The organism is Rhodosalinus halophilus, assembly GCF_003298775.1.
Taxonomy (GTDB): Bacteria; Pseudomonadota; Alphaproteobacteria; order Rhodobacterales; family Rhodobacteraceae; genus Rhodosalinus; species Rhodosalinus halophilus.
In genome coordinates this window covers 56922-99747 of sequence record NZ_QNTQ01000018.1, presented here as the reverse complement: position 1 = coordinate 99747, position 42826 = coordinate 56922, and the positions used below count along the sequence as shown (strand labels likewise).

At 70.8% G+C, this 42826-nt stretch carries 42 protein-coding genes (1 of these 42 running past the window's edge); 21 read left to right on the top strand and 21 right to left on the bottom strand.

What is annotated here, in order from left to right; translation table 11 throughout:
- From DRV85_RS19435 to pyrC, 4 genes are all read right to left on the bottom strand, one after another.
- Positions 1-412 (bottom strand): NAD-dependent epimerase/dehydratase family protein (locus DRV85_RS19435; protein ID WP_233495565.1); only part of this gene is annotated, 412 nt, incomplete at its 3' end.
- Between the two features lie 44 nt (positions 413-456).
- A complete protein-coding gene (locus DRV85_RS16405; RefSeq protein ID WP_113290560.1) occupies positions 457-1944 on the bottom strand; it encodes a replicative DNA helicase in 1488 nt (495 codons plus the stop codon).
- Between the two features lie 184 nt (positions 1945-2128).
- On the bottom strand, positions 2129-2803 hold the full coding sequence (locus DRV85_RS16400) for an orotate phosphoribosyltransferase (protein ID WP_113290559.1): 675 nt from the start codon (positions 2801-2803) through the stop codon (positions 2129-2131).
- 78 nt (positions 2804-2881) lie between these two features.
- Positions 2882-3922, bottom strand: coding sequence for a dihydroorotase (gene pyrC, locus DRV85_RS16395; RefSeq protein ID WP_113290558.1), 1041 nt, complete (start codon positions 3920-3922; stop codon positions 2882-2884).
- Positions 3923-4027: 105 nt separating this feature from the next.
- Between pyrC and DRV85_RS16390 the strand changes: the two genes are divergently transcribed.
- The gene (locus DRV85_RS16390) at positions 4028-4303 is read left to right on the top strand and encodes a hypothetical protein (protein ID WP_113290557.1); all 276 of its coding nucleotides are present in this window, start codon (positions 4028-4030) and stop codon (positions 4301-4303) included.
- Here the strand turns inward: DRV85_RS16390 and DRV85_RS16385 are convergent.
- The 6 genes from DRV85_RS16385 to DRV85_RS16360 all read right to left on the bottom strand — a co-directional run bounded on the left by DRV85_RS16385 (position 4300) and on the right by DRV85_RS16360 (position 11060).
- On the bottom strand, positions 4300-5235 hold the full coding sequence (locus DRV85_RS16385; protein WP_113290556.1) for a phosphoadenosine phosphosulfate reductase: 936 nt from the start codon (positions 5233-5235) through the stop codon (positions 4300-4302). The genes DRV85_RS16390 and DRV85_RS16385 overlap by 4 nt on opposite strands.
- A gap of 96 nt (positions 5236-5331) precedes the next feature.
- On the bottom strand, positions 5332-6387 hold the full coding sequence (locus DRV85_RS16380) for a glycosyltransferase family 2 protein (RefSeq protein ID WP_113290555.1): 1056 nt from the start codon (positions 6385-6387) through the stop codon (positions 5332-5334).
- On the bottom strand, positions 6387-7082 hold the full coding sequence (locus DRV85_RS16375; protein WP_113290554.1) for an FkbM family methyltransferase: 696 nt from the start codon (positions 7080-7082) through the stop codon (positions 6387-6389). The genes DRV85_RS16380 and DRV85_RS16375 overlap by 1 nt, the downstream gene beginning before the upstream one ends.
- Before the next feature lie 2 nt (positions 7083-7084).
- Entirely contained in the window at positions 7085-9382 is a 2298-nt protein-coding gene (locus tag DRV85_RS16370) for a glycosyltransferase family 2 protein (protein WP_113290553.1), read from the bottom strand.
- Complete coding sequence (locus tag DRV85_RS16365; RefSeq protein ID WP_113290552.1) at positions 9382-10005, bottom strand: sulfotransferase family protein; 624 nt, start codon at positions 10003-10005, stop codon at positions 9382-9384. Before DRV85_RS16365 ends, DRV85_RS16370 begins: the two co-directional genes overlap by 1 nt.
- Positions 10002-11060 carry a glycosyltransferase family 2 protein gene (locus tag DRV85_RS16360; RefSeq protein ID WP_233495561.1) on the bottom strand — a complete coding sequence of 353 codons (1059 nt, stop codon included), beginning with the start codon at positions 11058-11060 and terminating at the stop codon, positions 10002-10004. The genes DRV85_RS16365 and DRV85_RS16360 overlap by 4 nt, the downstream gene beginning before the upstream one ends.
- Positions 11061-11221: 161 nt before the next feature.
- Between DRV85_RS16360 and DRV85_RS16355 the strand changes: the two genes are divergently transcribed.
- The 8 genes from DRV85_RS16355 to DRV85_RS16320 all read left to right on the top strand — a co-directional run bounded on the left by DRV85_RS16355 (position 11222) and on the right by DRV85_RS16320 (position 19639).
- On the top strand, positions 11222-12130 hold the full coding sequence (locus tag DRV85_RS16355) for an AAA family ATPase (protein WP_113290550.1): 909 nt from the start codon (positions 11222-11224) through the stop codon (positions 12128-12130).
- Positions 12131-12236: 106 nt separating this feature from the next.
- A complete protein-coding gene (locus DRV85_RS16350) occupies positions 12237-13499 on the top strand; it encodes a vWA domain-containing protein (RefSeq protein WP_113290549.1) in 1263 nt (420 codons plus the stop codon).
- A gap of 117 nt (positions 13500-13616) precedes the next feature.
- On the top strand, positions 13617-15437 hold the full coding sequence (locus tag DRV85_RS19715; protein WP_275401729.1) for an OmpA family protein: 1821 nt from the start codon (positions 13617-13619) through the stop codon (positions 15435-15437).
- An 85-nt stretch (positions 15438-15522) separates the two neighbouring features.
- Positions 15523-16074, top strand: coding sequence for a YeeE/YedE thiosulfate transporter family protein (locus tag DRV85_RS16340; protein ID WP_113290547.1), 552 nt, complete (start codon positions 15523-15525; stop codon positions 16072-16074).
- A 3-nt stretch (positions 16075-16077) separates the two neighbouring features.
- Complete coding sequence (locus DRV85_RS16335) at positions 16078-16677, top strand: DUF6691 family protein (RefSeq protein WP_113290546.1); 600 nt, start codon at positions 16078-16080, stop codon at positions 16675-16677.
- A gap of 168 nt (positions 16678-16845) precedes the next feature.
- Entirely contained in the window at positions 16846-17817 is a 972-nt protein-coding gene (locus DRV85_RS16330) for an XdhC family protein (RefSeq protein ID WP_113290545.1), read from the top strand.
- On the top strand, positions 17814-18818 hold the full coding sequence (locus DRV85_RS16325; protein WP_113290544.1) for a molybdopterin-binding protein: 1005 nt from the start codon (positions 17814-17816) through the stop codon (positions 18816-18818). The genes DRV85_RS16330 and DRV85_RS16325 overlap by 4 nt, the downstream gene beginning before the upstream one ends.
- 65 nt (positions 18819-18883) lie before the next feature.
- On the top strand, positions 18884-19639 hold the full coding sequence (locus DRV85_RS16320) for a dienelactone hydrolase family protein (RefSeq protein ID WP_113290543.1): 756 nt from the start codon (positions 18884-18886) through the stop codon (positions 19637-19639).
- A gap of 91 nt (positions 19640-19730) precedes the next feature.
- Here DRV85_RS16320 and DRV85_RS16315 read toward each other — a convergent pair whose 3' ends face one another.
- The 3 genes from DRV85_RS16315 to DRV85_RS16305 all read right to left on the bottom strand — a co-directional run bounded on the left by DRV85_RS16315 (position 19731) and on the right by DRV85_RS16305 (position 21857).
- Complete coding sequence (locus DRV85_RS16315; protein ID WP_113290542.1) at positions 19731-20345, bottom strand: class I SAM-dependent methyltransferase; 615 nt, start codon at positions 20343-20345, stop codon at positions 19731-19733.
- Positions 20342-20962 carry a translation initiation factor IF-3 gene (gene infC / locus DRV85_RS16310; protein ID WP_476705478.1) on the bottom strand — a complete coding sequence of 207 codons (621 nt, stop codon included), beginning with the start codon at positions 20960-20962 and terminating at the stop codon, positions 20342-20344. Before infC ends, DRV85_RS16315 begins: the two co-directional genes overlap by 4 nt.
- 82 nt (positions 20963-21044) lie before the next feature.
- A complete protein-coding gene (locus DRV85_RS16305) occupies positions 21045-21857 on the bottom strand; it encodes a ferredoxin--NADP reductase (protein ID WP_113290541.1) in 813 nt (270 codons plus the stop codon).
- 205 nt (positions 21858-22062) lie between these two features.
- On the opposite strand from DRV85_RS16305, the gene DRV85_RS16300 reads away from it, so the two are divergent.
- Complete coding sequence (locus DRV85_RS16300) at positions 22063-22563, top strand: Lrp/AsnC family transcriptional regulator (protein WP_113290540.1); 501 nt, start codon at positions 22063-22065, stop codon at positions 22561-22563.
- Here DRV85_RS16300 and DRV85_RS16295 read toward each other — a convergent pair.
- Positions 22560-23777 carry a cytochrome P450 gene (locus tag DRV85_RS16295; RefSeq protein WP_113290539.1) on the bottom strand — a complete coding sequence of 406 codons (1218 nt, stop codon included), beginning with the start codon at positions 23775-23777 and terminating at the stop codon, positions 22560-22562. The two genes, DRV85_RS16300 and DRV85_RS16295, sit on opposite strands and share 4 nt — an antisense overlap.
- Positions 23778-23924: 147 nt before the next feature.
- Between DRV85_RS16295 and DRV85_RS16290 the strand changes: the two genes are divergently transcribed.
- Positions 23925-24956, top strand: a complete 1032-nt coding sequence (locus DRV85_RS16290; RefSeq protein ID WP_113290538.1) for a Fe(3+) ABC transporter substrate-binding protein — start codon at positions 23925-23927, stop codon at positions 24954-24956.
- A 238-nt stretch (positions 24957-25194) separates the two neighbouring features.
- Here DRV85_RS16290 and DRV85_RS16285 read toward each other — a convergent pair whose 3' ends face one another.
- Positions 25195-26895 (bottom strand): ABC transporter permease, encoded by a 1701-nt coding sequence (locus DRV85_RS16285; RefSeq protein ID WP_113290537.1) that lies wholly within the window; start codon positions 26893-26895, stop codon positions 25195-25197.
- A complete protein-coding gene (gene tpiA / locus DRV85_RS16280; RefSeq protein ID WP_113290536.1) occupies positions 26892-27647 on the bottom strand; it encodes a triose-phosphate isomerase in 756 nt (251 codons plus the stop codon). Before tpiA ends, DRV85_RS16285 begins: the two co-directional genes overlap by 4 nt.
- 99 nt (positions 27648-27746) lie before the next feature.
- Between tpiA and DRV85_RS16275 the strand changes: the two genes are divergently transcribed.
- The 6 genes from DRV85_RS16275 to DRV85_RS16250 all read left to right on the top strand — a co-directional run bounded on the left by DRV85_RS16275 (position 27747) and on the right by DRV85_RS16250 (position 32510).
- Complete coding sequence (locus DRV85_RS16275) at positions 27747-28502, top strand: isopenicillin N synthase family dioxygenase (protein WP_113290535.1); 756 nt, start codon at positions 27747-27749, stop codon at positions 28500-28502.
- A gap of 55 nt (positions 28503-28557) precedes the next feature.
- Positions 28558-28980 (top strand): hypothetical protein, encoded by a 423-nt coding sequence (locus DRV85_RS16270; RefSeq protein WP_199526026.1) that lies wholly within the window; start codon positions 28558-28560, stop codon positions 28978-28980.
- Positions 28981-29046: 66 nt separating this feature from the next.
- Entirely contained in the window at positions 29047-29832 is a 786-nt protein-coding gene (locus DRV85_RS16265; RefSeq protein ID WP_113290565.1) for a crotonase/enoyl-CoA hydratase family protein, read from the top strand.
- A gap of 103 nt (positions 29833-29935) precedes the next feature.
- Positions 29936-30430: a lytic transglycosylase domain-containing protein gene (locus DRV85_RS16260; protein WP_113290534.1), complete on the top strand. Its 495-nt coding sequence runs from the start codon at positions 29936-29938 to the stop codon at positions 30428-30430.
- Positions 30431-30547: 117 nt separating this feature from the next.
- The gene (locus DRV85_RS16255; RefSeq protein ID WP_113290533.1) at positions 30548-31834 is read left to right on the top strand and encodes a lipoprotein-releasing ABC transporter permease subunit; all 1287 of its coding nucleotides are present in this window, start codon (positions 30548-30550) and stop codon (positions 31832-31834) included.
- The gene (locus tag DRV85_RS16250) at positions 31827-32510 is read left to right on the top strand and encodes an ABC transporter ATP-binding protein (protein ID WP_113290532.1); all 684 of its coding nucleotides are present in this window, start codon (positions 31827-31829) and stop codon (positions 32508-32510) included. The genes DRV85_RS16255 and DRV85_RS16250 overlap by 8 nt, the downstream gene beginning before the upstream one ends.
- Before the next feature lie 11 nt (positions 32511-32521).
- On the opposite strand, the gene ptsP is transcribed toward DRV85_RS16250, so the two are convergent.
- Positions 32522-34759: a phosphoenolpyruvate--protein phosphotransferase gene (ptsP, locus tag DRV85_RS16245; RefSeq protein ID WP_113290531.1), complete on the bottom strand. Its 2238-nt coding sequence runs from the start codon at positions 34757-34759 to the stop codon at positions 32522-32524.
- 98 nt (positions 34760-34857) lie between these two features.
- Entirely contained in the window at positions 34858-36096 is a 1239-nt protein-coding gene (locus tag DRV85_RS16240; RefSeq protein ID WP_113290530.1) for an aspartate kinase, read from the bottom strand.
- A 105-nt stretch (positions 36097-36201) separates the two neighbouring features.
- Between DRV85_RS16240 and DRV85_RS16235 the strand changes: the two genes are divergently transcribed.
- The 3 genes from DRV85_RS16235 (at position 36202) to DRV85_RS16225 (ending at position 38637) form a co-directional block, all read left to right on the top strand.
- A complete protein-coding gene (locus tag DRV85_RS16235; protein ID WP_113290529.1) occupies positions 36202-37449 on the top strand; it encodes a 3-deoxy-D-manno-octulosonic acid transferase in 1248 nt (415 codons plus the stop codon).
- A gap of 83 nt (positions 37450-37532) precedes the next feature.
- Positions 37533-37985, top strand: coding sequence for a DUF1178 family protein (locus tag DRV85_RS16230; RefSeq protein WP_113290564.1), 453 nt, complete (start codon positions 37533-37535; stop codon positions 37983-37985).
- A gap of 1 nt (position 37986) precedes the next feature.
- The gene (locus tag DRV85_RS16225; RefSeq protein ID WP_113290528.1) at positions 37987-38637 is read left to right on the top strand and encodes an SDR family NAD(P)-dependent oxidoreductase; all 651 of its coding nucleotides are present in this window, start codon (positions 37987-37989) and stop codon (positions 38635-38637) included.
- 84 nt (positions 38638-38721) lie between these two features.
- On the opposite strand, the gene DRV85_RS16220 is transcribed toward DRV85_RS16225, so the two are convergent.
- Positions 38722-39861 (bottom strand): glycosyltransferase family 4 protein, encoded by a 1140-nt coding sequence (locus DRV85_RS16220; protein ID WP_113290527.1) that lies wholly within the window; start codon positions 39859-39861, stop codon positions 38722-38724.
- A 142-nt stretch (positions 39862-40003) separates the two neighbouring features.
- On the opposite strand from DRV85_RS16220, the gene DRV85_RS16215 reads away from it, so the two are divergent.
- Entirely contained in the window at positions 40004-40693 is a 690-nt protein-coding gene (locus DRV85_RS16215) for a GntR family transcriptional regulator (protein WP_113290526.1), read from the top strand.
- Between the two features lie 25 nt (positions 40694-40718).
- Here the strand turns inward: DRV85_RS16215 and DRV85_RS16210 are convergent, their stop codons facing one another.
- Together DRV85_RS16210 and DRV85_RS16205 are read right to left on the bottom strand one after the other, a co-directional pair.
- Positions 40719-41816, bottom strand: coding sequence for a glycosyltransferase family 10 domain-containing protein (locus DRV85_RS16210; RefSeq protein WP_233495560.1), 1098 nt, complete (start codon positions 41814-41816; stop codon positions 40719-40721).
- Between the two features lie 251 nt (positions 41817-42067).
- On the bottom strand, positions 42068-42826 hold the 3' portion of the coding sequence (locus tag DRV85_RS16205; RefSeq protein WP_113290525.1) for a lipocalin-like domain-containing protein. The gene runs 288 nt beyond the window's last position; 759 of the gene's 1047 nt are visible here — the last part of the coding sequence; the start codon falls outside the window, past its right edge — the gene reads right to left on this strand; the stop codon is at positions 42068-42070.

The window sequence follows — 42826 nt, the reverse complement described above, 5'->3', positions numbered from 1 at the left end:
GGGCGTAGAGATGGGCCAGGTCCTCCGCCATGCCCTTGGTCACGCCGTAGACGTTGCGCGGCACCGCGCGGACCTCTTCGGTGATCCAGGCCGCCGGCGCGCCGGGCGCGGGCCGCAGCGCCGCACCGAAGGCGCTGGTGGTGGAGGTGAGCACGAAGGCCTGCACGCGCTCGGCCAAGGACGCGGCGAGCAGCGCCTGCACCGCCTCGACATTGGCGCGCAGGAAGGCGCGTTCGGAATGGGTGGCGACATGCGGCTTGTGCAGCGTTGCGCAGTGTATCACCGCGCGGCACCCGGCGACCGCCGCGCGCGCGGCCTCCGGCTCGGCCAGATCGGCCGCGACATCCGTGAAAGGGCCGGGCGCGATGTCGGCCCCCCGCGCAGCGATGCCACGGGCCCGTGCGAGGCGCAGGATCGCCTCGCCCAGATGCCCGCTCGATCCCGTGATCAGAAGGGTCAGAAGCCGTCGTCCTGCTGCCAGGGCTTCGCGAGATTGCCGAAGCGAGTGAACTTGCCCTCGAAGCTGAGCTCGACCGTGCCGATGGGGCCGTGACGCTGCTTGCCGATGATGACCTCGGCGCGACCGTGCAGCTTCTCCATCTCCTCCTGCCATTTCGCCACGCCGTCGAGGTCGTGGTCGCCCGGCTTCTCGCGCTCCTTGTAGTATTCCTCGCGGAAGACGAACATCACCACGTCCGCGTCCTGCTCGATCGAGCCGGATTCGCGCAGGTCGGCGAGTTGCGGGCGCTTGTCCTCGCGCGCTTCCACCTGGCGCGAGAGCTGGCTGAGCGCGATCACCGGGATGTCGAGCTCCTTGGCGATGGCCTTCAGCCCTTGCGTGATCTCGGAGACCTCGTTCACCCGGCTGTCCTTGGCCGAGGCGGGCCGGACGAGCTGCAGGTAGTCGACCATCAGCACGTCGAGCCCGTGCGTCCGCTTCAGCCGCCGGGCGCGCGCGGCGAGCTGGCTGATCGGCAGCGCCGGCGTGTCGTCGATGTAGAGCGGGCAGGCCTCGAGTTCGCGCGCGGCCGCCGCGAAACGCTGGAACTCGTCCTCGGTCAGATCGCCGCGCCGGACCCGCTCGGACGGGATTTCCGAGGCGTCGGAGAGCACCCGCGTCGCGAGCTGCTCGGCGCTCATCTCGAGGCTGAAGAAACCCACCGCGCCACCCTCGACCGCGCCCTCGGTGCCGTCGGACTTCGTGCCGCGGCGATAGGCGCGCGCGATGTTGAAGGCGATGTTGGTGGCCAGCGACGTCTTGCCCATCGAGGGGCGACCCGCAAGGATCAGCAGGTCGGACTTGTGCAGGCCGCCCAGCTTCTTGTCGAGATCCACGAGACCCGTCGAGATCCCGGCGAGCTGTCCCTTGCGCTTGTGCGCGGCCACGGCCACCTGCACCGCCTCGAGCGAAGCGTGCAGGAAGGACTGAAAGCCGCTGTCGGCCTGGCCCTGTTCGGCGAGGCGGTAGAGCGCCTGCTCGGCCTCGACGATCTGCTCGCGCGGCTCGCGGTCCACCTCCATCTTGGCCGCCCTGGCCGAAATGTCGCGGCCCAGCGCGATCAGCTCGCGCCGGATGGCGAGGTCGTAGATGAGCTGCGCGTAGTCCCTGGCGGCGAAGCCGGCGATGGCGGCGCCGGCGAGGCGGGCGAGATAGGCCGGCCCGCCCAGCGCCGCCAGCCCCTCGTCGCCCTCCATGAAGGTCTTGAGCGTCACGGGCGAGGCGAGCGCGTTCTTCGAGATGCGCGCCGAGGCGATCTCGAAGATACGGGCGTGCACCGGGTCGTAGAAGTGCTGCGGGCCGACGATCGCCGCGACGCGGTCGAAGATGTCGTTGTTGGTCAGGATCGCGCCGAGCAGCTGCTGCTCGGCCTCGACCGAATGCGGCATCGTCTCGGGCGACTCGATCTCGGCGCCCGCCGGGTTGAAGCCCGCGATCTGGTTCATGACTGCCCTCTTGTTCTTTGGTCCGGACCGCATAGCCGCGGCCGGGCGATCAGGGCAAACGGTATAAGCTGTGGATAGGCTGTGAGTCCTCCGTCGCCACGCAATATGGTGGCCAAAGGGAGGGTTTCGTCAAGATGTTGCGGTCCTGAATGCGGACTGTGCCGCGCCAGCCACGCCCGGCGGCTTATCGGCGTCGCGCCTCCTGCCAGGCTCTTGGCGCGTCGAGGAAGGCCTCGACCTCGTCGAGAGTCGCCTGTGAAAAGGCTTGGGTTTCACGGGCTTCGGCCAGAACGTCGCGCCATGTGGTGAGCGACAGAAGCCGCACGCCGGCATCGGCGAGCTTCGCCTCGCCCTCGGGGAAGATGCCGTAGGCGAATATGACGGCGGTGAAGGCGCACTCCCCGCCCGCCTCGCGAATCGCCTCGACGAAGGAGAGTTTGGAGCCCCCGTCGGTGGCCAGATCCTCGATCAGCAGCACGCGGTCGCCCTCGTGCATCACGCCCTCGATGCGCGCGTTGCGGCCGTAGCCCTTGGGCTTCTTCCGGATGTAGGCCATGGGCAGCGCCAGGCGCTCGGCCACCATCGCGGCGAAGGGGATTCCGGCGGTCTCGCCGCCCGCGACCACGTCGAAGCGCTCGAAGCCCGCCTCGCGCAGCACGGTCGCGGCGAGATGGTCCATCAGCGCCGCGCGCACCCGCGGAAAGCCGATGAGGCGGCGGCAGTCGATGTAGGTGGGCGAGGGCAGGCCGGAGGCCAGCGTGAAGGGCTCCTCGGCGTTGAAATGCACAGCCTTCACCTCGAGCAGCATCCGGGCGGCGAGGCGGGCGATCTCCTGCGGGGGCGGGGCGGTGGTGATCATGCGGTCTCCTGCGGGTGGGCTCGGTCCGCCCTCGCGGGCGTCCTCGCAGCGATGACGCCCGTCAGGGCGGAAGAGCGCTCAGCCGGTGACGTGCCAGTGCAGCGGGAAGCCCGGGTCGAACACGGTCACCGGACCGTCGCCCGTCTCGATCCGTTCGGGAAGCTCCACGGGCGCCCCCTTTGTCAGCGTGATGCGCTCCTCGTTGGGCGGCAGGCCGTAGAAGGCGGGGCCGTGCAGCGCGGCGAAGCCCTCGAGCCGGTCGAGCGCGCCCTCGGCCTCGAAAACCTCCGCCAGCACCGAGAGCGCGTTGGGCGCCGTGAAGATGCCCGCGCAGCCGCAGGCGGTCTCCTTCGCGGCGTCCACATGCGGCGCGCTGTCGGTGCCCAGGAAGAAGCGCGGATCGCCCGACACGGCCGCGGCGCGCAGCGCCTGGCGGTGCGTCTCGCGCTTGGCCACGGGCAGGCAGTAGTAGTGCGGGCGGATGCCGCCGGCGAGGATGTGGTTGCGGTTGATGACCAGGTGATGGACCGTGATCGTGGCGCCGAGATCCTGCTCCGCGCTCCTGACGTAGGCGACCGCATCGGCGGTCGTCACATGCTCCATCACCACGCGCAGGCCGGGTGTGGCGCGGCGGATCGGGTCCAGCACCCGCTCGATGAACACCGCCTCCCGGTCGAAGATGTCGATGTCCGCATCCGTTACCTCGCCGTGCACGCAGAGCGGCACGCCCGCCTCGGCCATCCGCTCGAGCACGCCGCGCACGCGGCCGAAGTCGCGCACGCCCGAGGCGGAGTTCGTCGTGGCGCCCGCGGGGTAGAGCTTGACCGCCGTCACCAGCCCCTCGGCATGGGCGCGCACCACGTCCTCGGGATCCGTCTCCTCGGTCAGATAGAGCGTCATAAGGGGGGTGAAGTTCATCCCCTCCGGCAGCGCGGCCATGATCCGGTCGCGGTAGGCGGCGGCCTGTGCGCCGGTGACGACCGGGGGGACGAGATTCGGCATCACGATGGCGCGGGCGAAGTGTTGCGCCGTATGCGGCAGCACGCCCTCCAGCATCGCGCCGTCGCGCAGGTGCAGGTGCCAGTCGTCGGGGCGGCGAAGGGTCAGGGTCGTCGTCATGCGCCCGCGATTACCCCATCGGCGCGGCCCGCGCCAGTGCGGGAAAGATTGCCCGGCGGCGGCTCTTGCGGCACAAGGCTGTGAGCCGTCCGGAGGAAGGTGCCCATGCTCTTCACGCTGATCGTCGCAGGGGTGGCGGGTGCGGCCACGCCCTATGTGCAGGACCAGGTGACCGAGGCGCTTTATCGCGTGCTCGGCGAGGAGAGGATGCCCGACGCGGGCGGTCGCCGGGTGGCCGCCTTCGCCACCATGCTGCTCGCCGCCGCCATCCTGTTGGTATTGGTCTCCGACGACGTCTCGCCCGTGCTGCTGGTCATAGGCGGCACGATCGGCGCCTTCCAGAAGGAGATCCGCGCGGCGATCTCCGACCGCATGGGCTAGGCGTCCTCGCCCAGCATCGCCTCGAGCTTCTGCATCCGTTTGGCGAAGCGCGGCGCGTTCAGGCGATCGCTCACGTTCCGGCACAGCCGCCAGGCCAGTCGCGGGTGGTCGCGTTCCTCGACGCGGGCGAGCAGGCGGCGGAGGTATGGCAGGTGATCGCGCCGGGCACGCATCTGCTCGTAGAAGAGCTCGCGGTCCAGAACGCCTGCGCCGGCGGCGGCGAGCATCGGCTCGAGTTGCCCCATGCCGATCAGGTCGCCCTGGATCGCGCCCCCCATGTTGCGCAGCCGAAGGCGGATCACGTTGTCGCCCTGGAAAAGCGTCGCGTGCATCGCGTCGAGCGTCTCGTGCGGGTCGTAGACGACGAAGACCTCGATCGCGGCGTCGATCATCGCCGGCGCATAGCCGAAACGGTCGCTGAACGAGGTGCGGCGCATCTCGACGAATCGATCGTCCCATTCGGCGAATTCCGGATCGAGGGTCGCCTGCGGCTGGATCACCAGCACCGACGCCCCCGGCGCCGCCACCGAATAGGCGGCGGCCGCATAGCCGCAGGGCCCCGCGCCATAGAACAGGACGCGGTCGAAGTCCTCGAAAAAGCCATCGTCGATCAGCCGGTCGAAGTAGTCGTAGACCGCGACATCGCGATACCAGGTGTCGCTTTGCGCGATGATCGCCAGATGCGACCAGCCGTGGCCGCGCACCATCTGCCAGCCCAGCGGCTCCTCGCGCTCGGAGAGCGCGCGGATTCCCTCCACGGTCTCGAAGCTGACCAGCAGCGTGCCGCCGTGGTCGATGTAGCTCGCCATGTGCCGCGGACCCAGCACGGCGAAATGGCCGTTCTCGACCGTGAGCTCGGAAAGGCGATCCAGCCATTCGGCCCGCGACAACCCGGCGAGCGGGCGCGAGTCGAGGTCGGGAGCATCCTGCATGCGTGTCTCCGTGGCGCGCTGCATAGCGGTGTTAGGGCCCATGCCGCACCGGATACTAGAGCATTTGGGCGAAATTGGGTGAGAAAGCGCCTGTTCCTATGGCGTTGACGCGGCGCGGGAGCGCGCGCGCCGCGCGTGCGCGATGAGCCGAAGCGCGACATCCCGCGGCACCGGGCGCGAGGGCGGGGTGACCAGAAGCCGCCCCATGAGCGCGCGGCAGCTCTCGTCCTCCATGAGCTGGGCGAAGCGCGCGCGCCGCCATTCGACGGCCGCGGCGTGCAGGGCGGCGAGTTCGGGGTCGGCCGCGAGCTCGGCGCGGATCGCCCGCGCCGCAGGCGCCAGCGCCGCGATGCTGCGATCCTCGTCGGTGCAGTAGTTCCGCTCCACCCAGTAGTCGAGGCCCAGCCGGTCAGCCGCATGCACGGCACGGCCGCGATCGGCCTTGAGCACGAAGCTCTCCATCGCGCCCAGCGGGTAATGGTTGAGCTGCGCGAGGCCAAAGTTGGGCTGCCCGAAATCGGAGAAGACGCGCCGGGTCCGGAACGCGGCGCCGAGCGCGCGGCCGTGCCCGTCGTACCAGCGCGCGGCGTCCAGGCGCGCGGGGTCCGGCGCGCGCGGACGGTGCACGCCCGGCTTCGCGTAGGTGCCGTCGTTGCGGTAGAGCGTCTTGAACATCGCCGCACGCCAGGGCCACCAGATGACCTCGGGCGCGGCGCGGGTGAACTGTTCCGTCACCGGCCGGTCCTCGTAGGCGACCACGCCGCAGTTGCCGAAGAGCCGCCAGGTGAGCGTGATCGCCGTGGCCTCGGGCAGGGCCTCGATCAGCGCCGTCAGCCTGCGGTCGCCTGCATGGACGTTGACGAACTCGTCGATGTCGAGTGGCAGGATCCAGTCCGCGCGGCGCGTGATCTCGAGCTCCGCCGCGCGGTTGAGCGCCGTGAACTGCACGCCCTGCCTGTCGTAGGGTGGCGGGTTGCGATGGTGCTCGACCCGCCCCAGAGCGGCGAGGCGGTCGAGAATCGCCTCCGTGCCGTCCTGACAGTCGTTTGAAAAGACGAGGAAATCCGTCACCCCGGCGGCGGTGTGATGGGCGAGCCAGTCGAGCAGGAAGGCGCCCTCGTTGCGCACCGTCAGGATGGCGAGTATCCGCATCAACAGCCCTTGCGGAAGGTCACGACCTTGGCCTGCGAGGCGCGCGGGAAATAGGTCAGGCCTGCGCGCTGCATCGCGTCGAACACCGCCTGGACGCCCGCCTGCCCGATCCATTGCGGATGCAGCTCGATCACAGCGGCGCGCAGCCCCGTCCAGTCGCCCGCCGGCAGCAGCTCGGCCTCGGCCCCCTCGATGTCGCAGACCAGCACGTCGGGCCGCACCTCCTCGAGCACGGCGGGGAGCGCGCGGACCTCGACCTCTTCGGTGCCGGTCACGCCGCCGGCCGCGTCCGGGTCGAGCGAGGAGGCGAGAAAGTCCTCGCGGATGTGGAACCTGCGGGCCGGGCCGGCCTCCGGGGCGAGCAGGGCGTTGTGCACGGTGGTGTTGGTCACGTCGTTCGCGCGGTGGACCTCGGCGATGAAGGGGATGAGCGCCGGGTTCGCCTCGAAGCTGGTGACATGCGCGGCCTTCGTGCGCGTCGCGATCAGCGCGGACATGTAGCCGATGCCCGCGCCAAGCTCGAGCACGCGGTCGCCGGGTCTGACCACGCGCAGGACGGCGTCGCTTTCCCTTTTCTCGTAGGCGTCGGCCCGCAGGTTGCGGCGCGTCCGGCCGGCGATGAAACGCGCATCCTTCGGGATGCGCAGGCCCCTGGAGCGAATGTAGCCGCGGTCGTCCTCGCCTGCGCCGTCCATGCTCAGCTCTCCATGTCGAGCGCGAGCGACCAGGCGACGCGCTCCGCCCCGGTCAGGCGCGTGCGCAGGGCCTGGGCGAAAAGGTCGGCGAATTCCGGCGTGGCGCGCAGCTCTTCTGCCTTCGCCCGGTGCCAGGCGAGCCCCGCGGCGTGCAGACGCCGGAGCCTCTCGTCCGCCATCAGCCGGTCGTATTCGGCCCGGAGCCTCGGCAGGTTGCGCTGGATGGTGACGTCGGTGGCGTCGTCCCAGTCCATGCGGATCCAGTAGTTGAGACCGATTGCGCGGTCGACATGCAGCGCGCGGCCGCGCTGGCGCTTGATCAGGAAGCTCTCGGCCGAGCGCAGGGCGTAGTGATTGAGCTGAAGCAGGTCGTATCCCACCGACTTCTGCGAACTGCGCCAGCCGTTCCGGGCGACCTCGGCCGTGATGTCGGCGCCCGACCCGTTCACCCAGCGCACGCGGTCCTCGTAGCCGGGCGCGAGCTTGTTGGGCCGGTGGCAGCTCATCTTGGAATAGGCGCCGATGTTGCGGAACATCGTCTTGAAGCCCCAGACCGTGTGCGGCTTTGGGCAGAAGCGCGGCGCGCAGCGCGTGAACTGCTCGATCACGAAGCGATCCTCCACCCGCTCGACGCCGCCGTGACCGAAGAGCCGCCAGGTCATGGCGACATTGGTGGCCTCGGGCACGCGCGCGAGAAAGTCGTCGAGCGTGCCGTTGCCGCAGCGCACGTTCACGAATTCGTCCACGTCGATGTGCAGGATCCATTCGGCGTCCCGCACCACCGGCTCCGAGAGCGCACGGTTGAGCGCATGCTGCTGGGGCGACTTGCCGGACCAGTCGTCGTTGCGCCGATGCTCGAGGACGCCCAGCTCCTCCAGACGCGCGAGGATCGCGTCGGTGCCGTCGTCGCAGTCGTTGGTGTAGATCAGGAAGCTGTCGATGCCGATGGCGCGGTGATAGGCGACCCACTCGACGATATAGGGCGCCTCGTTCTTCATGCAGGCGATGATGACCCGGCCGGAACTGCCCTCGGGCAGGCGCCGCGGCGGCGCCGGCGCGAAGGGCGCGGCGAGCGCGCTCTCGTCGACATGGCCCAGGCGGTTGTGCGGGGCGAAGGGGCTGTTCTGCAGCCGCGCGAGGTTGGCGCGCGCGAGCGGCGGCAGATGGGTGGCCTGCGGCGGCGCGGCGGGCGCCGCCGCCTGGCGGGCCTCCTCGGTCGTCCGGTCGATGCGGGGGCGGAAGGCCAGCAGATACTGCGTCGCGCGGAACCCCTCCTGCGGGTCGGCCTCCTTCCAGGGCGGGGCCTCGGGCGGCGGCGCGAGCGCGGCCGGGTCGAGGCCGTGTTCCTCCGCGAGGCGCGCGAGATCCGGCGCGAAGCGGCGCGAGATGGACGTGAGACTGCCGGGATCGGTCGCCGGCCCCGCAATCTCGAGCTCTCCCAGCATCCGGCGCCAGAGCTGACGCGGCAGGATCGCCTCCTTGCGCTCGATGTAGCGCAGAAAGAGCGCGTTCATCGCCCGCGCGCGCGCCAGCCACGCCGCGGCCGGCGCGGCCGGGCGGGCCTCGGGCTCCGCCTTGCCGGGCAGGGCGGGCAGACCGAGCGTCGCGGCCAGTTCCCTGGTCGCTGTCGGCACGGCGAGGGTTGCGTCGTCGACCGCCCGCAGCCGCACGGCCCCGGCGCCGAAGACCGCGCCCCACTCCTGCGTGAAACGCGCGAGATCGAGCCAGTGGGGCGGCCCCTGCACCTCGGGGAAGATCGCCCGCGCAGGGTCTGGCGCGGGGGCTGTGGCGCGCGCGGCCTCCCACCAATCCTCCCCCAGCGCGAGCTCCTGGGTGAGCGGCACGGCCCGCCCGTCGAAGACTTGCGCGGCGTAGTGGCGCGCCAGCATCCGCGCGGGATCCTCCACATGCGCGACCACCTCGATCCGCTCGGACAAGGGCGCGAGCAGCGCGCGCAGGCGCCCAAGCTCCGAGCGCTCCGAGAGCCGCTGCCCGAGCTGCCAGGCGGAGAGCACCATGACCTCGGGCCGCGCGGCCTCGGCCTCCCTCGCAAGGCCCGCTGCCAGCTCGTGGCGCAGCCCCTCCTGCGCCGCCGGATCGGCGAAGCCCCGGCTGGCGCGCAGAAGGTCCGGGCGCTCCGGGTCGCTCACCGCCATGAAGAGCCGCGTGTGATTGTTCGCCCCAGGCGTGCGGGGAAAGAGCACGCCCTGTTTCGCCAGCCCGTCGCGCCGGGCCGACATGATCCGGCGCAGCCGCTCCACCGCCCAGGCGTCCAGCCCGACATGCAGCACGATGCGCATCAGCCCGCCGTCTCCCTGCGCGCATTGGCCCGGCCCCACCACGCGATCTCGAGGCCGAGGTGGGCGGAGAGGCGTTCGGCCGCGTCCTGCGCCGCCACATCGAGCTCGAGATAGGCGTCGGAGCCCGCGAAGATCCGCGCGAGAAAGGCGTAATGCGCGTCGATCCAGCGCGCGCGCTCGTCTTCCTCCCGGCCGTAGCCCCTGGGCAGCCCCGGGATCTCGTAGACCGGCAGCCGGTCGAGCATGTTCGACCACCCCGCCATCGAGGCGCAGATATCCGCCGTGGGCCGTCGCGTGGCGACGAAGCGCAGGTCAGGGTGGCGCTCCCGCAGCGCCTCGATCAGCCCGAAATCGGTCTGCGGCCAGAAGTTCACGCCGCGCCGCATCACACTCGTCTCCGAGATCGCGTCGAACCCCTCGAAGAAGGCCAACGGATCGCCCGAGCCGAAATAGCCGCGATACATGAGGTCGCCCACGAAGACGCCGTGCAGCGCGCGGTCGGGCGTCTGCCGCGGGCGGATGCGATGGTCGGCCACTGTCAGCCCCGAGGCGGCGAGCGCCTTGTTGAAGGTCGTCGTGCCCGACTTGGGCAGCCCGAGGTTGACAACGCGCACCCGGCTCATGCCTCTTCGAGCCCCAGCTCCGCGATCAGCGCCTCCTCGGCCGGGCACATGGGCGGCGCCGCGCGCAGACGATCGCGCAGCGCGCGATACGCCGGCCGCTCCAGCAGGTCGGCCGCGCGCGCACGGTGCCGCGCCACCGCCTCCTCATGCAGCGCGCGGACCCCGGGCAGCGCCTTGAGCGCCTCCATCTCGCGCTCCAGCGCGGGCAGGTGGCGCAGGAGGCTCGTCTCCTCGCAGGCGTCGTCGTTGCGCTCGCGCCAGTAGGTGTCGTCGAAGGCGCGATGGGCGCGGTTCACGTCGCCGCGGTCGTTCTTGACGAGGTAGCTCTCGAGCGCGCGCAGCGCGTAGTGGTTGAGCGTCGCGTGCACCCTTGCCCCCTTCGCGGGAAACTTGCGGATGCGCCGCGGATTGGCCGCCACGAGAAAGCGGTGCTGGACGGGCCGCCCGGAGCCGTCCGTCCAGCGCGGGCGCCGCTCGGCCGGCAGGCCCTTGCGCAGGAAGGGTCGGTGCGCGCCGAAGTACTGCAGCGGAAAATCACGCCGCACCAGTGTCTTGACCTCGATCGCCGTCTCGCCGCACCAGATGTCGGGGTTGTGCGTTCGGGTGAACTGCGCGACGACGGGGCGGTCCTCGAACCGCTCGACGCCCCCGTTGGCGAAGAAGCGGAAACTGACGGAAATCGCCTGCGGATCGCCGCAGGCCGCGATCAGCGCGGCGATCGTGCCGTCGCCTGCATGGATGTTCAGGAACTCGTCCACGTCCGCGATCCAGATCCAGTCGGCGCCGGTGACCACGGGATCCCGCGCGGCGGCCTTCAGGGCCTCCATCTGGTAGTTGCGGCCCTCCGCCGGGTTGGGCAGGTGGCGCACCAGGCCGTGCTCTGCCAGGCGGTCCAGCAGTGCATCGGTCCCGTCGGTGCAGTCGTTCGAATAGAACAGGAAGTCGGTCACCCCGATCAGCCGGTTCCACGCGATCCATTCGATCAGGAACGGCCCCTCGTTCTTCACGCAGGTCACCGCCGTCACGCGCGGCGCGCGGCCGATCCCGCCGGTCACAGCTTGCCCCGCCTGCACTGCCCGTCCGCCCTTCTTTCCACCCGCACCATCCTGGCAGGCAATCTTGCCCGAATCATGGCGATCCCCCGGCCCGCGGTCAACGCGGGCGGCTTGACCCGGTGCCGCACCCATGCCCTTCTCGCCGCAAAGGGAGGACGCGCATGACCGCACCGGGCTCGATCGACGAGGTTCAGGCGATGCTGGCCGGAGAGGGATACGTCTGCGGCCGGGCGCTGGCCACGGTGGTCTTTCTCGGGCTGCGGCTCGGGCGGCCGATCTTCCTCGAGGGCGAGGCCGGCGTCGGCAAGACGGAGATCGCCAAGGCGCTCTCTGCCGCGCTGGGCCGGCGGCTCATCCGCCTGCAATGCTACGAGGGGCTCGATTCCGCCTCGGCCGTCTACGAATGGAACTTTCCCGCGCAGATGGTCGCCATTCGCACCGCCGAGGCGGTCGAGGGCACCGACCGCGAGGCGCTGACCGACGAGCTCTTCTCCGAGCGCTTCCTGATCCGCCGCCCGTTGCTCGAGGCGATGTCGCCCCAGCCCGGCGGCGCGCCCGTGTTGCTGATCGACGAGCTCGACCGCACCGACGCCCCCTTCGAGGCCTTCCTGCTCGAGGCGCTTTCGGACTTCCAGGTGACCATCCCCGAGATCGGCACCATCCGCGCGCCAGAGCCGCCCATCGTGATCCTGACCTCGAACCGCACGCGCGAGGTGCACGACGCCCTCAAGCGCCGCTGCCTCTACCACTGGGTCGACTACCCGGACTTCGACCGCGAGATGGCGATCCTGAAGGCACGGGTGCCCGAGGCCTCCGAGGCGCTCTCGCGCGAGGTGGTGGCCTTCGTCCAGCGCCTGCGCACCGAGGATCTCTTCAAGAAGCCGGGCGTGGCCGAAACCATCGACTGGGCGAAATGCCTGCTCGCGCTCGACATGATCGAGCTTTCCCCGCAGGTGATCGCCGACACGCTGGGCGCGATCCTGAAATACCAGGACGACATCGCCCGCCTGCAGGGCTCCGAGGCCGCACGCCTGCTCGAGGAAGCCCGCGCCGGGATGGCGCCGGCATGAGCGCCACGCCGGTCCTTCCTCTTGCCAAAAATACCCCGGGGGAGTCCGCCGCAGGCGGACGGGGGCAGCGCCCCCGGGCCGGCGCGGCCACCCGCGCCTGACCCCGATGCCCGAGCACCGCCCCCTCGACCTGCCCGAAAACCCGCAGCTCGTGGCCAACCTCGTCCACTTCGCGCGCGCGCTGCGCAAGGCGGGGCTGCGCGTGGGCACGGGCCGCGTGGCCGATGCCGTGCGCGCGGTCGAGGCCGCGGGCTTCACCGAGCGGGCGGATTTCTACCACGTGCTCGAGGCCTGCTTCGTCTCGCGCGCCGAGGAGCGGCGCGTCTTCGCGCAGGTCTTCCGCCTCTTCTGGCGCGACCCGCGCTTCATGGAGCACATGATGGCGATGATGCTGCCCGCGGTGCGCGGCGTGGCCGAGGAGCGCGCGGCGCAGGCGGCCGAGAAGCGCGCGGCGGAGGCGCTGCTCGCGGGCGCCGAGATGCCGGGGCGCGACCGCCCGGACGAGGCTGCGGAGGAGACCGAGATCGAGGTGGACGCCTCGCTCACCGTCTCCGCAGAGGAACGCCTCCGCACGCTGGACTTCGAGCAGATGAGCACCGAGGAGGTTGCGGCGGCGAAGCGGATGCTGGCCCGGCTGTCGTTCCCGGTGCGGCCCTTTCCCTCGCGCCGGGCCGAGGCCAGGCCCGCGGGGCGGCGGATCGACCGCCGCCGCTCGCTGCGCGCCGCGATGCGCTCGGGCGGCGAGATGCAGGCCCTGCACCACGTCCGGCCGCGCCCGCGCTGGCCCGCGCTGGTCGCGCTCTGCGACATCTCCGGCTCGATGAGCCAGTACAGCCGGGTGTTGCTGCATTTCCTGCACGCTGTGTCGAACAGGCAGGGCGCGGGCTGGGCCGAGGTGCACGCCTTCACCTTCGGCACCCGGCTCACCAACGTCACGCGCCACCTGCGCACCCGCGACGTGGACGCGGCGCTCGCCGCCGCGGGGGCCGAGGCGCAGGACTGGGAAGGCGGCACGCGGATCGGCGACTGCCTGCATGCCTTCAACCGCGACTGGTCGCGCCGCGTGATGGCGCAGGGGGCCGTGGTGCTGCTCATCACCGACGGGCTCGACCGTGGCGACCCCGACCGCCTATCGCGCGAGATGGAGCGGCTGCACCTCACCGCCCGACGCCTCGTCTGGATCAACCCGCTGCTGCGCTTCGGCGACTTCGCGCCGCGCGCCACGGGAATCCGCGCGATGCTGCCGCATGTCGACAGCTTCCGCGCGGGTCACTCGATCGAGACGATCGAGGCGCTTGCCGAGGCGATTTCCCGACCGGACGACTCCGGCGAGAAAACCCGGCTGATGGAGGCGCTGCGCGCCCTCTGAAGGCCGTCTGGACTGCCCGGCGACTCGCCCGGTGCCGGGCCACGGGCGCTCGGGATTTGTGAAACATGTCGTGCGGGGGCGCGTTGTGCCGCGACACGAACATGGAAGGAATGCGCCATGTCACGCCCTGCACACCGTCCCGCAACCGCGATGGCCCTGGTGCTCGGTCTCTTCGCGCCGCTGCCCGTGACCGGCCAGTCCGACGCGCCGCTCTGCGGGCCGGACTCCGGCCTGCCCTGCACCGACGAGCTCTCCGGCGCGACGATCGAGACCGCCGAGGCGCTGCGCGAGCTCTACGAGGCCCGAGATCAGGACACCGCCTTCATCGACGGCCTGGTGGACGAACCCGAAGCCGGGGTCGGCGAGGCCGTGAGCCCCGACACGCCGATCGGGGACGCCGACACCACCGGCAGCGCGCGTGCGCCGGAAGACACCGGGCCGCCGGCCGACGCGGGGCCGCCGGCAGATGCCGGACCGCCCGCGCATGCCAATCGCCCGGCCGATGCCGGCCCGCCCGAAGACCGGGCGCAGGCAGCCCCGGAGCGGACACCAAGGGCGGGCGAACTGCCCGACTGCGGTCCGGGCGCCGCCTTTCCTTGCGTCGACCGGGTTTCCGGCGCGGTGATCGAGGAGCCGGAGAACCTGCGCGAGCTCTACGAGGCGCGCGACCAGGATACGGGCTTTCTCGACGACATGCTGGCGGAGTCCGACGCCGAGCGCGGTTCGGAAGAACGGGCGCGTGAGCAGGCCGAAGAGACCGAGCGCCGTGTCGAGGAGGCGGAGCGCCGTGCCGCAGAGGCCGAGCGCGAGCTCGAAGAACAGCGCCGCCGCGCCGAAGAGGCCGAGGCGCAGCGTCGGCAGGCCGAAGCCGCCGCGCGCCGCGCCCAGGAACGCGCGAATGCAGGTCCGCCGGCCGCGGCACAGGAAGACGCAGAGCCCGCCGAGGTAGAAACGCGTCAGATCACGGAAGCCGAGGCGCGGGCCTCTTCCGAGGAGTTCGAGACCGAAATCCAGACCGAAACCCGGGCCGGGCAGGAGGGCGACGACGACCGGCTGCGCGACCTTGGTCGCGCAGCCCTGATCGGGCTTGGCGCCTATGCGCTCGGGCAGGTTCTGGACGATGGCGGCGAGGTCGTGGCCGGCACCGGCGAGCGGGTCGTGGTCGAGCGCGACGGACGCTACGACATCCTCAAGGACGACGATACGCTTCTGCGCCGTCCGGGTGCGGACGTGCAGACCGAGCGTTTCGCCGACGGTTCCCTGCGCACGCGGGTCATCCTGCCCGAGGGCGGCGAGGTGATCACGGTGCGCGCGGCGGACGGCCGCATCCTGCGCCGCGTGCGGGTGATGCCGGACGGCCAGCGCGTCGTGCTCTTCGACGACACGCGGCAGGTGCAGCCGGTCGATATCTCGCAGCTCCCGCGGGCCGCGGCGCCTGTCGAGATCGAGGACGGCACCACGGACGAGGACGAACTGGCCGAGGCGCTGCGTCAGGCCCGCCTGCGCGACGTGAACCGCGACTTCTCGCTCGAGCAGATCCGGCAGATCGACGCGGTGCGCAAGCTGGTGCCGGTCGTCTCGCTCGACCGCATCACCTTTCCCTTCGGTTCGGCCGCGATCCCGGCCTCGGAAGCGGAGGAACTGAACGCCCTGGGCACGGCGATGCGCCGCGCGATCCGCGAGAACCCTGGCGCGGTGTTCCTGGTCGAGGGGCATACGGATGCGGTGGGCCCTGCGGCCTACAACCTGCTGCTGTCGGACCGGCGGGCGGAATCGGTCGCGCTCGCACTGACCGAGTACTTCGGCGTCCCGCCTGCGAACATGATCGTGCAGGGCTACGGCGAATCCGATCTGCGGGTCGAGACGCAGGACCGCTCGCAGGCCAACCGCCGGGCCGCGGTGCGCAACATCACGCCGCTGCTGACGGGGGGGAGCTGAGCGGCGATTTGATCTGAGTCATGCAAGACGCGGAATGCGTCTCCTATTCTGATCGCGGAATGTGATTGGAAGAGGAGGGGCGGCCATGCCACTCAACTGGAAAACGGGCGGCGTGCTGCTGGGCGCCGTCTTCTTTCTCGCGGTGCTTCTGGTGAAGCCCATCGGGGTCTCGACGCAGTTCGTGATCCTTGACGCGATCATCGGCGACATCGCCAACCCCGCGCTGATCCAGGCGACGGAAGAGGGCTATACCTCGTCGAACGCCTACCTGGCGAAATCCGGCGGCAAATATGCGGCCAATGCGGCCAACCCGCTCAACTACAGCTTCGTCTTCGTGCTGGCGATGGCGCTGGGCGCGTTCCTCTCGGCCCGGCTGCGCGGCGGCGTGGGCGCGGCCGAGCGCACCGCGCCGGCGCTCTGGCGGGCGAACTTCGGCGACGCGCCGCTGGGCCGCTACGCGGTGGCCTTCCTGGGCGGCTTTGTCGTGCTCTACGGCGCGCGGCTCGCGGGCGGATGCACCTCGGGGCACATGATGTCCGGCATGATGCAGACGGCGCTCTCGGGTTACATCTTCGCGGCCGGCGCCTTCGCCGCCGCCGTGCCCACCGCGATCCTCATGTACCGGAAGGAGGCCTGAGCCATGACGACGATCATCCTCGCCATCGTGATCGGCGCCGCCTTCGGCGCGGCGCTCGACCGGATCGGGGCCACGAATCCCAACTGGATCTGGCGGATGCTCAACCTGAGCAACCTGCACCTTATGAAGACCATCCTGCTGGCGATCGGCACGGGCTCCGTCCTGATGTTCGGCGGGCAGATGCTGGGCCTCGTCGATGTGGGCCACATGTCGGTCAAGGCGGCCTATGCGGGCGTCTTCATCGGCGGGCTCATGCTGGGCGCGGGCTGGGCGGCCTCGGGCTTCTGCCCGGGCACGGGCGTCGCGGCCGCCGCGACGGGCCGCAAGGATGCGCTCTTCTTCATCGCCGGCGGGCTGCTGGGCGCGGCGGCCTACATGCTGAGCTATCCGTGGTGGAAATCCGCGGGCCTGCTCGACGACATGGCGGGCGGCAAGGTGACGCTGGGCGCGGTGCCGGACTCCGGCTACGCGGGCCTCACCGGCCTGCCGGGCGACGTTCTGGGCATCGTGCTGGGGCTTGCCTTCATCGCGGTGGCCTTCGCGCTGCCCGAGCGGCTGCGGCGGGCGCCGCAGGGCCGTGCGGCGGAGATGCCGGCCGAGTGAGCGGCGTGCTCGCCGCGCCCTGAACGGGCGCTTCTCGCGAGGAGGGCCTGCAAGGGACCGACGAGCGGCTGGGAACGCGGGCCGCGACGGGAGTCGTCGCGGCCCTTTTCGCGCGTCCGCGCGCGGCATACCTTCGGGGCGTGGAGGCGCAGGGGGGAGAGCCGCGCGATGGACCGTTTCGACCGTATTCCCGAGACCGCGCTCGGCTGGCACCGCGCAGGGCGCGGCGCCGCGCTCGCCACCGTGGTCGAGACCTGGGGCAGCGCGCCGCGGCGCGTGGGCGCGCAGCTCGCCGTCTCGGGCGAGGGCGAGATCGAGGGGTCCGTCTCGGGCGGCTGCGTCGAGGGCGCTGTGGTGGCCGAGGCGCTGGAGGCGATCGAGGAGGGCGAGGCGCGGCTGCTGACCTTCGGGGTTTCCGACGAGGACGCCTTCGCCGTGGGGCTGGCCTGCGGCGGCACGATCCGCGTGCTGGTCGAGCCCGTGGGATCGGTGATTCCGGAGGCGATGCTCGACGAGCTGGTGACGCACCGGATGGAGCGGCGTCCCGTCGCCTATATTGCCGATCTGGAAGGCGGCGGCGGCCGGCGGCTGGCGACCGAGGGCTTCGCCGATCGCTTCCGCATGGACCGCTCAGGCGTGGAGGAGGACGGCCGCACCTTCGTGGCGATCCACAATCCGCCGCTGCGGCTGATCGTGGTGGGCGCGGTGCATATCGCGCAGGCGCTGCTGCCGATGGCGCGGCTGGCGGGCTACGATCCCGTCCTGATCGACCCGCGCGAGGCCTTCGGCTCCGAGGCGCGCTTTCCCGGGGAGCGCATCCTGCACGACTGGCCGGACGACGCCGTGGCGGCCGCGGGGCTCGACACCCGCACCGCGCTCGTCCTGCTCACCCACGACCCCAAGCTCGACGACCCGGCGCTGATGCGCGCGCTGCGCGCCCCGGTCTTCTACATCGGCGCGCTGGGCTCGACCCGCACGCATGCAAAGCGCGTGGCGCGCCTGACCGAAGCGGGGTTCTCGGAGAACGAGATCGCGCGGATCCATGCGCCCATAGGTCTCGACATCGGCGCCTCGGGGCCGGCGGAGATCGCCGTCGCGATCCTTGCCGAGATGACGCGCGTTCTGAGGAAAGGTGCATGAGGTTCGGGCCGGTTCCGCTCGAGCAGGCCGAGGGCGCGCTGCTCGCCCACTCCGTGCGTCTCGCGGAGGGGAAACTGAAGAAGGGCCGGCGGCTCGGCCGCGCCGATCTGGACCGTCTCGCCGAAGCGGGCCACGCCGAGGTGATCGTGGCCCGGCTCGATCCCGGCGACGTTGACGAGAACACGGCCGCCGCCCGGCTCGCCGAGGCCCTCGTGCCCGCGCCGCAGGCGGCTGGGCTCCGCCTGACCGAGCCCTTTACCGGACGGGTGAACCTGATCGCCGATGGCCCGGGCGTCGTCACGATGGAGGCCGAACGCCTGCACAGGCTCAACGCCGTGCATCCGATGATCACGCTGGCCACGGTGCCGCCCTTTCGGCAGATGGCCGAGGGCGGCATGGTGGGAACGGTGAAGATCATCTCCTACGCCGTGCCGGGCGAGGCACTGGCCACCGCCTGCGAGGCCGCGCGCGGCGCGATCCGGCTGGCGCGGCCGGCGCTCCGCACGGCGACGCTGATCGTCACGGAGATCCCCGGCGGCGCCGGCGAGAAGGGTGTGCCCGCGATCGAAGGCCGGCTCGAGGCGCTGGGCATGAGGATGGACGGCCCCGTGACGGTGCCGCACCGCACCGACCCGCTCGCTGCGGCGATCGGCGCGGCGGGCGGCGATCTCGTGCTGATCCTCACCGGTTCGGCCACCTCGGACCCCGCCGATGTCGCCCCCGAGGCGGTGCGGCGGGCCGGGGGCAGGGTGGACCGATTCGGCATGCCGGTGGACCCAGGCAACCTGCTCTTCCTGGGAGAACAGGCCGGCCGCCCGGTGATCGGCCTGCCGGGCTGCGCGCGCTCGCCTGCCCTCAACGGTGCGGACTGGGTGCTCAGCCGTATCGCCTGCGGGATCGAGGTCACGGGCGCGGACATCGCGGCGATGGGCGTGGGGGGACTTCTGAAGGAGATCCCGACGCGCCCGCAGCCGCGCGCGGGCCGCAAGGCGCGCGCGTGAGGCTGGCGCGCAGGTGACGGCGGGCTACCCTTCGGTCTGGCAACCGCAACCGAGGGAGGTTTCCGATGCGCCGCAGATTGATTGCCACGGCTCTCGCCGCCGGGCTCTCGGCCCCGGCCGCGCAGGGCCAGATCGCGGGCGAATACGTCGATTACACCGTGGGGGACACGGTGTTCGAGGGCTACTACGTCCGCAACGCGGATCTGGACGAAACCCGCGGCACGGTGGTGATCGTGCACGACTGGGACGGCCTGACCGATTACGAGGAACGCCGCGCCGAGATGCTCGCCGCGCAGGGCTATGCCGTCTTCGCGCTGGACGTCTACGGCAAGGAGGCCGATCCGCAGGGCGTGGACGACTACCGCGCACTATCCGGGGCGATGTATGGCGACCGCGAGACCTTCCGGGCCCGTTTGCGCGCCGGAGTGAAGGCCGCCCGCAACCAAGAGGGCGCGGCGCAGCAGGTCGTGGTGATGGGCTACTGCTTCGGCGGCGCGGGCGTGCTGGAACTGGCGCGCGCCGGCGCCGAGGCTGTGGGCTTCGTGAGCTTCCACGGCGGGCTCGGCACGCCGGAAGGGCAGGGCTACACGGGCCAGGACGCGCCGGTCCTTCTGCTGCACGGATCGGCCGATCCGGTGTCCGGCATGCCCGACCTCGCCGCGCTTCTGGACGAGTTGCAGGCGGCGGGTGTTCCGCACGAGGCGCGCGTCTTCGGCGGCGCGCGGCATTCCTTCACGGTCTGGGGGTCCGACGACTACGACCTCGCGGCCGACCGCGGCAGCTGGGACGCGCTGGGCGCGTTCCTCGAGGCGCGCTTCTGAGGGCGGATGCCGCCCGGGTGCTGCGCGACCGCGCCCGACAGACGCATGAACGGCGCCCAGGCCGGGTGACGGGCGCGCAGCGCCCGCGCCGTCACCCGGGCTTGCGCGCGACGAAGTCGATCAGCGCCGAGAGTCCCGCGTGTCCGCGCCCCTCGCGGATGTCGCGCTCGTAGGCGCGGTTTTCGAGGATTTCCCATCCGTCGAAGGCGCACGCCAGAAGCTCCTCGGTATACATGTTCTCGGCGCAGGGCGGGCCGCCGGTACCGCGGCCGACCTGGTCCGGCGTGTAGCCGTGCAGAAGCAGCAGGCCGCCGGGCGCGAGAGCCGCGCGCATCTTTTCGAAAAGGCGCGCACGGTCTTCGGGGCCGGCGAACTGGATGAAGATGGCCGCGATCACGTCCCATCCCGCGCCCCAGTCGTCGGTCAGCACATCCGCCTCGACGAAGTCGACCGAAACGCCGCGCTCCTCCGCCAGCCGCCGCGCCTTGGCAATCGCCGAGGGCGCGTATTCCAGCGCCGTGACCTCGAGGCCCTGCTCCGCCATGAAGACCGAGTTGCGGCCCTCGCCGTCGGCGAGGGCAAGCGCGCGGGCACCGGCACGCAGAAGCCCGGCGTGATCCCGCATGAAGGCCGCGGGTTCGGTTCCGAAGAGATAGTCGGGGGTGGAAAAGCGCGCCTCCCAGCCGGAGGCGGTGCCGTCGCTCATTTGGTGACGGGGCCGATCATCATGATCATCTGACGGCCCTCCATCTTCGGCATGTTCTCGACCTTGCCGACCTCTTTCACGTCCTCGGCGACCCGCTGCAGCAGCTCGCGGCCGAGGTTCTGATGCGCCATCTCGCGTCCGCGAAAGCGCAGGGTGACCTTCACCTTGTCGCCCTTCTCGAGGAATTTCATCACGTTCCGCATCTTCACGTCGTAGTCGTGCTGATCGGTGTTGGGACGGAACTTGACCTCCTTGACGTCGATGACCTTCTGTTTCTTCTTCGCCTCGGACTCGCGCTTCTGCTGCTCGTACTTGTACTTGCCGAAGTCCATGATCTTGCAGACCGGCGGATTGGCGTTGGGCGAGATCTCTACGAGGTCGAGGCCGACCGTTTCGGCCGCCTCGAGCGCCTTGGCGGGGGGCACCACGCCGAGGTTCTCTCCGTTCGGGCCGATGAGGCGGATTTCCGGGGCGCGGATGCGGTCGTTGACGCGGGGGCCGGTGTCGCGCGGCGGGGGCGCGTTGTGCGGTCTGCGGGCTATGGGTTCGGTCCTTGTGTTATGGAAGAATTCGCGTGCGGGAAAGTAAACTTGGCCCCCGACCGATTCAAGCGACAATCGGCGCTTCGCAGGGCGGCCGGGCGCCCCGGATCGCCCGTCGGCGGGAGCGGCGCCGGGTGGATCTGCGAAGACCTGCGTCTCAGCCGACGAAGGCCTTCTCGACCACGTATTCGGCAGGCTCCGAATTGGCGCCCTCGCGCAGGCCGGCGCCCTCGAGAATCGCCTTCATGTCCATGTTGAAGGCGAGCGAGCCGCAGACCATCGCACGATCCGTCGCGGGGCCGAAATCCGCGATCCCGAGCTCGGAGAAGAGCGTGCCGTTCTCGATCAGCGTCGTGACGCGGCCCATCCTGGGGCTCTCTTCCCGCGTGGTGGTCGGGTAGTAGGTCAGCTTGTCGCCCACCATCTCGCCGATCAGCGGGTCGTCCTTCAGGCTCTCGACCAGTTCGCGGCCGTAGTCGAGCTCGGCCACGTCCCGGCAGGTATGGGTAAGATAGACCTGCTCGTAGTCCTCGTAGGTCTGCGGGTCGCGGATGAGTGAGGCGAAGGGCGCGATCCCGGTGCCGGTCGCGAAGAACCAGATGCGTTTGCCGGGCAGCAGCGCGTCGTGCACGAGCGTGCCCACGGGCTTGGGGCGCAGGATGATCTGATCGCCGGGCTGGATGTGCTGAAGCCGCGAGGTGAGGGGGCCGTCCTGCACCTTGATCGAATAGAACTCGAGCTCGTCCGCCCAGGACGGCGAGGCGATGGAATAGGCGCGCAGCAGCGGTTTGCCGTTGTCGCCCAGCAGCCCGATCATCACGAACTCGCCCGACCGGAACCGCAGCGAACGCGGCCGCTCGACCTTGAACGAGAAGAGCCGGTCGGTCCAGTGCCGCACCTCCGTGACGGTGGCGGCGTCGGGCAGCGCGGGCGCGCGGGTCGAGTCGGTCTGTGTCGCGGTCTGGGTCACGAATCTGCTCTCTGCGAGGCTGTGTTCCGGGTCGCGTCTGCGATATGCCCTAGTCTCTAGCTAAACTTTGATCCATGTCACGAAAAGAGGGTGCAGCGGCCCGCAGCGGCCGGATGCCACGCAGCGCATCTGCCCATGCAGAAAGATTTCCTTCATTTTCCCGCTATAGTATCGTCAAGTGGAACGAACAGGGTCAAATGCTTTCATGGTCGAGTCGCCTTCCCGAAAACCGGAAACGGCGCAGTCGCTGGTCCGTCTGGATGACGTCGACCGGCGGATCCTGCGCGAGCTTCAGCGCGACGCCGGCCAGTCGCTGGAAGAGATCGCGCGCGCCGTCGGCTCGTCCAAGACGCCGGTCTGGAACCGCATCCGCAAGATGCGCGATGCCGGCATCGTCGGAAAGCAGACCGTCATTCTCGACGCCGAGGCGCTGGGCTTCGAGGCCTGCTTCTTCGTGCTGGTGAGAACCTCGGAGCACGAGGCCGCCTGGCAGGCCGATTTCCTCGAAGCGGTGCGGGAACGCCCCGAGGTGCAGGAGGCGCACCGCCTCGCCGGGGACATCGACTACATCCTCAAGGTCAGGGTGAAGAACGCGCGCGCCTACGACGCCTTCTACCAGGCGCTGATTTCGCAGGTGAAGGTGCACAACGTCACCGCCCTTCTCTCGATGGAAGAGATCAAGGCGACGACCGCTCTGCCGGTCTAGCGGCGCGCCGCGTTCGCCGGGCCGGCGCGCGGGTCCGCGACGACCGAAAGCGCCTCGAGCCCGTGAAAATGATAAAGGTCGGCGTAACGCGGGCGTTCGGCGAGGCGCAGGCCGGGACAGCGGTCGAACAGGGCGGCGAGCGCGATGCGCAATTCCAGCCGTGCGAGGGGCGCACCCACGCAGAAGTGCAGCCCGGCGCCGAAGGCCAGATTCGTGCGCGGCGCACGGTCGGCGTCGAAGCGCTCGGGCGCGTCCCAGACCGCCGGATCGCGATTGGCGGCGGCCAGCATCAGCGCGACCTGTTCGCCGCGCTCGAAGCGATGGCCCGCGATCTCGACCGGCGCGTAGGCGTAGCGCGTGAAAAGATGCAGCGGCGGGTCGAAGCGCAGGATCTCCTCGACCGTGGCCTCGGCGCGGTCTGGGGCGAGCCGCTCGGGCCCGACCCCCTCCTCCAGCAGGGTCTTCACCCCGTTGCCCAGGGTGTGCACGGTGGCTTCGTGACCCGCGTTCAGAAGCAGGATGCAGGTGGTGACAAGCTCGTCGGTGGTGAGCTTCTCGCCCTCTTCCTCGGCCGCGATGAGGTGGGTGATGAGATCATCGGCCGGCCGCTCCCGGCGCTCCTCGACGTAGGCGCGCAGGAACGCCGCGAAGTCGGCCGCGGCGCGGGCAGCCGCGTCCTCGACCGCGCGGTCGCGGCGGGCCTGATACATCGCGACCATCGCGTTCGACCAGGCCAGAAGCTGATCGGCCATGGTCTCGGGCACGCCGAGCAGGCGCGCGATGACGATCACGGGCACCTTCTGCGCGTAGGCAGGCAGAAGGTCGAAGGGTCCGTCGGGAAAGGCGTCGATCAGCCCGTGGCAGAGCGCCTCGATCTCCGGCGCCATGGCGGCGATGCGGCGGGTGGTGAAGGCGCGCAGCACCAGCCCGCGCAGGCGCGTGTGACGGGGCGGCTCGAGCTCCAGCATCGAATGCGCCTCGACCGCGTAGAACGGCGCGAGATGGGCGGGCGGCGTCTCGGCCCGCTCGGGCGGAACCTCTCGGCCGAAGCGGCGGTCGCGCAGGATCGCGCCCACGGTCGCGTGATCGAAGGCCGCGGGCATCGCGTAGTCCTCCCACCAGACCAGTGGGCCGGCCGCACGCGCCCGCGCGTAGAACGGATAGGGATCCTGCACGAAGGCGGGATCGGTCGGAGACTGGGCGAGCTGCTGCATGGCGCCGGTCTGCCGCGCCTCGCCTTTCGCCGCAAGGGGGACGGAAAGCCGAGCTTTCCGGTCGGAAAAGCCTTGACCTGAGTGCGCGATGCTTTATCCGAGCGATTGGGTCGGGAAACCGACGCGCAACAGATCAGGGAGTATCCCATGACCAACCTCCGTCGCACCGCGCTGACAGGGGCCGCCGCGCTGGCGGTCGCAATGACCTCGGCGCCCGCGCTCTTCGCGCAAGGCGAGCTGAACCTCTATTCCTCGCGCCACTACGACACCGACGAGCGGCTCTACTCGGACTTCGAGGAGATGACCGGCATCACCATCAACCGCATCGAGGGCAACGCGGACGAGCTGCTCGCACGGATGGAGGCCGAGGGCGAGAACTCGCCCGCCGACGTGCTGCTCACCGTGGACACCTCGCGCCTCGAGCGCGCGAAGGACATGGGTCTGCTGCAGCCGATCGAATCCGAGGTGATCGAGACGCGCATCCCCGACTACCTGCAGGACGAGGATAACGAGTGGTTCGGCTTCTCGCAGCGCTCGCGGATCCTTTTCTACGACAAGGACGAGGTCGAAAATCCGCCGCAGACCTATCAGGCGCTGGCCGACGACCAGTATGAGGGGATGATCTGCATCCGCTCCGGCACCAACGTCTATTCGCAGACGATCCTCGCCGCTCTGATCGAGCACCTCGGAGAGGAGGCCGCGCGCGACTGGGCCGCGGCGGTGGTCGAGAACTTCGCCCGCGACCCGCAGGGCGGCGACACCGACCAGCTGCGCGGCATCGTCTCGGGCGAGTGCGACATCGCCATGTCGAACACCTACTACTTCGCCCGCGCGATCCGGACCGACGTGGACGGGCTCTCGGACAGCCTCGACATGATCGGCTGGGTCTTCCCCAACCAGGACAGCTTCGGCGCGCACATGAACCTCTCGGGCGGCGGCGTGGCGGCCCACGCGCCGAACCGCGAGAACGCGATCCGATTCCTGGAATACCTGACCTCCGAGTCCGCGCAGGAATACTTCTCGGCCGGCAACGACGAGTATCCGGCTGTCCCCGGCGTCGCGCTTTCGCCCTCGGTGGCCGAACTGGGCTTCTTCAAGCCCGACGATCTCGACGCGACCGCGATCGCCGAGAACGTGCCGGCCGCCCAGCGCATCTTCAACGAGGTCGGCTGGAAGTGATCGGCTGATACAGGCTTCGACGCCTGATCTTCGGGGGCGCGGTCCGCAGGCGGGCCGCGCCCTTTCTCGTGCGGCTGCCGTGCGGTGCGCGCCTTGCGGCGCGCGCAGCTTCTGGCACTGCGTGCGCAGGGGGCGCTGCCCCCGTCGCGCGCGTGGCGCGCGCGACTCTCCCGGGGCTGTTTCCCTGCGCGAAGAAGAACGGCGGCGCCGGCGACGTTTGGTCCCCCCGCGGTCCCGGTCACTCCGCCGCACCGGGAAGCTCCGCCGCCGGCGCCGGCGTTGCGCGTGGGAGAGCGCGGCGCGCGCCGAGCGAGCGGCAGACGAGCGCCACGGGCAATAGCCCGACGGCCACGATCACGAGGCTGGGCACCGCCGCGCCGGCGAGGCGTTCGTCGGCGGCGAGCCGGTGGGCCTGCACGGCGAGCGTGTCGAAGTTGAAGGGCCGCATGATGAGCGTGGCGGGCAGCTCCTTCATGACGTCCACGAAGACGATGAGCAGCGCGGTCAGCACCGAGGAGCGCAGGATCGGCAGGTGGACGCGCCGCACCAGCCCGCCGGGGGTGGCGCCCAGGGTGCGCGCCACCGCGTCCATGTGTGGATGCAGGCTCGCCTGTCCGCCGTCATAGGTGTTGAGCGCGGCGGCCATGAAGCGGATCGTGTAGGCGGCCACGAGCAGCCAGATCGAGCCGGTGAAGAGCAGCCCCGTGTCGATGCCGAAGCGCGCCTCCATGAAGGCGTCGATGGCGTTGTCGAGCGCGGCGAAGGGCACCAGCAGCCCCACCGCGATCACGCCGCCGGGCACGGCGTAACCGATGCGCGCGAGGCTCGAGGCGGTGGTGGAGAGCCGGCCGGGCTCCAGCCGCTGGAAGGCGCCGATCAGCACCGCCGCGCCGACGGTCACGCCGGCGGCCGTTCCGGCGAGGATCACCGAGTTGCGCAGGAACTCGAGGTAGCGCTCGGACAGCAGATCCTGGCCCGAGCCCACGCCCATCTCGAGCAGCAGGCCTGCGGGAAGAAGGAAGCCGAAGAGCACGGGAATGCCGCAGAGCGCCATGGCCGCCCATTTCCCCCAGCCCGCGAGCTGCACGGCGGCGGGCCGCTCGTGCCTGCGGCCCGCGCCGTGGTGCCGCGCCTCGCCGCGCGTCACGCGCTCGAGCACGGCCAGGAAGAGCGCGAAGCCCAAAAGGCAGAGCGCGAGCTGTGCTGCCGCCGCGCGGTCGGCCATGGAGAACCAGCTCTGGTAGATGCCGGTGGCGAAGGTCTGCACGCCGAAGTAGCTCACCGTGCCGAAGTCCGCGATCGTCTCCATCACGGCGAGCAGCACGCCGCCCGCGATCGCGGGCCGGGCCATCGGCAGCGAGACGCGGAAGAAGGCGCCCCAGGGCCCCTGGCCCAGCGCGCGCGCGGCCAGATTCGCGGTCGCCGATTGCTGGAGGAAGGCCGCGCGCGCCAGCAGATAGACGTAAGGATAGAGCACGAGGATCAGCATGACCGCCGCGCCGCCGGTGGAGCGCACCTCGGGGAACCAGTACTCGCGCGGGCCCCAGCCGGTCACCTCGCGCAGAAGCGTCTGCACCGCCCCCGGATGGTCGAGCAGGTCGGTGTAGGCGTAGCCCATGACGTAGGCCGGAAAGGCGAGCGGCAGCGCGAGGGCCACCTCGAAGAGGCGCACGCCGGGAAACCGCGTCATGGTCACCAGCCAGGCCGCGCCGGTGCCGATCGCGGCCGTGCCGATCGCCACCAGGATGACGAGCTGGAGCGTGGTGAAGGTGTAGCGCCAGAGCACCGTGTCGGCGAGATGGCGCAGCGTATCGAGCGAGCCCAGCATGGCGGCCACCGCCACCGCCACCATCGGCAGCAGGCAGAGGCCCGCGGCGGCCAGCGCACCCAGGCGCAGCGTCCGGCCCAGCGCGCCGAGGTCCGCGCGCGCGCGGCTCATGGCGCGGCCGCCCCCAGCGCAGCGACGATGGGGCCGAACGCCGCCGCGGTCAGGCTCGCCCCGCCCACCAGCGCGCCGTCCACGTTGGAGACGGCGAAGATCTCGGCGGCGTTGGCGCCCTTCACCGACCCGCCGTAGAGCAGCCGCACGGAGCGGCCCACGCCCGCGCCGAAGCGCCGCTCGAGCCGGGCGCGCATGAAATCGTGCACCTCGCCGATCTGGTCGGGGCTGGGCGTGCGCCCGGTTCCGATGGCCCAGACGGGTTCGTAGGCGAGCACGAGATTGTGCCCGGTCGAGCCGTCGGGAATCGAGGCCGACATCTGCCCGCCTATGATGTCGAGCGTATTCGCCGCCTCCCGCTCGGAGAGCTGCTCGCCCACGCAGACGATCGCGACGAGACCCGCCGCCTGCGCGGCGGTCGCCTTGGCGCGGACCAGTTCGCTCGTCTCGCCGTGACCCGCGCGGCGCTCCGAATGGCCGAGGATGACATGGCTCGCGCCGGCCTCCTTGAGCATCCCTGCGGAGATGTCGCCGGTATGCGCGCCGGCGGGTTCGGCATGGCAGTCCTGTCCGCCCAGGGCGACCGGCGTGCCCCGCGCCCGCGCCGCCGCCGGCGCGATCAGCGTGGCCGGCGGGCAGATCAGCACCTCGCAGCCCGGGTCGGGATGTGCAGCGGCGAGCGCGTCGATCTCGTCCAGCGCCGCGAGCGAGCCGTTCATCTTCCAGTTTCCGGCCGCCAGCCTCTGCCGCATGGTGGATCCCTTCCGCGTCACGATCCCGGGTATTCTTCGACCAGGCCGGGGGAGGTCAACCCCGCTTGCGCCTGCGGCCGGGGCGGCTACATCGGTGCCATGACGCAGTCTCTGCCGATCCCCCGTCTCGACGCGCGCGCGCTCGACGCCGGCGCCGCCTCCGAACTCGCCGCGTTGCGCCGCGGCGTCGAGGAGGCGGGCTTTCTGGTGCTGCACGCCACCGCGATTCCGCGAACGCAGGTGGAGGCGCTGATCGCCGCCTATCGCGACTTCTTCACGCGGCCGGAGGCCGAGAAGCGCGCGGTCGACATGGCGCGGACCGGGTCGAACCGCGGCTGGGGCGCGCCGCGCTCCGAGCGCGTCGATCCCGCCGCCAACCCCGACTACAAGGAGGTGTTCGACTGCGGCTACGAACTGCCGCCGGACGATCCCTGGCGCGCGCGGGGCCTGTCTGTCTATGCCGACAACCTCTGGCCCGAGGGGCTCCCTGCCTTCCGCGCGACGGTCGAGCGTTACCAGCGCGACGCGCTGGCCGTCAGCCTGCGGCTGTTGCGTGCCATCGCGCAGGCGTTGGGGGCGGATCCGGAGTATTTCGCGGACAAGTTCACGCGGCCGATGGCGCTCTTGCGCGCGAACTACTACCCGCCGCGCCCGGAGGGGGCGGGCGCGCGCGACTTCGGCATCGGGGCGCATACCGACTACGGCTGCGTCACGCTGCTGGCCACCGACGTGAAGCGGGGTCCGGTCATGGGGTGGAGATGTCGCACGCGGGCGTGCGCCGGGCAAGGCCGGTCGGCGCGTGACCGCGCCGGCCGCGCCGAGACGCGGCCTGTGTCCGACCGGGCGCAGCGTTAACCTTCGTTAACGAAAGGTTAACGCCGAAGGCCGAGAGCGCGCTAGACTCTGCGCCATGCGCGAGGCCGACCTGATTCCCATCATCTGCACGCTGTTCTTCGGCGGCGATGTCGAGCCGCGCATCCCGGTGACGATCCACGCGGCGCAGAGCCATGTGGTGCCCGACTGCGTGACCGCCACCAGCGCGATCGAGATCGGGCTCGACCGACGCAGCAGTCTCGATTCCCTCCAACAGACGCTCTTCGCGGCCGAGATGACAGGCAAGGCGCCGATGATCGTTCTGGTCGACAGCGACGGAGAGGAAGGCGTCTACGAGTATCGCATCGAGACCGCGGCGCGGCGCGCCGGGGTGGCCTATGTCGTGATCGACCTGGAGCTTCTGCGGCGCTGGCAGATGACCGCGCCGTTTCGCGCCGCGCGCGAGCAGATTCTCTCGGGCGGCGGACGCGATGGACCTTCGGCGCCGGCTGGGGGATAGTCGCGCCGGGTGATCCGGGCCCGTCGTCACGAGGCCGGGCCCGTCGTCACGAGGAAGGGGATGCACATGGCACGCGTCACGGTCGAGATCGCGGATCATGTCGCGCGCGTCACGCTCGCGCGGCCCGAAAAGCTCAACGCGGTGGACCCCGAGATGCTGGAGGCGATCATCGCGGCCGGCTCGGAGGTGGATCGTGACGACGTGCGCGCCGTCGTGCTGGCCGGCGAGGGCCGGGCCTTCTGCGCCGGGCTCGACTTCGCCAGCTTCGCGGCGATGGGCGGGCTCGATCCGCGCGAGATGGTCCTGCCGCGCACCCACGGCGACACCAACCGCTGGCAGCAGGCGGCGATGGTCTGGCACCGGCTGCCGGTGCCGGTGATCGCGGCACTGCACGGGCAGGTCTACGGCGCCGGGCTGCAGATCGCGGCGGGGGCCGACATCCGGATCGCTGCCCCCGACGCGGAGCTCGCCGTGATGGAGATGAAATGGGGCCTGGTGCCGGACATGGGCGGCATGGTGCTGTTGCCGCGGCTTGTGCGCAGCGACGTCCTGCGCCGGCTCACCTACACGGCGCGGCCGGTGGGCGGCGACGAGGCGCTGGCGCTGGGCCTCGTCACCGAGCTGGCCGAGGATCCGGCGGCCGCGGCGCAGGCGCTCGCCCATGAGGTCGCGGGCCGCAGCCCGAGCGCGGTGCGCGCGGCCAAGCGTCTGATCGCCGTCGCCGAGAGCGGCGTGGAGGCCGCCGAGGTGTTGATGGCGGAATCGCGCGAGCAGGCCGGGCTGATCGGCGGCGCGGATCAGATGGAGGCGGTGGCCGCCAACCTGGCGCGCCGCCCGCCGCGCTTCGAGTGAGATGGGCGAAAGCTCGCCGGCGGTGGGGCCTGCGCATCGCGGCGTTTGCCGCGGCGTCCCTGCAAGGCTAGGATTCGTCCGGGAAATCGTCGGGAGCCGCCCAATGCGTCATCTCAGCCGCCGCGCGGTGCTGGCCTTCGCCCTCGTGCCCCTGGCGGGCTGCGGTCTCGGGCGCGAAAGCAGCGAGGCGCAGGTCGCCACCATGTCCTTCGCGCCGCGCGCGCCACTTTATCCCGGCGAGACGGCCGAGCTGCGCCGGCTCGTCAACAAATGGGCCGATCATTACGAGGTGCCGCGCGCGCTCTTTCACAAGGTGATCCAGCGCGAGAGCGACTATCGTGCGGACGCGCTCAACCGGGCGGGGCCCTATTACGGTCTGATGCAGATCCTGCCCGCCACCGCGCGCAGCATGGGCCATCAGGGGCCGCCGCGTGACCTGCTCGACGCCGAGACGAACCTGAAATACGCCGGCCGCTACCTGCGCGGCGCCTGGCTCGTGTCGGGCGGCGACATGGACGCCGCGGTGATGTGGTATGCCCGCGGCTACTACTACGAGGCCAAGCGCCTGGGCCTGCTGGAGGAGACGGGGCTGCGCTGACGACGGCCGCGAAGAGGCCCGGTCACGGGCCGATGAGCGCGGCCTGTGCAGGCCGGCATCCCGCTTGACCCTCCCCGGCCTCCGGGCCACTGTCCCGCCGACCCGACGGGAGAGTTCATGGCCCGCACGCCGCCCCCCTTCGCCGCTTTCGAGTGGATGATCGCCTGGCGCTACCTGCGTGCCCGGCGGGCCGAGGGCGGCGTCTCGGTGATGACCTGGATCAGCCTGATCGGCATCACGCTTGCGGTCTTTGCGCTGATCGCCACCCTCGCGGTGCGGTCCGGCTTCCGGGCGGAGTTCGTGGACACGATCCTGGGCGCGAACGCCCACGTCACGGTCTATGCCCTGCCCGCGCAGAACGAGCGCGGCGTGGTGGACCGCGCGATCGAGGACCATGGCGCGATGTCTGCGCGCCTTGCCGAGCTGCCCTTCGTCACGCGGGCCGCGCCGCTGGTGCGGGGGCAGGTCATGGCGACCGCCAACCGCCGCAACACCGGCGCAGAGGTCTACGGCATCTCGGCCGAGGATCTCGCCACCCTGCCGCGCATCGCCGACCCCGAGGCGAGCGCGGGCGACATCGCCCGTTTCGGCGAGGGAGTCGCCATCGGCTCGGGCATCGCGCGCGAACTGGGCCTGGCGCCGGGCGACCGCATCCGCCTGATCTCGCCCGACGGGGTCAAGACCGCCTTCGGCACGAGCCCGCGGGTGAAGGCCTACGAGGTGACCTACATCTTCACCGCCGGGCGCTACGACATCGACCGCACCCGCATCTACATGCCCTTCGCGGAGGCGCAGAGCTATTTCAACCGCGAGGGCGCGGCCGACGAGATCGAGGTGATGGTCCGCGATCCCGACCGGATCGACGCCTACGGCCCCGCGATCCGGCAGGCGGCGGGCGGCGCGGTGCAGCTCTGGACCTGGCGCGACAGTTCGGGCGCCTTCCTGCGGGCGCTCGAGGTCGAGGACAACGTGATGTTCGTGATCCTGTCGATCCTCGTGCTGATCGCGGCGATGAACATCGTCTCGGGCCTCATCATGCTGGTCAAGAACAAGGGCCGCGACATCGGCATTCTCAGGACGATGGGGCTCACGGAGGGGGCGGTGCTGCGCGTCTTCTTCATCTGCGGGGCGTTCACGGGGCTGATCGGCACGGCGGCCGGTGTCGTCCTGGGCGTGCTCTTCGCGATCTACATCGACCCGATCTTCGCCGCGGTGAACTACCTCTCGGGCGGCGGGGTCTGGGATCCCTCGCTCAGGGGCATCTACTACCTGCCGGCGAAGCTCGAGGCGGCGGACGTCCTCTCGGCGGTGGCGCTGTCGCTCGGGCTCTCCTTCGTCGTCACGATCTTTCCGGCCCGGCGCGCGGCGCGGATGAACCCGGTCGAGGCGCTGCGCTATGAGTGAGGCGGCGCTGGAGCTCGAAGGCATCGAGAAGACCTACAACGCGGGCCGGGAGAACGAGGTCCAGGTCCTGCGCGGCGCGACGCTCGCGCTGGAACGCGGCCAGGTGACGGCGCTGGTGGCGCCCTCCGGCGCGGGCAAGTCCACGCTGCTGCACATCGCGGGCCTGCTCGACGTGCCGGATGCGGGCCGCGTCGGGATCGGCGGCCGCGACATGACCGGCGCGGGCGACCGCGAGCGGACGCGGGTGCGCCGGCGCGATGTGGGCTTCGTCTATCAGTTCCATCACCTGCTGCCCGAGTTCTCGGCGCTCGAGAATGTCATGCTGCCGCAGCTCGCCGAGGGGCGGCCCAAGGCGGAGGCCGAGGCGCGGGCGCAGGATCTGCTGGCCAGCGTGGGGGTTGCCGACCGGGCAGAGCATCGTCCCGCCGCGCTTTCGGGCGGCGAGCAGCAGCGCGTGGCCTTCTGCCGCGCGCTGGCCAACGCGCCGCGCGTGCTGCTGGCCGACGAGCCCACGGGCAATCTCGATCCGGCCACCTCGGACAGGGTCTTCGGCGCGCTGATGCAGCTCGTGCGCGAGACCGGCCTCGCCGCGCTGATCGCCACGCACAATCTCGAGCTCGCCGCACGCATGGACCGGCAGCTCCGGCTCGACGAGGGGCGCGTGATCGCGGCCTGAGTGCCCGGACCTCAGCGGCGCAGATACTCCATCACCGCGGGGCGCACCGACTGATCGCCGCGCGCCCGGGCCTCCTCGATCACCTCGCGCACCTCGCCCAGATGCGAGCGGCGCAGGAGATGCTTCACCGGCCCGATCGAGGCCGGCCGCATCGACAGCGTGCGGATCCCCATCGCCGCGAGGCACAGCGCCTCGATCGGGCGGCCGGCGTCCTCGCCGCAGAAGGAAAGCGGCGTTTGCGTCTCGGCGCAGCGCGTCACGATCTGTTCGATGAAGCTCAGGAAGCTCACGTTGAGCGTGTCGTAGCGCCGGCGCACCAGCTCGTTCTCGCGGTCGGCGGCGAAGAAGAACTGCTTGAGATCGTTGCCCCCGATCGACAGGAACTCCACCTCCTCGAAGAAACGCCGCGACGCGAAGGCGAGGCTCGGGGTCTCCAGCATCGCGCCCACCTCGAGCGAGGCGGGCAGGGGGTGGCCCAGGATCCGCTCGCGCTCGAGCGCCTTGTCCATCTCGGCGCGCGCGGCGCGCCACTCCTCGTATTGCGCGATGAAGGGGAACATGACCGTCAGCGGCCCGCCGGCCGCGGCGCGCACCAGCGCCTGAAGCTGCATGCGCAGCACCCCCGGCTTGTCGAGCCCGACCCGGATCGCGCGCCAGCCGAGCGCGGGATTGGGCTCGTCCACCGCGTTCATGTAGGGCAGCACCTTGTCCGAGCCGATGTCGAGCGTGCGGAAGACCACCCGCTTGCCCTGCGCGGCCTTCATGATGCGCGCGTAGAGCGCCGAAAGCTCCGAGCGGCGCGGCATCTGGTTGCGGATGAGGAACTGAAGCTCCGTGCGGAAGAGGCCGACGCCCTCGGCGCCCGAGCCTTCGAGCGAGGGCAGATCGGCCATCAGCCCCGCGTTCATGTGCAATGAGACGACCGTGCCGCAACGCGCCTCTGCCGGCTTGTCGCGGATCGAGGCGTAGCGCTTCTGCGCCTCGGCCTGCATCGCGATCTTGTCGCGGAAGGCGCTCGCCACGCTTTCGTCCGGGCGCAGGTGCACCACCCCCTGTTCGCCATCCACGGCGACGGGGTCGCCGTTGAGCGCCTCGGTCGCGATCCGGTCCGCCTGCACGAGCAGCGGGATGGCGAGGGCACGGGCGACGATCGCGGCGTGGCTGCCGACCGAGCCCTCCTCGAGCACCACGCCCTTGAGCCGCCGGCCGTAGTCCAGAAGCTCGGCAGGCCCGATGTTGCGCGCGATCAGGATGGGGTCGGCGGGCATCTCGGCCTCGACGGCCTGGCCCTGGCCGGTGAGCAGCCGCAGCAGGCGGTGCGAGAGGTCGTCGAGGTCATGCAGCCGGTCGCGCAGATAGGCGTCGGTCACCTGCGAGAGCCGGGCGCGCGCCGCCGACTGCTCCTTCTCCACCGCGGCCTCGGCCGAGAGGCCCGAGGCGATGCTTTCCTCCATGCGCCTCAGCCAGCCGCGCGAGTTGGCGAACATGCGGTAGGCCTCGAGCACCTGAAGCTGCTCCTGGTCGCCGTCCGCGGCGCCGTCGAGCATCCGGTCGACGCCGACGCGCAGCCGCTCCACCGCCTCGTGCAGACGCTTCAGTTCGGCCTCGGGGTCGTCGGCGATGGGGCGGGTCACGACCACCCGCGGCTCGTGCAGCCAGACGTGGCCCATCGCCACGCCCTCCTGTCCCACGGTGGCGCGGATGGTGGCCGGCTGCTGGTGGGGCGCCCTGAGCGCTGCGCCCTCGCCGACGAAGGCGCCGAGCTCTGCCATCTCGGCCACCACCATCGCGACGACCTCGAGGGCGTAGACCTCGTCGGCGGTGAACTGGCGCGCCTCGCGCGACTGCACGACAAGGACGCCCAGCATCTCGCCCAGCCGCTGGATCGGCACGCCGAGAAAGCTGGAATAGGCCTCTTCCCCGGTCTCGGGCATGTAACGGAAGCCCCGCTCGGCCGGCGCGTTTGCGGTGTTCACCACCCTGCCGGTGCGCGCCACGCGGCCCACGAGGCCCTCGCCGAGCCGCATCCGGGTCTGGTGCACCGCCTCCGGGCGCAGGCCCTCGGTCGCGCAGAGCTCCAGCGTTTCCTTGTCGCGGAAAAGGTAGATGGAGCACACCTCGGTGCCCATCGACTCGGCGACCAGCGTGGTGACACGATCGAGGCGCTCCTGTCCCGCCCCCGCGCTCGCCATCGCGTCGCGGAGCCGGCCGAGCAGCTTGCGGCTTTCGCTCTCCGACCTGTCGGGCATGGCCTGCGCGCGTCGCTCCTCGCCCAGAAAGAACCCCGGCAGACGTTAGAGCACAACCGCGGGGGGGAATGAAACGACTATTGCGCGCGGGCGCCCGCTCAACCCGATTTCTCGAGCTCGAAGGCGTCGTGCAGGGCCTGCACGGCGAGCTCCATGTACTTGCGGTCGATGAGCACGGAGATCTTTATCTCGGAGGTGGTAATCACCTTGATATTGATTCCCTCCTCGGCCAGCACGCGGAACATCCGCGCGGCCACGCCCGACTGGCTGCGCATCCCGATGCCCACGACCGAAACCTTGGCCACGCTCATGTCCGAGACGAGATCGCGGAAATTGATCTCGCCGGCCGCGCGCGCCTCGAGGAGCGCCTTCTCGGCGCGCTTGACCTGGTCGGTCGGCAGCGAGAAGGTCATGTCGGTGCGGCCCTCGTCCGAGATGTTCTGCACGATCATGTCGACATTGACGCCCGCTTCGGAGAGCGGCCCGAAGATCGCCGCGGCGATGCCCGGCCGGTCGGCCACCGAGATCAGGGTCATCTGCGCCTCGTCGCGCGAGAAGGCGACGCCGGAGACGGGTCTCGATTCCATGATTTCCTCCTCGTCGCAGACCAGCGTGCCGGCCGCGTCGTCCTGTTCGCCGAAGCTCGAGAGCACCCTCAGCTTCACATTGTAGCGCATCGCCAGCTCGACCGAACGGGTCTGCAGCACCTTGGCGCCGAGCGAGGCCAGTTCCAGCATCTCCTCGAAGGCGATGCGGTCGAGCTTGCGCGCCTTTTCCGACACGCGCGGGTCGGTGGTGTAGACACCGTCCACGTCGGTGTAGATGTCGCAGCGCACGGCGTCGAAGGCGGCGGCGAAGGCGACCGCGGTGGTGTCGCTGCCGCCCCGGCCAAGCGTCGTGATCCGCCCCTCGGGGCTCACGCCCTGAAAGCCCGCGACCACGGCCACCTTCATGCCCTCGCCGAACTTGCGGCGGATGTTGTCGGGCGGGATCTCCTCGATCCGGGCCGCGCCGTGGGCCGAGGTGGTGCGCACCGGCACCTGCCAGCCCTGCCAGCTGCGGGCAGGGATATCCATCTCCTGCAGCGTGAGCGCCATGAGACCCGCGGTGACGTTCTCGCCGGAGCTGACGACCGCGTCGTATTCGCGCGCGTCGTAGAAGGGCGAGGTTTCGTTGACCCAGCCCACGAGCTCGTTGGTCCGCCCGGCCATGGCCGAGACGATGACGATCACGTCATGCCCGTTGGCGACCTCGCGCCCGACGCGCTTGGCGGCGCGGCGGATGCGGTCGAGCGTGGCGACGGAGGTGCCGCCGAATTTCATCACGAGCACGGACATGCGGGCCTGCCTCGGGGCGCGGGAGTCGCTTGCCTTTAGGCAAGCGGCGCGCGTCGCGCAAGGGGGGCGCTTGTGCGACGCCGGGGCCACGGCTAGGCAGGAGCGATGCTGCTCTACCGCCTTCTGATTTCGGTGCTGGCCGTGCCGCTGGGCCTGCGCTTCGCGCTGCGCCGCCTGCGCGGCCGGGAGACCGGAACAGCCTTGTCCCAGCGGCTGGGACTGGGGCGCGGACCGGCCGTCCGCCGCCCGACGATCTGGCTGCACGCCGCCTCGAACGGCGAGCTCGCCTCGGCGCGTCCGGTGATCGAGGCGCTGCGCGCGGAGCGGCCCGACCTCGGCTGGCTGGTGACGACAAACAGCGTCACGGGCCGCGATCTCGCCGACGCCTGGGGGCTGCCGGCGATGCTCGCGCCGCTCGACCTGCGCTGGGCTGCGGCGCGGCTGATCCGGCGGTGGGACGTTCGGCTGCATCTGACGCTCGAATCCGAGCTCTGGCCCAACCGCCTCGCGGCCTGCGCTGCGCGCGGCGTGCCGGTGGCGGTCGTGGGCGCGCGTCTTTCGGCGCGCAGCGCGCGGGCCTGGGGCCGCGTGCCGGGGCTCGCCCGCAGCGTCCTGGCCCGCGTCGATCATGTGTCGCCGCAGGATGCCGACAGCGGCGCACGGCTCATCGCACTGGGCCTGGAGCCGGAGCGCCTCGGGCCGGTCCTCGAGCTCAAGGCGCTCTACACGCCGCCCGCCGTCGCGCCGGAGCCCGCGCTCGGCGCCGCCTTTCCGCGCGCGCGCACCTGGCTCGCCGCCTCGACCCACGAAGGCGAGGAGGAGGTGGCGATCGCCGCGCATCTGGCCGCCCGAAGCGCCGAGCCCGGGCTGCGGCTGATCCTCGCCCCGCGCCATCCATCCCGCGCCGAGGCCGTGGCGCGGCTGCTCGCGGACGCGGGGCTCGATCATTCACGCCGCAGCGACGGGGCGACGGAGACCGAGGTGCTGCTCGCCGACACCCTGGGCGAGATGCCGCTCTGGTATGCGCTGGCGGGCCGCGTCTTCGTGGGTGGGTCCATCACGCGGCGCGGCGGGCACACGCCTTACGAGCCTGCGGCCTTCGGTTGTGCCCTGATCCATGGCCCGGACGTGGCCAATTTTCGCGCCGCCTACGGCCGCCTCGCGGCCGCCGGCGCGGCGAAGCGCGTGGAGTCGGCCGGGGACCTGGCAGAGGCGCTGGGTGCGCTCGCGACCGAAGACGCGCAAGCGCGCGCCGGTGCGGCCGCGGCCGCGGCGCTGCGTCCCGAAGGCGGCCTCGAAGGGCTGCTCGACGCGTTGCGTGCGCGCTTGCCCCAAGGACGTGACGGGCCCTAGCGCGGCGAGGGCGCTCGGCAAGAGTTGCGCACGCCTGTCAATGCCTTATGCTAAGTCGGCGTGTGATCGAGCAGGGCCTGTTCATGATCCGATACGCCTTGAAATGCGCCGAGGGCCACCGTTTCGAAAGCTGGTTCCAGTCGGCCGGAGCCTTCGAGAAGCTCGAGAGCGCGGGCATGATCGCCTGCGCCGTCTGCGGCGGCGCGTCGGTGCAAAAGGATCTGATGGCGCCGCATGTCTCCGGCGGGCGCGAGACGGCGCCGCAAGGCGCCACGCCGACGCCCCCCGCCGAGCGTCCGCTGTCGGCGCCCGCGCATCCGGCCGAACAGGCCCTGCGCCACCTTCGCGCCTTCGTGGAAAAGCATTCCGAGAACGTCGGGAACAGTTTCGTGACCGAGGCGCGCGCGATCCATGCCGGCGAGGCGCCGCAGCGCCCGATCCACGGTCAGGCCCGCCCGGAAGAGGCGCGCGAGCTGGCCGAAGAGGGTGTGCCGGTCGCGCCGCTGCCGTTCGATCCCGAGCGCAAGAGCAACTGAGATGTCCGCCCCGCACGCCGTGGTCACCGGCGCGAGCCGCGGGATCGGCGCCGCGCTGGCCGCGACGCTCGCCGCGCGCGGCTGGGATCTCACCGGCACGGCCCGCAGCGGCGATCACCTGCGGCTCGACGTGACGCGGCCCGAGGACTTCCGCGCGCTCGCCGCCGCGCTCGATTCGCGGCCGGTCGATCTGCTGGTCTGCAATGCCGGGATCTACCCGGACAAGGGGCAGAACCTCGCCGACGGATACCCGCCCGCTATGTGGGCAGAGACCTTCGCGACCAATGTCACCGGCGTCTTTCTTACCGTGCAGACGCTGCTGCCCAATCTTCAGATGGCCGGGCGGCCGCGGATCGCCGTGATCTCGAGCCAGATGGGTTCGAGCGAGCGCGCGGCCGGCGGCAGCTACATCTACCGTGCCTCCAAGGCGGCGGCTGTCAATCTCGGCCGCAACCTCGCCGCGGATTTGGCGGCCCTGGGCATCGCCGTGGGCATCTACCACCCCGGCTGGGTGCAGACCGACATGGGCGGCGCGCGCGCCTCGCTCACGCCGGACGAGGCGGCGGCCGGCCTTGCCGATCGCCTGGAGGCGCTGGACCTCGCGAGTTCGGGCCGCTTCGAGACGTGGGACGGGCGCGAGCATCCCTTCTGACTCGTGTGGATAGCCGGAAAAAAGCGGTCTGGTGATACACTTGCCGCTTGCCGTTGATGTGGACGGTTTTGCCGGCCGCCGGGTTCAGCGCCTCATTGCCGCAAGAAGCGCGGCTTCGAGTTCCGCCAGCAGCCTGGCGTTGTCGAAGCGCGCCTCGGCCCGCGCGCGGGCGGTCTCTCCCATCGCGCCCGGGTCGGCCTGCGTGAGCGCCGCGCGGATCGCGTCGGCGAAGCCGGCCGCGTCGTGCTCCTCCACCAGATAGCCCGTCTCGCCCTCGACCACCGCCTCGGGAATGCCCGCGTGGCGCGTGGAGACGACGACGCAACCGGCCGCCATCGCCTCCTGGATCGCGGTCGGCAGGCCCTCGGTGTTGCCCTGTCGGTCGGTCACCGAATGCTGAAGGAAGAACTGCGCGCCCGCCAGCAGGTCGCGGACCCGTTCGTGCGGCTGCGCGCCCAGGAAGGCGACGCGATCGGCCACGCCGAGCTCGTCCGCCGCCGCGCGGCAGCGCGCCAGCAGCGGACCGTCGCCCACGAAGTCGAGCCGGGCCTCCGGCAGGTCGCGCGTCGCCTCGGCGAAGGCGCGCAGCGTCGTATCCGGCGCCTTCTTCTCGACGAAGCGGCCCACCGCCAGGCAGGACAACGGCCGCTTCTCGCCCGGTTTGAAGCGGCGGACGTCCACGCCGCTCGGGATCACCCGCGCGGCGGGGTGGGTCACGCCGTGCCGCGCGAGATTGTCGAGCAGGAATTGCGAGACCGCGAAGACCCCCGCGAGGCGCGGCATCATCCTGCGGTAGGCTTCGACGATGCGCCGGTCGCCGAGCGCCTTGGAGGCGTCCGTGCCGCGGAAATAGGTGAAGACGGGCAGATCCAGCTCCTGCCCCAGCGGCGCGACGGCCAGCGCCTGCGTGCCGAACTCGGCCAGGATCACCCGAACGTCATGCGCGCGGAGAAAAGCCGCGAGATCGCGCTTCGCGCTGCCGAAGGGCAGCCGCGAGGTGGCGTGCACCAAGCGGTTGCGCAGAAGCCAGTAAGGCGCGACCACGGCATCGGACGGATGCAGCCGGCGCCCGCGCCGCGCGAAGACGGGCTTCTCGTAGGGGTTCGCGCCGTTGAAGCGGCCGCAGACCACCACGGTCTGTCCCCCGAAAAGCTCCGCGATGTGGCGATTGATGAAGGTTTCGCCGCCCAGGTGGTACTCGCTCGTGGCGATGCAGGCGCGCATGGCCCGGCCCCCGCTGTTGACCGCGTTCCCGTAGCAATCGGGGCAGGGGCGCGCAAGGCGCGGCGGAGCACGGTTCACATGCAGATGTATCCCGGTTATGTCTGCGCAACATTGCGCTGTCACCGGAGGAGCCGCCCGGCCGATGTCCGCCAGTTTTCGCGAGATCAAGGCCGATGTCCGCGCCCGCATCGCGCGGGGCGACTGGGCGCCCGGCGCGTTGCTGCCGACGGAGGCGGACCTCGCCCGCGCCTATGCCTGTGCCCGCGCCACCGTGAACCGCGCCCTGCGGGAGCTGGCCGAGGAGGGCCTGCTCGAACGCAAGCGCAAGTCGGGCACGCGCGTGCGCCGCGCGCCGGTGCGGCAGGCGCGTTTCGACATCCCCCTGGTGCGGCGCGAGATCGAGGATCAGGGGGCGGCCTATCGCTATGCGCTGGTGCGCCGCGCCGAGATCGCCGCCCCCGACTGGCTGCGCGCGCGCATGGGACTCGCCGCCGCCGCCCCGGTGCTCCACCTCGTCGCGATGCACTACGCGAACGGCGCGCCCTATCAGCACGAGGAACGCTGGATCAGCCTCGACACGCTGCCGCAGGCGCGCAGGGCGGACTTCACCCGGGTCGGTCCGAACGAATGGCTGGTGGCGACCATCCCCTTCACCGACGCCGAACTCAGCTTCACCGCGACCGCGGCCACCGAGGCGCTCGCCGCGCATCTTGGCTGCCCGCCGGGCGACGCGCTGTTCCGGATGGAGCGCAGCACCTGGTTCGAGGGACAGCCCGTGACCTATGTGCGCATGACCTTCCCCCCCGGCCACCGCATGACGACGCGCTACTGAAGCGGCGGCCCGCCCTCGGGTCGCCTCATGCGGCGGTCGAGGTGCCCTGGGGGTGATTGGCCGCGGCGCGCAGACTCGCTTCGAGGTCCGAGGCCAGGCGCTCGTATTCCCGCCGCAAGGTTCCGACCGAGCCAAAAAGACGGGCCAACCGGCGTTGCGTCTTCGCATAGGCCTCGCAGAAGGCTGCATCGGGCTCGAAGTCGAGGATCCGCTGCGCTGCGGTCTCCGGTTCGAGGCCGAACAGGTTGATCCATCCTCCGTCCGGGACGACTTCATGCACGCGGTGCGACGGCGCCGCCACATAGAGAGGGATCGCGCCGATGGCGAAGGCGTCGAAGAGCTTCTCGGTCAGATAGTTTCGTTGATGGGTGTTCTCGATCGCCGAGAGCACGCGACAGTTGTCCTCGAGCTGCAACAGCTTGTCGAGATGCCAGTCCGGCAGATCCTGGCGCGGTGGTTCCTCGTTCCAGCGCAGCCCGATCCGCCGCACCCGTTCATCCTCACAGGCCATGGCGATGCGGGTTCGCAGCGCCGAAAGCCCGTAGATCTCGTGCATCGGCCAGGCGACATCGTACTTCTCGCTCTCGCGCCTGGTGGCCATGAAGACGATGTCGCGCCGCCGCGCGAAGACCGTCCTCCACGCCTCGGCATCGAGGCGGGCGTTACGGGTGAACCGCAGGGCGTATCTGTTGAAGAAGCTGCGATCGGTCAGCGGAAAGTAGGGAATGGCCTTGAATTCGAAGACCCGCGAGGTCTGGTGATTGAGTTGCCGGGCGGTGATCGGCCCGTCGGGTGTCTCCCGGGTTAGGGTGGCGGACCCCGGCACGCCGCCCCAGGCCGTGTCCCAGAAGGGCTCTTCGGAGAGCAGGACAAGGGTCTGGTCGGGATGAAGGCTTCGCCGCAGCTTTTCCCCGTGGGCCTTGAGGTCTTTCACATGCGCGATCACCACGACCTGAGCCTGTTCCATGCGCTCGGTGATCTCGATCCTGCCGGCGCAGGCCCGGCGAATGGGGACATAGGCCAGCGGCTGGCGGTGCTGGTAGTCGCCGTAGGGGAAGACCCGCAGGGGAGCTGTGCGGTTTCCGTCTTGGGTAACGGGGATGCTTTGCGATGCGGCCGTCAACCTTCACGCCTCCGGTGGAACATCTGCGCTGTCTTCCCCGTCAGACGGGTGCTGCCGACGGCGAAGGAGCCGGCCCAGTGTTAAGGGATGTCTCCGCTGCGATCCATGGGCTTGATCATCCGCGGCCCTCCTCGCGGTCGTCGCTGAGCGGGCGGCGGAGGGCCGGGTCGGTCGGGCGTGCCGTCCGCCGATCGGACGGAAGGAGACCCGCCAGAGGCACCGTCGTATGAACGCCGCACAGGGCGCCGGTCCTATTCGTATCCGGTCATCTCCAGATAGCCGCGTCCCTCATGGCTGCCGCGGACCCGCACGGGCCCCTCCCAGTAGGGCACGCTGGTGTCCATCCAGGCGGCGGGATTGATCGCCTCGACCGTCACGTCGAGATGCCGGTCGGGGACTTCGAGGCGCCAGCGCGTCGGCACCGCGCGGCCGGCGACCTCGGTCGTCGCCAGCGGGGTGGCGGCCAGCGCGTCGTCGCCCAGGGCGCGTGTGGCGCCGTCCGGCGCGATCCAGGTGCCCGACTCGAACGTGCCGCCGTCGGTCTGGCGCAACTGGAAGGCCATGAGCTTCGCGCCGCCGTCGAAGGTCAGCGAGAACCAGTCCCAGCCGGTCTGGTTCTCCGCCAGCGGCTGCGAGGACCATTCGCGGTCGAGCCAGGCCGACCCGCTCACCTCGACCTCGCCCTCCGGCAGGGTGAGCGCGCCTGCGATGCGGTAGAAGGGTTGGGAATAGTAGTAACTGGCCTGTCCCTGCGCCGATTTGACCGAATAGCCCCCCTCGCCGTGGAAGACGAGCGGCCCCTCGGCCCGAAGCTCCATCGTGTAGGCGAAGGACTCCCCCGAGGCCCTGAGCGCGAGGTTGTCGAGGCTCTCGCCCGCCATGCGCCAGTCGTCGATCCAGGCGGCGAAGGGGTCGGCGATCACACCCGCCTGCCCGATCCCGCCGCGGGCGAAGCGTTCGGCGCTGTAATGCGCCTTGGGCGTGGTGACGGCGGCATGGGCGAACCAGAT

Coding starts and splice junctions, on each gene's coding strand:
- DRV85_RS16405 (WP_113290560.1), bottom strand. CDS start 1,944: ATGAACCAGATCGCGGGCTTCAACCCGGCGGGCGCCGAGATCGAGTCG.
- DRV85_RS16400 (WP_113290559.1), bottom strand. CDS start 2,803: ATGATCACCACCGCCCCGCCCCCGCAGGAGATCGCCCGCCTCGCCGCC.
- pyrC (WP_113290558.1), bottom strand. CDS start 3,922: ATGACGACGACCCTGACCCTTCGCCGCCCCGACGACTGGCACCTGCAC.
- DRV85_RS16390 (WP_113290557.1), top strand. CDS start 4,028: ATGCTCTTCACGCTGATCGTCGCAGGGGTGGCGGGTGCGGCCACGCCC.
- DRV85_RS16385 (WP_113290556.1), bottom strand. CDS start 5,235: ATGCAGGATGCTCCCGACCTCGACTCGCGCCCGCTCGCCGGGTTGTCG.
- DRV85_RS16380 (WP_113290555.1), bottom strand. CDS start 6,387: ATGCGGATACTCGCCATCCTGACGGTGCGCAACGAGGGCGCCTTCCTG.
- DRV85_RS16375 (WP_113290554.1), bottom strand. CDS start 7,082: ATGGACGGCGCAGGCGAGGACGACCGCGGCTACATTCGCTCCAGGGGC.
- DRV85_RS16370 (WP_113290553.1), bottom strand. CDS start 9,382: ATGCGCATCGTGCTGCATGTCGGGCTGGACGCCTGGGCGGTGGAGCGG.
- DRV85_RS16365 (WP_113290552.1), bottom strand. CDS start 10,005: ATGAGCCGGGTGCGCGTTGTCAACCTCGGGCTGCCCAAGTCGGGCACG.
- DRV85_RS16355 (WP_113290550.1), top strand. CDS start 11,222: ATGACCGCACCGGGCTCGATCGACGAGGTTCAGGCGATGCTGGCCGGA.
- DRV85_RS16350 (WP_113290549.1), top strand. CDS start 12,237: ATGCCCGAGCACCGCCCCCTCGACCTGCCCGAAAACCCGCAGCTCGTG.
- DRV85_RS19715 (WP_275401729.1), top strand. CDS start 13,617: ATGTCACGCCCTGCACACCGTCCCGCAACCGCGATGGCCCTGGTGCTC.
- DRV85_RS16340 (WP_113290547.1), top strand. CDS start 15,523: ATGCCACTCAACTGGAAAACGGGCGGCGTGCTGCTGGGCGCCGTCTTC.
- DRV85_RS16335 (WP_113290546.1), top strand. CDS start 16,078: ATGACGACGATCATCCTCGCCATCGTGATCGGCGCCGCCTTCGGCGCG.
- DRV85_RS16330 (WP_113290545.1), top strand. CDS start 16,846: ATGGACCGTTTCGACCGTATTCCCGAGACCGCGCTCGGCTGGCACCGC.
- DRV85_RS16325 (WP_113290544.1), top strand. CDS start 17,814: ATGAGGTTCGGGCCGGTTCCGCTCGAGCAGGCCGAGGGCGCGCTGCTC.
- DRV85_RS16320 (WP_113290543.1), top strand. CDS start 18,884: ATGCGCCGCAGATTGATTGCCACGGCTCTCGCCGCCGGGCTCTCGGCC.
- DRV85_RS16315 (WP_113290542.1), bottom strand. CDS start 20,345: ATGAGCGACGGCACCGCCTCCGGCTGGGAGGCGCGCTTTTCCACCCCC.
- DRV85_RS16300 (WP_113290540.1), top strand. CDS start 22,063: ATGGTCGAGTCGCCTTCCCGAAAACCGGAAACGGCGCAGTCGCTGGTC.
- DRV85_RS16295 (WP_113290539.1), bottom strand. CDS start 23,777: ATGCAGCAGCTCGCCCAGTCTCCGACCGATCCCGCCTTCGTGCAGGAT.
- DRV85_RS16290 (WP_113290538.1), top strand. CDS start 23,925: ATGACCAACCTCCGTCGCACCGCGCTGACAGGGGCCGCCGCGCTGGCG.
- DRV85_RS16285 (WP_113290537.1), bottom strand. CDS start 26,895: ATGAGCCGCGCGCGCGCGGACCTCGGCGCGCTGGGCCGGACGCTGCGC.
- tpiA (WP_113290536.1), bottom strand. CDS start 27,647: ATGCGGCAGAGGCTGGCGGCCGGAAACTGGAAGATGAACGGCTCGCTC.
- DRV85_RS16275 (WP_113290535.1), top strand. CDS start 27,747: ATGACGCAGTCTCTGCCGATCCCCCGTCTCGACGCGCGCGCGCTCGAC.
- DRV85_RS16270 (WP_199526026.1), top strand. CDS start 28,558: ATGCGCGAGGCCGACCTGATTCCCATCATCTGCACGCTGTTCTTCGGC.
- DRV85_RS16265 (WP_113290565.1), top strand. CDS start 29,047: ATGGCACGCGTCACGGTCGAGATCGCGGATCATGTCGCGCGCGTCACG.
- DRV85_RS16260 (WP_113290534.1), top strand. CDS start 29,936: ATGCGTCATCTCAGCCGCCGCGCGGTGCTGGCCTTCGCCCTCGTGCCC.
- DRV85_RS16255 (WP_113290533.1), top strand. CDS start 30,548: ATGGCCCGCACGCCGCCCCCCTTCGCCGCTTTCGAGTGGATGATCGCC.
- DRV85_RS16250 (WP_113290532.1), top strand. CDS start 31,827: ATGAGTGAGGCGGCGCTGGAGCTCGAAGGCATCGAGAAGACCTACAAC.
- ptsP (WP_113290531.1), bottom strand. CDS start 34,759: ATGCCCGACAGGTCGGAGAGCGAAAGCCGCAAGCTGCTCGGCCGGCTC.
- DRV85_RS16240 (WP_113290530.1), bottom strand. CDS start 36,096: ATGTCCGTGCTCGTGATGAAATTCGGCGGCACCTCCGTCGCCACGCTC.
- DRV85_RS16235 (WP_113290529.1), top strand. CDS start 36,202: ATGCTGCTCTACCGCCTTCTGATTTCGGTGCTGGCCGTGCCGCTGGGC.
- DRV85_RS16230 (WP_113290564.1), top strand. CDS start 37,533: ATGATCCGATACGCCTTGAAATGCGCCGAGGGCCACCGTTTCGAAAGC.
- DRV85_RS16225 (WP_113290528.1), top strand. CDS start 37,987: ATGTCCGCCCCGCACGCCGTGGTCACCGGCGCGAGCCGCGGGATCGGC.
- DRV85_RS16220 (WP_113290527.1), bottom strand. CDS start 39,861: ATGCGCGCCTGCATCGCCACGAGCGAGTACCACCTGGGCGGCGAAACC.
- DRV85_RS16215 (WP_113290526.1), top strand. CDS start 40,004: ATGTCCGCCAGTTTTCGCGAGATCAAGGCCGATGTCCGCGCCCGCATC.